At 65.9% G+C, this 57,671-nt stretch carries 50 protein-coding genes, 1 tRNA gene and 1 pseudogene (1 of these 52 running past the window's edge); 24 read left to right on the plus strand and 28 right to left on the minus strand.

Annotation, left to right across the window (positions count from 1 at the left end):
* Positions 1-185 (plus strand): annotated as a pseudogene (locus ABMA46_RS08545) (Rrf2 family transcriptional regulator); the annotation flags it as partial.
* Positions 186-241: 56 nt separating this feature from the next.
* Here ABMA46_RS08545 and ABMA46_RS08550 read toward each other — a convergent pair.
* From ABMA46_RS08550 to ABMA46_RS08565, 4 genes are all read right to left on the minus strand, one after another.
* Positions 242-316: transfer RNA gene (locus ABMA46_RS08550), tRNA-Gln, on the minus strand.
* A gap of 128 nt (positions 317-444) precedes the next feature.
* Entirely contained in the window at positions 445-1,761 is a 1,317-nt protein-coding gene (locus ABMA46_RS08555) for an O-antigen ligase family protein (RefSeq protein WP_348998925.1), read from the minus strand.
* Between the two features lie 359 nt (positions 1,762-2,120).
* Entirely contained in the window at positions 2,121-3,458 is a 1,338-nt protein-coding gene (locus ABMA46_RS08560; RefSeq protein WP_348998926.1) for a UDP-glucose dehydrogenase family protein, read from the minus strand.
* Positions 3,459-3,677: 219 nt separating this feature from the next.
* A complete protein-coding gene (locus ABMA46_RS08565; RefSeq protein WP_348998927.1) occupies positions 3,678-4,022 on the minus strand; it encodes a VOC family protein in 345 nt (114 codons plus the stop codon).
* Between the two features lie 187 nt (positions 4,023-4,209).
* Between ABMA46_RS08565 and ppdK the strand changes: the two genes are divergently transcribed.
* A complete protein-coding gene (ppdK, locus tag ABMA46_RS08570; RefSeq protein ID WP_348998928.1) occupies positions 4,210-6,873 on the plus strand; it encodes a pyruvate, phosphate dikinase in 2,664 nt (887 codons plus the stop codon).
* 27 nt (positions 6,874-6,900) lie between these two features.
* Here the strand turns inward: ppdK and ABMA46_RS08575 are convergent, their stop codons facing one another.
* From ABMA46_RS08575 to ABMA46_RS08655, 17 genes are all read right to left on the minus strand, one after another.
* A complete protein-coding gene (locus tag ABMA46_RS08575) occupies positions 6,901-7,806 on the minus strand; it encodes a sugar phosphate isomerase/epimerase family protein (protein WP_348998929.1) in 906 nt (301 codons plus the stop codon).
* A 34-nt stretch (positions 7,807-7,840) separates the two neighbouring features.
* A complete protein-coding gene (locus ABMA46_RS08580; RefSeq protein ID WP_348998930.1) occupies positions 7,841-8,905 on the minus strand; it encodes an ABC transporter permease in 1,065 nt (354 codons plus the stop codon).
* 12 nt (positions 8,906-8,917) lie between these two features.
* The gene (locus ABMA46_RS08585) at positions 8,918-10,402 is read right to left on the minus strand and encodes a sugar ABC transporter ATP-binding protein (protein WP_348998931.1); all 1,485 of its coding nucleotides are present in this window, start codon (positions 10,400-10,402) and stop codon (positions 8,918-8,920) included.
* Positions 10,403-10,514: 112 nt separating this feature from the next.
* Positions 10,515-11,708, minus strand: coding sequence for a sugar ABC transporter substrate-binding protein (locus ABMA46_RS08590; RefSeq protein ID WP_425475716.1), 1,194 nt, complete (start codon positions 11,706-11,708; stop codon positions 10,515-10,517).
* A 363-nt stretch (positions 11,709-12,071) separates the two neighbouring features.
* Complete coding sequence (locus ABMA46_RS08595; protein WP_348998932.1) at positions 12,072-12,830, minus strand: SDR family NAD(P)-dependent oxidoreductase; 759 nt, start codon at positions 12,828-12,830, stop codon at positions 12,072-12,074.
* A 64-nt stretch (positions 12,831-12,894) separates the two neighbouring features.
* On the minus strand, positions 12,895-14,442 hold the full coding sequence (locus tag ABMA46_RS08600; protein WP_348998933.1) for a xylulokinase: 1,548 nt from the start codon (positions 14,440-14,442) through the stop codon (positions 12,895-12,897).
* Positions 14,443-14,451: 9 nt separating this feature from the next.
* Positions 14,452-15,186 (minus strand): deoxyribose-phosphate aldolase, encoded by a 735-nt coding sequence (gene deoC, locus ABMA46_RS08605; RefSeq protein WP_348998934.1) that lies wholly within the window; start codon positions 15,184-15,186, stop codon positions 14,452-14,454.
* Between the two features lie 127 nt (positions 15,187-15,313).
* Entirely contained in the window at positions 15,314-16,201 is an 888-nt protein-coding gene (locus tag ABMA46_RS08610; RefSeq protein WP_080919806.1) for an SIS domain-containing protein, read from the minus strand.
* A 103-nt stretch (positions 16,202-16,304) separates the two neighbouring features.
* Entirely contained in the window at positions 16,305-17,177 is an 873-nt protein-coding gene (locus tag ABMA46_RS08615; protein WP_348998935.1) for an MBL fold metallo-hydrolase, read from the minus strand.
* Entirely contained in the window at positions 17,177-18,100 is a 924-nt protein-coding gene (locus ABMA46_RS08620) for a phosphoglycerate dehydrogenase (RefSeq protein ID WP_348998936.1), read from the minus strand. The genes ABMA46_RS08615 and ABMA46_RS08620 overlap by 1 nt, the downstream gene beginning before the upstream one ends.
* 3 nt (positions 18,101-18,103) lie before the next feature.
* A complete protein-coding gene (locus tag ABMA46_RS08625) occupies positions 18,104-19,054 on the minus strand; it encodes a shikimate dehydrogenase family protein (RefSeq protein ID WP_348998937.1) in 951 nt (316 codons plus the stop codon).
* Positions 19,051-19,692 carry a glucose-6-phosphate isomerase gene (locus ABMA46_RS08630; protein ID WP_348998938.1) on the minus strand — a complete coding sequence of 214 codons (642 nt, stop codon included), beginning with the start codon at positions 19,690-19,692 and terminating at the stop codon, positions 19,051-19,053. Before ABMA46_RS08630 ends, ABMA46_RS08625 begins: the two co-directional genes overlap by 4 nt.
* A gap of 51 nt (positions 19,693-19,743) precedes the next feature.
* Positions 19,744-20,514: an SDR family oxidoreductase gene (locus ABMA46_RS08635; protein ID WP_348998939.1), complete on the minus strand. Its 771-nt coding sequence runs from the start codon at positions 20,512-20,514 to the stop codon at positions 19,744-19,746.
* A gap of 1 nt (position 20,515) precedes the next feature.
* The gene (locus ABMA46_RS08640; RefSeq protein WP_348998940.1) at positions 20,516-21,241 is read right to left on the minus strand and encodes an SDR family oxidoreductase; all 726 of its coding nucleotides are present in this window, start codon (positions 21,239-21,241) and stop codon (positions 20,516-20,518) included.
* Positions 21,242-21,252: 11 nt separating this feature from the next.
* Positions 21,253-22,350 carry a glycerol dehydrogenase gene (locus ABMA46_RS08645; protein ID WP_348998941.1) on the minus strand — a complete coding sequence of 366 codons (1,098 nt, stop codon included), beginning with the start codon at positions 22,348-22,350 and terminating at the stop codon, positions 21,253-21,255.
* Between the two features lie 36 nt (positions 22,351-22,386).
* Positions 22,387-23,157, minus strand: coding sequence for an SDR family NAD(P)-dependent oxidoreductase (locus tag ABMA46_RS08650; protein WP_348998942.1), 771 nt, complete (start codon positions 23,155-23,157; stop codon positions 22,387-22,389).
* Positions 23,158-23,385: 228 nt separating this feature from the next.
* Positions 23,386-24,063 carry a GntR family transcriptional regulator gene (locus tag ABMA46_RS08655; RefSeq protein WP_348998943.1) on the minus strand — a complete coding sequence of 226 codons (678 nt, stop codon included), beginning with the start codon at positions 24,061-24,063 and terminating at the stop codon, positions 23,386-23,388.
* 126 nt (positions 24,064-24,189) lie between these two features.
* Between ABMA46_RS08655 and ABMA46_RS08660 the strand changes: the two genes are divergently transcribed.
* From ABMA46_RS08660 to ABMA46_RS08720, 13 genes are all read left to right on the plus strand, one after another.
* The gene (locus ABMA46_RS08660) at positions 24,190-25,257 is read left to right on the plus strand and encodes an Ldh family oxidoreductase (RefSeq protein ID WP_348998944.1); all 1,068 of its coding nucleotides are present in this window, start codon (positions 24,190-24,192) and stop codon (positions 25,255-25,257) included.
* Positions 25,258-25,310: 53 nt separating this feature from the next.
* Entirely contained in the window at positions 25,311-26,666 is a 1,356-nt protein-coding gene (locus tag ABMA46_RS08665) for an ABC transporter substrate-binding protein (protein ID WP_348998945.1), read from the plus strand.
* Positions 26,667-26,760: 94 nt separating this feature from the next.
* Positions 26,761-27,705, plus strand: coding sequence for a carbohydrate ABC transporter permease (locus ABMA46_RS08670; protein ID WP_348998946.1), 945 nt, complete (start codon positions 26,761-26,763; stop codon positions 27,703-27,705).
* 14 nt (positions 27,706-27,719) lie between these two features.
* Entirely contained in the window at positions 27,720-28,580 is an 861-nt protein-coding gene (locus ABMA46_RS08675; protein ID WP_348998947.1) for a carbohydrate ABC transporter permease, read from the plus strand.
* Between the two features lie 4 nt (positions 28,581-28,584).
* Positions 28,585-28,827, plus strand: a complete 243-nt coding sequence (locus tag ABMA46_RS08680) for a hypothetical protein (RefSeq protein ID WP_348998948.1) — start codon at positions 28,585-28,587, stop codon at positions 28,825-28,827.
* Positions 28,827-29,927, plus strand: a complete 1,101-nt coding sequence (locus ABMA46_RS08685; protein WP_348998949.1) for an ABC transporter ATP-binding protein — start codon at positions 28,827-28,829, stop codon at positions 29,925-29,927. Before ABMA46_RS08680 ends, ABMA46_RS08685 begins: the two co-directional genes overlap by 1 nt.
* Before the next feature lie 10 nt (positions 29,928-29,937).
* Positions 29,938-31,035 carry an ABC transporter ATP-binding protein gene (locus tag ABMA46_RS08690; RefSeq protein ID WP_348998950.1) on the plus strand — a complete coding sequence of 366 codons (1,098 nt, stop codon included), beginning with the start codon at positions 29,938-29,940 and terminating at the stop codon, positions 31,033-31,035.
* An 8-nt stretch (positions 31,036-31,043) separates the two neighbouring features.
* Complete coding sequence (locus tag ABMA46_RS08695) at positions 31,044-32,708, plus strand: GMC family oxidoreductase (protein WP_348998951.1); 1,665 nt, start codon at positions 31,044-31,046, stop codon at positions 32,706-32,708.
* An 11-nt stretch (positions 32,709-32,719) separates the two neighbouring features.
* Positions 32,720-33,247 carry a 2,4'-dihydroxyacetophenone dioxygenase family protein gene (locus ABMA46_RS08700; RefSeq protein WP_080919822.1) on the plus strand — a complete coding sequence of 176 codons (528 nt, stop codon included), beginning with the start codon at positions 32,720-32,722 and terminating at the stop codon, positions 33,245-33,247.
* Positions 33,225-33,995 carry an SDR family NAD(P)-dependent oxidoreductase gene (locus ABMA46_RS08705; RefSeq protein WP_348998952.1) on the plus strand — a complete coding sequence of 257 codons (771 nt, stop codon included), beginning with the start codon at positions 33,225-33,227 and terminating at the stop codon, positions 33,993-33,995. Before ABMA46_RS08700 ends, ABMA46_RS08705 begins: the two co-directional genes overlap by 23 nt.
* Before the next feature lie 10 nt (positions 33,996-34,005).
* Positions 34,006-35,001, plus strand: a complete 996-nt coding sequence (locus ABMA46_RS08710) for a zinc-binding dehydrogenase (protein ID WP_348998953.1) — start codon at positions 34,006-34,008, stop codon at positions 34,999-35,001.
* Positions 35,002-35,025: 24 nt separating this feature from the next.
* A complete protein-coding gene (gene aldA / locus ABMA46_RS08715) occupies positions 35,026-36,462 on the plus strand; it encodes an aldehyde dehydrogenase (RefSeq protein ID WP_348998954.1) in 1,437 nt (478 codons plus the stop codon).
* A gap of 100 nt (positions 36,463-36,562) precedes the next feature.
* Positions 36,563-37,294, plus strand: coding sequence for a GntR family transcriptional regulator (locus ABMA46_RS08720; protein ID WP_348998955.1), 732 nt, complete (start codon positions 36,563-36,565; stop codon positions 37,292-37,294).
* 12 nt (positions 37,295-37,306) lie between these two features.
* Here the strand turns inward: ABMA46_RS08720 and ABMA46_RS08725 are convergent, their stop codons facing one another.
* The 4 genes from ABMA46_RS08725 to ABMA46_RS08740 all read right to left on the minus strand — a co-directional run bounded on the left by ABMA46_RS08725 (position 37,307) and on the right by ABMA46_RS08740 (position 43,238).
* Positions 37,307-38,749 (minus strand): xylulokinase, encoded by a 1,443-nt coding sequence (locus ABMA46_RS08725; RefSeq protein ID WP_348998956.1) that lies wholly within the window; start codon positions 38,747-38,749, stop codon positions 37,307-37,309.
* A gap of 22 nt (positions 38,750-38,771) precedes the next feature.
* Positions 38,772-40,811 carry a transketolase gene (gene tkt / locus ABMA46_RS08730; RefSeq protein ID WP_348998957.1) on the minus strand — a complete coding sequence of 680 codons (2,040 nt, stop codon included), beginning with the start codon at positions 40,809-40,811 and terminating at the stop codon, positions 38,772-38,774.
* Positions 40,812-40,902: 91 nt separating this feature from the next.
* The gene (locus ABMA46_RS08735; RefSeq protein WP_348998958.1) at positions 40,903-42,399 is read right to left on the minus strand and encodes a xylulokinase; all 1,497 of its coding nucleotides are present in this window, start codon (positions 42,397-42,399) and stop codon (positions 40,903-40,905) included.
* 77 nt (positions 42,400-42,476) lie between these two features.
* Entirely contained in the window at positions 42,477-43,238 is a 762-nt protein-coding gene (locus ABMA46_RS08740; RefSeq protein WP_348998959.1) for an SDR family NAD(P)-dependent oxidoreductase, read from the minus strand.
* 416 nt (positions 43,239-43,654) lie between these two features.
* On the opposite strand from ABMA46_RS08740, the gene ABMA46_RS08745 reads away from it, so the two are divergent.
* The 9 genes from ABMA46_RS08745 to ABMA46_RS08785 all read left to right on the plus strand — a co-directional run bounded on the left by ABMA46_RS08745 (position 43,655) and on the right by ABMA46_RS08785 (position 54,402).
* On the plus strand, positions 43,655-45,118 hold the full coding sequence (locus tag ABMA46_RS08745) for an aldehyde dehydrogenase family protein (RefSeq protein ID WP_348998960.1): 1,464 nt from the start codon (positions 43,655-43,657) through the stop codon (positions 45,116-45,118).
* A gap of 4 nt (positions 45,119-45,122) precedes the next feature.
* Positions 45,123-46,643 (plus strand): xylulokinase, encoded by a 1,521-nt coding sequence (gene xylB / locus ABMA46_RS08750; protein WP_348998961.1) that lies wholly within the window; start codon positions 45,123-45,125, stop codon positions 46,641-46,643.
* Between the two features lie 15 nt (positions 46,644-46,658).
* Positions 46,659-47,345: an HAD-IA family hydrolase gene (locus ABMA46_RS08755; protein ID WP_348998962.1), complete on the plus strand. Its 687-nt coding sequence runs from the start codon at positions 46,659-46,661 to the stop codon at positions 47,343-47,345.
* 2 nt (positions 47,346-47,347) lie between these two features.
* Entirely contained in the window at positions 47,348-48,187 is an 840-nt protein-coding gene (locus ABMA46_RS08760) for a MurR/RpiR family transcriptional regulator (RefSeq protein ID WP_080919832.1), read from the plus strand.
* Positions 48,188-48,232: 45 nt separating this feature from the next.
* The gene (gene rpiA / locus ABMA46_RS08765; protein ID WP_348998963.1) at positions 48,233-48,943 is read left to right on the plus strand and encodes a ribose 5-phosphate isomerase A; all 711 of its coding nucleotides are present in this window, start codon (positions 48,233-48,235) and stop codon (positions 48,941-48,943) included.
* A 233-nt stretch (positions 48,944-49,176) separates the two neighbouring features.
* A complete protein-coding gene (locus ABMA46_RS08770; protein WP_348998964.1) occupies positions 49,177-50,268 on the plus strand; it encodes a sugar ABC transporter substrate-binding protein in 1,092 nt (363 codons plus the stop codon).
* Positions 50,269-50,406: 138 nt separating this feature from the next.
* Complete coding sequence (locus ABMA46_RS08775; protein WP_348998965.1) at positions 50,407-51,927, plus strand: sugar ABC transporter ATP-binding protein; 1,521 nt, start codon at positions 50,407-50,409, stop codon at positions 51,925-51,927.
* Positions 51,928-51,949: 22 nt separating this feature from the next.
* A complete protein-coding gene (locus tag ABMA46_RS08780; RefSeq protein ID WP_348998966.1) occupies positions 51,950-52,948 on the plus strand; it encodes an ABC transporter permease in 999 nt (332 codons plus the stop codon).
* On the plus strand, positions 52,948-54,402 hold the full coding sequence (locus ABMA46_RS08785) for an FAD-binding oxidoreductase (RefSeq protein WP_348998967.1): 1,455 nt from the start codon (positions 52,948-52,950) through the stop codon (positions 54,400-54,402). The genes ABMA46_RS08780 and ABMA46_RS08785 overlap by 1 nt, the downstream gene beginning before the upstream one ends.
* Positions 54,403-54,456: 54 nt before the next feature.
* On the opposite strand, the gene eda is transcribed toward ABMA46_RS08785, so the two are convergent.
* The 3 genes in view from eda to ABMA46_RS08800 are tightly spaced (at most 54 nt apart) and all read right to left on the minus strand, a layout consistent with a single transcriptional unit that may run on beyond the window.
* On the minus strand, positions 54,457-55,110 hold the full coding sequence (eda, locus tag ABMA46_RS08790; protein ID WP_348998968.1) for a bifunctional 4-hydroxy-2-oxoglutarate aldolase/2-dehydro-3-deoxy-phosphogluconate aldolase: 654 nt from the start codon (positions 55,108-55,110) through the stop codon (positions 54,457-54,459).
* Positions 55,111-55,159: 49 nt separating this feature from the next.
* Positions 55,160-56,155: an ABC transporter permease gene (locus ABMA46_RS08795; protein ID WP_080919838.1), complete on the minus strand. Its 996-nt coding sequence runs from the start codon at positions 56,153-56,155 to the stop codon at positions 55,160-55,162.
* Positions 56,156-56,209: 54 nt separating this feature from the next.
* Positions 56,210-57,671, minus strand: the 3' portion of a protein-coding gene (locus ABMA46_RS08800; RefSeq protein WP_348998969.1) for a sugar ABC transporter ATP-binding protein. It continues 134 nt past the right edge of the window; 1,462 of the gene's 1,596 nt are visible here — the last part of the coding sequence; the start codon falls outside the window, past its right edge — the gene reads right to left on this strand; its stop codon occupies positions 56,210-56,212.

The raw sequence follows: 57,671 nt of genomic DNA on the forward strand, positions 1-57,671 counted from the left end.
GAGGCGGGGCATGCGTGCTTTCGCCGATCTGCCGGCTGAAGGGCATCGTGCGGGAAGCGCTCGGCGCTTATCTCTCCGTATTCGATAAATACACGCTGGCCGATCTGGTCGCGAACAGAGAAGAGCTTGCAGGCGTGCTGGGCGCGTATAAACTGATCGGCAGTTCAGCCGAACAGGTGGCGTGAACCGGCGCCGTCAAAACAGGTTTTTTTGCTTGTATTATTGAATTCAATCATTTTTCTGGCTGGGGCGCCAGGATTCGAACCTGGGAATGGCGGTACCAAAAACCGCTGCCTTACCACTTGGCTACGCCCCAGCAGGGACCGTTCGATGCGCGATCGCGGTCGCTTATACTGGCCGTCCGGCCAAAGCACAATCGCTGGAACAGACAATGCCGGAGGATTTCGAGCGCAGTCGAGGAGTGCTCTCCCGAGGTGAACCGGATCAGGAAGAAGCCGTACCGGCGTGCGAGAGTGTCGGCGTCGTCGGCAAGGTTTGTTTTCCCGCAACCAGGAAACAGGCGACGATCGTGCCGTAGATGAACAGCGCGTCATGAATGTCATGGCCGAGCATGATGCCTACCGATCCGCTCAGCAGGAACGTGATCTGCAGTGTCAACAGCAGCGACAGGCCGGCAAGGCCGGTCTCGTCTGCGGGCCTCAGGCGGCGCACCACCACCACTAGCGGCACGATGAAGAGGCCGAGTATGGCAAGCACGCCCGGTACGCCGGATTTCACGAGCGCGTTGAGCAGGAAGTTGTGATAGTGCGACACGCCGAAAACTTCCGCGCTGTCTTCCTGTATCGATCCCGGCCCCGACCCGATGATCGGGTTCTCTTCGGCTTTCTCCAGCCCGTGCTTCCAGACGACGACTCGTCTGCCGAGCGAGACGTCGTGTTTGCCGGCCTCTATCTTTTCGACGCTCTGAACCAGCGCGTTCACGCGCGTCTCGACCACGTCGTAGGCGAAATAGCCGACTACCAAGACCGGAATGGCGGCGACAAGCGCACCGCGGGCCACGGCCGGCCAGTGAAGCTTCGGGCGCAGGACAAGCAAGGGGATTGCCGGCCCGATCAGCAAAAACGGCCAGAGCGCGCGCATGCCTGTGAACAGCAGCGCCGTGGCCGCCGCCAGCGCGGACAAGAGAGCGACCCATCGCATGCGCTTTTCGTGCCTCACGGCAGCGAGCAGGCAGATACCGTAGACGAGCGAACTGATCACGGCGAGGACGCCTGGGTTTCCGGCGAGACCCTCGGCCCTGTCGTGAGCGGTGAAGGTCAGTTCCGCGCCGGTCACGAGAAGCGTGGCGAAGGCCCCTGAGATCGCGCCCCGCTCGACCGCGTCGAGTACGTCCTCGCGCCGTGAAAGGCACAGGCGCGCATAAACGAAGGCGAAGCCGAGGAAGGGGATATCCTTGGCGACCTGTCGCCAGGTGACCATGCCGTCATTGTGGAAAAGCCCCGAGATCACGTCCGCGGCGAGATAGAAGGCGAAGGCCAGCGCGACGGCCAGTATGGCGCGGTCGGAAGGGAAGACGATCTTCCGCTGATAGAGGCGAAGAAAGGCCAGCAGGATCGCGCCGCTGAAGAGGACGCTCACCCCGGAGCCGAACACGCCTGCCCAGCCCAGCATGACGCCGGAAAAGAGCAGGTTCATCTGGTTGAGCGTCGGGCGCCGGTCGAGCAGGCGTGTCGACGGGACGTGGCGCCCCCCGGACTCGTCTACGCGCTCAGCGCTCGCTGCCGCGCTTTCATCGTTCATGCGGGGTTCCAGGATCGGGACTGTGCTCATATGCGAATGATGAAAACCTGCCGTGCCCCGATTCGGTATTGAGAACGCAAAGGCGGCGAAAGCATGTCATCGGCACGAAACCGTCCGTGTTGCCGTATGCCATTGTGGCAAAGCCATATGACAATTGCGACGCTTCGACGGACAGATGAATCATCGGAGGCGTTTCGTCGCAAAAAACGCTCGACTCCCCGGAGATCGACTTGCGGCATCTTCCGGCACCGGATCGGTTGATCTGCCGGTCGAATATTGCCAAACCGTCCCTATGCTTGCCCGTGAACGCAATCTCCCTTGGAAGAACCTGCGGATTCACCTGAATATCTTTGCGACGGTCACGCGGATCTGCCGACGCCCAGATATGTCCAGCCGTCGGCCTTCATTCGGGCCGGCGCGTAGAGGTTGCGGCCGTCGATGATGATCTTGGCCTTGAGCCGCTTTTCCATTTCAGCGAAGTCGGGCGCGCGGAACTGCTGCCATTCGGTGCAGATCAAAAGCGCGTCGGCGCCGTCGAGGGTGTCGTATTTGTCGGCGCAAAGCTCGAGACCGGTACGGCCCGCATAGAGACGCCGGGCTTCGTCCATCGCGACGGGATCGAACGCCTTCACTTGCGCGCCGGCCTGCCAAAGCGCTTCCATCAACGTGCGGCTCGGGGCCTCGCGCATGTCGTCGGTGTTCGGCTTGAACGAAAGCCCCCAGACCGCGAACGTCTTGCCGCGCAGCGCCTCTGCGCCGCCGAACTGCCCGGCGAGTTTGGCGAAGAGAGTGGTCTTCTGGCGATTGTTGACGGTCTCGATCGCCTCGAGCAATTCCGCCCGGTAGCCAAGGGCGTTCGAGAGGCTGGCAAGGGCTCGCACGTCCTTGGGGAAGCAGGAGCCGCCGTAGCCGGCGCCGGGATAGATGAAATGGTAGCCGATGCGCGGATCGGAGCCGATTCCCTTGCGCACGTCCTCGATGTCGGCCCCGACGCGTTCTGCCACGTTGGCGATCTCGTTCATGACGCTGATCTTGGCCGCAAGCATGATGTTGGCTGCGTATTTCGTCAGCTCCGCCGATTCCACGCCCATGAAGATCATGCGCTCGTGCGAGCGGTTGAACGGTTCGTACAACTCGCGCAGCAAGTGACGCGCACGCTCGGTCTCGGTGCCGACGATGATCCGGTCCGGCTTGAGGAAGTCGCCCACGGCGGCGCCTTCCTTGAGGAATTCCGGATTCGAGACGACGTCGAAGGAGACGGTATCGGCCACGCCGCGCGTATCGAGAGCGGTTTGGATCCGGTTTGCGACGTGCCGCGACGTGCCGACCGGCACCGTGGACTTGGTGATGACTGCGCAGTAGTCGCGCATGGACGCACCGATCGCATCGGCGACGTCGAAAACGAAGCGCAGATCGGCCCCGCCGTCGGCTTGCGGCGGTGTGCCTACGGCGATGATCTGGACCCGGCCGTGCTCCACCGCCAGTGGCGCATCCGTGGTAAAGGCAAGATGGCCGCTTTCGACATTGCGCCGCACGATCTCCTGAAGTCCTGGCTCCCAGATCGGCAGGACCCCCTTGCGTAGCCCGGCGACCTTGGCCTCGTCCACGTCCATGCACAGGACGGAGTGGCCGACTTCCGCGAGGCACGCGCCGGTGACCAGTCCGACATAGCCGGTGCCGAAAACGCTGACTTTCATGCGCTTGTCCTGTCTGCTGCCCGCCGGCATTTCCCGTTCCGCCGGACGTTCGTCCGGAGCCGGCGTGAGACATCGTCCCGTCATGTGACGTCGTCGTGACAAGGCCGGCGGCTGGCCGTCACGATTATACGGGAGAGGCTGGTAGCAGAGAAGAAGCGGCGCGAGAAGAGGGCGGCGAACAGAAGCTGGCCGCCCCAATCGGCCCTTTTCGATATGAGCCTATTGGCCCCAAACCGCCAGTTCGTTGCCTGCGGGATCGCGGAAATGGAATCGCCGCCCGCCGGGAAAGGAAAAGATCGGCTTGACGATCTTGCCGCCCGCCTGCTCGACCGCCTCGAACGTGGCCTGCAGATCGGCCGAATAAAGGACCGGCAGGGGCCTTGCGACCGCTTCCGCGGAATCGGATTGGAAACCCCCTTCGAGACCTTCGTCGAAAGCGGCGTAGCTCGGCCCGTAGTCTGTGAAGGACCAGGAGAAAGCCGCGCTGTAGAAGGCCTTGACACTGTCGAGCGAGCCTCCCGTGGCCGGCATCTCAAGATAATCCAGTTTCCCTGTCTCTCGCATGGCTCACCTCTTTGTTCATGATATGTTCTATTCCTGTCTGGTTATGTCCGCAAGCCCGCGACGAAGCAAAATCCCTTAATCGATTGTAGGGCCGGTGCAGAGCAGGCAACGCTTGCCTTTCGCGCCGTCGGCCCCTATCGCTTCGCGGCGAACGCAGCCCTTCAAGGTGAAAATTCCGGGAGCGAGCATGACCAAATGGGTCTACACCTTCGGCGACGGCGCGGCGGAGGGCCGTGCCGGTGACAGGAACCTGCTTGGCGGCAAGGGTGCCAATCTGGCCGAGATGTGCAGCCTCGGCCTGCCCGTTCCGCCGGGTTTCACGATCACGACCGAGGCGTGCACCTGGTACTACGAGAACGGCAAGACCTATCCGGCTTCGCTGGAAGCCGACGTGGCGGCTGCCCTCGACCATGTCGCCGCGCTGACGGGACGCCGTTTCGGCGATTCCGCAAACCTGCTTCTGGTGTCGGTCCGCTCCGGCGCCCGCGCGTCGATGCCAGGCATGCTCGACACAGTCCTCAACCTCGGTCTCAACGACGGGACGGTGGAGGCGCTTGCCGCCGAATCCGGCGATGCGCGTTTCGCCTATGACAGCTATCGCCGCTTCATCCAGATGTATTGCGACGTGGTGCTCGGCCTCGACCACGAGATCTTCGAGGAAATTCTGGAAGACCGCAAGGCGAGCCTTGGCCGCGACCTCGACACGGAACTGACGGCGGCCGAGTGGCAGGCCGTGATCGGCCTCTACAAGGCCAGGATCGAGGAAGAACTCGGCAGGCCCTTTCCGCAGGACCCGCAGGAGCAACTCTGGGGCGCCATCGGCGCGGTCTTTTCGAGCTGGATGAACCAGCGCGCCATCACCTATCGCCGCCTGCACGACATTCCCGCCAGCTGGGGCACCGCCGTCAATATCCAGGCCATGGTGTTCGGCAACATGGGCGAGACCTCCGCGACCGGCGTCGCGTTCACGCGCAATCCCTCGACCGGCGAGAAGGCGCTCTACGGCGAATTCCTGGTCAACGCGCAGGGCGAGGACGTGGTGGCCGGCATCCGCACGCCGCAGAACATCACCGAGGCCGCGCGGGTCGCCGCCGGATCAGACAAGCCGTCGATGCAGAAGCTGATGCCCGATGCCTTTGGCGCCTTCGTCGACATTTCGCGGAAGCTGGAAACGCATTACCGCGACATGCAGGACCTCGAGTTCACCATCGAGCGCGGCAAGTTGTGGATGCTGCAGACCCGCTCGGGCAAGCGCACCGCCAAGGCGGCGCTCAAGATCGCGGTGGACATGGCCAATGAAGGCCTGATCTCGAAGGAAGAGGCGGTTACCCGCATCGACCCGGCCTCGCTCGACCAGCTTCTCCATCCCACCATCGACCCGAAGGCCGAGCGCAACGTGATCGGCATGGGCCTGCCCGCCTCGCCGGGCGCCGCGACCGGGGAGATCGTCTTTTCCTCCGACGAGGCCGAGGAGGCCAGATCGGTTGGCCGCAAGGTGATCCTGGTCCGCGTCGAGACCTCTCCGGAGGATATCCACGGCATGCACGCGGCGGAAGGCATCCTGACGACGCGCGGCGGCATGACCAGCCACGCCGCCGTCGTGGCGCGCGGCATGGGCAAGCCGTGCGTGTCCGGCGCCGGCTCGCTCAGGGTGGACCAGCGCAACGGAACGCTGATGGCGATGGGCATGACGCTCAAGAAGGGCGACGTCGTCACCATCGACGGCGGCAACGGCCAGGTGCTGAAAGGCGCCGTCCCCATGCTCCAGCCCGAGCTTTCGGGGGATTTCGCCGCAATCATGGAATGGGCGGACGCGGCGCGGCGCATGAAGGTGCGCACCAATGCCGAAACGCCGGCGGACGCGCGCATGGCCCGCTCCTTCGGCGCCGAGGGCATCGGCCTGTGCCGGACCGAGCATATGTTCTTCGACGGCGACCGCATCGTCGCCATGCGCGAGATGATCCTGGCCGAGACGGAGGAGGGCAGGCGCAGGGCGCTCGCCAAGCTCCTGCCCATGCAGCGCTCGGATTTCCTCGAACTGTTCGAGATCATGGCCGGCCTGCCGGTGACGATCCGCCTGCTCGATCCGCCGCTGCACGAATTCCTGCCCAAGACCGAGGAAGAGATCGCGGAAGTGGCCGCCTCGATGGACGTCTCGGCCGAAAAGCTGCGGCGGCGCACCGAGGCGCTGCACGAGTTCAACCCCATGCTCGGCCATCGCGGCTGCCGTCTCGCCGTCTCCTATCCGGAGATAGCCGAGATGCAGGCACGTGCCATCTTCGAGGCGGCGGTTGAGGCAGGCCGCAAGGCCGGCAAGCTGGTGGTTCCCGAAATCATGGTGCCGCTGGTCGGCATCGTGAAGGAGCTAGACTACGTGAAGGCCCGCATCGACGCGGTGGCGAAGGCGGTGATGGAGGAGGCCGGCGTGGAGATGGATTATCTCACCGGCACGATGATCGAACTGCCGCGCGCCGCGATCCGTGCCCAGACCATCGCGGAAACGGCGGAGTTCTTCTCCTTCGGCACCAACGACCTCACGCAGACAACCTTCGGCATCTCGCGCGACGACGCTTCGTCCTTCCTGGAGACCTATCGGCAGAAGGGCATCATCGACCAGGACCCGTTCGTGTCGCTCGACATCGAGGGCGTCGGCGAACTGGTTCGTATGGCCGCCGAGAAGGGACGGAAAACCCGACCCGAGATAAAACTCGGCATCTGCGGCGAGCATGGCGGCGATCCCGCGTCGATCAGCTTCTGCGAGGAAGTCGGGCTGGATTACGTGTCCTGTTCGCCTTTCCGCGTGCCGATCGCTCGCCTTGCCGCCGCCCAGGCGGCGATCAGGAAAGACTGACGGGCAATCCCGCCGCTGGGACAGGCGTTAGCGACCCTGGCCGATCAAACGGGAGCGGGCGCCGTCGTTCAGCCCTTCGCGCGCCCCTTGAAGCTGTGCCAGGATGAACACGCGGGCGTGACGGGCGAGGTCCTCGCCGTCGTCCCACAGGTTGCGCCAGATGCCCAGGATGCCGCACAGCGGCTGCGAGACGACCACCGAGGAGAAGGATTCGAAAGTGATCGGCCCCTCGTAGCCGATACGCGCCAGCCCGGCGAAGATACGGTGGAAGTCGACCGAGCCGGCTCCGAGGTAACCCCGGTTGGACTCCCCGATATGGAAATAGCCGAGATGGCCGCCTGTATCGACGACGGCGGCCTCGACATTCGCTTCCTCGATATTCATGTGATAGCTGTCGAGATGGACCTTGACGTTCGGCGCGCCCACCAGCCTGCAGAATTCGACGGCCTGCGCCGCGGTGTTGAGCACGTTTGACTCGTAACGGTTGACGACTTCCATGCCCAGCGTGATGCCGCTGGCGGCGGCCTTCTGCGCCGCACGCCGGATGGCTTCGGCGGCGCCCATGATTCCCGCTTCGGTCGGCGGCTCGGCATATTTCTGGAAGGCGGAGTAGAGAATGCCGCCGACATATTTCGCCCCGACGTCGCGGGCGCCGGCCACGACCTCGTCAAGCCGTCTTTCGCCGGCTTTCACGCGTTCGGGATCGTCGCTGGAAATATCGCTGGCGCTGTCGAGGCCGAGCGACAGAACCGCCTCGATGCCCGCCGCTTCCACCTGCCTGCGGGTGAAGGCGAGATCCATGGCCCTGGGATCCGGCGCCGATATCTCGATGATGTCGAAGCCGAGTTCGGCCGTCTTGGCGACGGCATGGGCGCACTCCTCGCGGCTCCACGCCTTGACCCAGACATTTGCATGGAGACCGAGCTTGTTCATGCGCCGCCTTTCTGCCGATCGATTCCTGCGCCAGTCAGATGCGCGTCATGCTGCGCCGGCGCCACTGGTCGAAGATGACGACGACGACGATGACGAAGCCCTGGGCGATACGCTGCCAGAAGGGGCTCACGTCGAGGAGGTTGAGGCCGTTGCCCAGCACGCCGATGATGGCCGCGCCGACGATGGAGCCGAGCACACCGCCTTCGCCGCCGAACAGATTCGTGCCGCCGATGACCACCGAGGCGATGGAGCGCAGTTCCTCGCCCTCCGCCATGAGCGCATTGGCCGAATTGAGGCGTCCGACCAGGACGATGCCGGCGATCGCCGCAAGCAGGCCGGAAATCGCGTAGGTCATGATCTTGGTGCGCTCGATGGAGATGCCAGAGACGCGGGCGGCCTCCCTGTTGCCGCCGACGGCGTAGATGGAGCGGCCGAGCACCGTGTAGCGCAGCACGTACCAGGCGATCAGACCGCACAGGAGCGCCAGCAGCGCGCTGACCGGGAAGCCGAACAGGGTTCCTCCGCCGACCCAGATCAACGTGTCGGGAAGCTGTCGCTGCGCGTCGAAGGAGGGCACGGGCAGGCCGTTGGTGACAAGCAGCGCGGCGCCCCGGAAGATCGTCATCGTGCCCAGCGTCGCGATGAAGTCCGGGATCTTGAACGTCGCGATGACCCAGCCGTTGAAGGCACCGGCTATGAGGCCGACAAGCAACCCGATCGCGACCGCGAGTTCGGGCGGAAGCAGGCCGAAATCGACGCCGAACAGGACGAGCGGCTGCGTCAGCAGCACGGCGGTGATCGATGCCGAAAGGGCCGCGATAGCCGCCACCGAAAGGTCGATGCCGCCGGTGAGGATGACGAAGGTCTGGCCCACGGCGACGATCGCCACGAAGGCGCTCTGGCGGGCGATGTTCGACAGATTGTCGACCGTCAGGAAGTTCGATGTGGCGAAAGAGAGGTAAGCCATGAGCAGGATCAGGGCGAGCAGCGGGCCTGCCTGGAACAGCAGATGCCGCAGGTGGGCTCTCCCGGACTGCGCCACGGTGGTCGCTTCGTAGGAGGTCTTTGTCACGGTCGGTTCGCTGCTCGTTTCGCTCATGGGATTGGGTCCTCAGCTCGCATGCCGGAGCAGGTTTTCCTGGGAAAGCTGGTCGCGGTCGAGTTCGGCCGAAACGCGGCCGCCGTGCAGCACCAGCACGCGATCGGCCATGCCGATCAGCTCGTTGAGTTCGGAGGAGATCATCAGGATCGCCGCGCCCTCGTTGACCAGCCGGCTCATCAGCGCGAACACCTCGGCCTTGGCGCCCACATCGATGCCGCGCGTCGGCTCGTCGAAGATGAGCACATGCGCGCCGGACGACATCCAGCGCGCGAGGATGACCTTCTGCTGATTGCCGCCGCTGAAGAACATGAGCTGGTGGGTGAGCGAGGAGGGGCGAACCCTGAGTTCCCTGACGTAACGCCCGCTTTCCTCGCGTTCCCGTTTCAGGTCCAGCGGCGCGAGCAGGCGCCGGCGCGACAGCCATGACAGGCTGAGATTGGGACCGACGGGCTGCATCGGCACGAGGCTCTGGCGCCGGTCGCGCGAAATCAGCCCGAGCCCGGCCGCAATGGCGTCGGAGGAAAAGGAGAAACGCACCGCCTTGCCGTCCACGGCGATGCTGCCGGACTTGATCGACTGCAGGCCGAACAGGGCTGGCGCCAGCTCGGACTGGCCGGCGCCCATGAGGCCGTAGATGCCGAGGATCTCGCCGCGCCGAAGGGTGAAGGAAATGTCCTTCAGCGAGCCGCCGGACGCCAGGTTCTCGACCGCCAGCGCCGGCGCGCCGATCGCGGCCGCCTGCTTGGGAAACTGCTCGTCCAGCGCGCGGCCCACCATCATGCGCACGACGGTATCCTCGTCCGCCTCCTCGGCGGGCAGGGTTTCCACCACGACGCCGTCGCGCAGCACCGTGACGCGGTCGGCGATCATGGGAATCTCGGCGAGGTGGTGCGAAATGTAGATCATGCCGACGCCGCGCGATTTCAGGCGGCGGATGACGTCGAACAGGCGCAGCCGCTCGCCGTCCGACAGGGCCGACGTCGGTTCGTCGAGAAGCAGGATGCGGGGACCGCGCTCGAGCACGCGGGCGATCTCGACCAGTTGCTGTTCCGCGACTTCCAGCCTGCGCACCTCGACGGTTGGATCGATCGACACGCCGAGCGCGTCGAGCGCGCGCCGGGCCATATCGTGCGCCTTGCGCCAGTCGATGCGCCGCAACGGGTCACGCGGCAGGCGGTTGAGGAAGATGTTTTCGGTGACGCTGAGAGCGGGAACGAGGCTCAGTTCCTGATGGACGAGGCCGATGCCGAGTTCGCCGGCCAGTTCCGGGGTCAGCGTGGACACCTCCTTGCCGCGAACGGTGATCGTCCCGGCGCTTGCCCGGTATTCGCCCGCGAGAATCTTCATCAGCGTGGATTTGCCCGCGCCGTTCTCGCCGAGCAGGACCTGCACCTCGCCCGCCCGCAGATCCATCGAGATGGATTTGAGGGCGATCACGCCCGGGAAGCGCTTCTCGACCTGGTCGAGCTTCAGGAGGATTTCGGGTTCGCTCAAGGCGTGTCTCGAAGGATTTGCCCGCCCCGGGCCAGACGCGGATTCGGAGCGAGCCGGTGGATCGGCGCAAAGGGCAGCGGCAAGGCCCGCTGCCCTTCCGGTTGCGGCGGGCTTACTTCTCGGCCTTCTTGCAATTCGCGTGGATGCCGTCCCAGTCGATCGCCTCGAGCTTCGGCTCGGGATAGAAGTTGCGCGCGTTGACCTTGTAGACCGTGCGCGGCCGGATGTCGTAGGTCTTGGGCGTTTCGATGCCGCAGGCGAGCTGCACGGCGAACTTGGTGCCGAACCAGCCCCAGTCGGCGAAACCGTGGGTGGTCTCTGCGATGATCTTTCCCTCGGCGATGCGGTCTACCGATTCCGGTGTCACGTCGTTGGTGAAGATCGCCACTTTCTTGTCGCCGGTCTTGGGGCCGTCGTCGGCCGTTTCCAGCCGGCCCTGCGCGTTGGCGGCGAGCATGGCGCCGAGGCCCATCTCGTTGGACGCTGCCCAGATGAAGTCGAGCTTGTCGGGATTGGACTGCAGGATATCCTCCGCACAGCGCGTGCCCTTCTCGCGGTTCCAGTCGCCGGCGCAGGGGTTGCCGACGATCTCGATGCCCGGGAATTCCTTCAACACCTCGTTGAAGCCCTTGAGGCGCTCGGTGGAATAGAAGCCGCCGGCAACGCCCTCGATGATGGCGCCGCGCGCCTTGATCTTGGCGCGGTCGGCCTCGCTTTCCTTCGACGTCAGATCCTTCCAGAAGCCGAGGTCGAGATAGGTGTCTGGCTTGACCTCGACCTTGTCGCCGTCGCCCAGCACGCCGGGTGCGCCGAAATAGTCGGCCACGGCATTGGCGCTGACGCGGCCGCCGTCCGAATTGTCGAAGCCGATATAGGCGTTGACGTCGACGCCCTTGATCGGCTCCAGCAGGTTCACGATGATGACCGGGATGCCGGCCTCGCGCGCCCGCTTCAGCGCCGGCGTCACGGTCGCCACCTCGGCCGGCGAGACGGCGATCACGTCGACGCCGCGCTGGATCATGTCCTCGATGTTGGCGACCTGCTCGGCGAAGGCCGTCGGGCTGGTTTGGGCGCGGGTGATGAGCTTGACGTTGAAGCCGTGCTTGTTGGCGTCGTCGGCTGATTTCTGGAAGAAGTCCGTCGCGGTCTTGAACACGCCGGTGATGTCCGGCGGCGCCCAGCCGACGGTGATGTCGATGGGCTTCTGGTCCTGAGCATTCGCCGGAAGCGCCGCCGCGGACAGCAGGCCGGCCGCCAGTGCGGCAGGCGCGGCACAGGCCATGAATCTGGAAAATCCGTTTCTCATTCTTTCCTCCCTAAAGGCCGCCTAAGGCCGAACAACCTGCTGTAGCGGCTCCGCTGAGCCGCATCCCGGAACGCCTCCTCCAGACCCCGGTGAGGGGATGTTAACAAGGCAGTTTTGTAATTCAACTACAAAAATGTCGCGACGGCGATTATCTTGTTCGGACAAGTTGCACACGGTTCCGCACTCGCCGGCTTGCCGAGTTGCCTGTCGAAAGAATGGGCTAATCAAGGCAAATTGGGCGGTCGTTGTTTGTATGACTGAATCGAAAGCAAAATCCGGTCGATAGACGACAGCTTTCAAGATTGTAGTTTAACTACCTCATTGGCAGTACCCAGACACCCTTCCGATGGCAGGGGGCGGCTTCTAGAAGCCGCCGACCACGAAACCCCCATCGACGGGAAGGTCGGTGCCCGTGACGAAGGCCGCCGCCGGCGACGACAGGAAGATCGCCGTTCCTACGAGGTCGTCGACCGTGCCCCAGCGCTTGAGCGCGGAGCGCTGTTCGATCTTGGCGGCGGGCTCGGGGTCGGTCCACAGGCCCCTGGTCATGTCGGTCTTGTGGTAGCCCGGCGAGATGGCGTTGACGCGGATGCCGTCCGGCCCGAAAGCGTGGGCGAGATGGCGGGTGAGGCCGAGCACGCCGGTCTTGCTCGCGCCGTAGGCCGGAACCAGCGGATCGGTGACATAGCTCAGCATGGAGGCGATGTTGATGATGGATCCTTTCGACGCCTTGAGCAGCGGCAGCGCGGCCATGGCGAAGCGCATCTGGCTGTTGAGGTTGACGTCCATGACCTCCGTGTAGGTCTCGTCCTCGAACTCGGCGGTCGGACGGGCAATGCCTGCGCCGTTCACCAATATGTCGAGCTTGCCGAGCGTGGCGACGAAGTCCTTGATCGCCTTGGGATCGCGCACATCGACCTGTTCGAAGCGGATGCCCTCGTTGGCCGGGTCCCTGGAGGCGGCTTCCAGTTTTTTCGCCGAGCTTCCGAGCGCGGTCACGTCGCCGCCGAGCCTGGCGAAGCCTTGGGCGATCGCCAGCCCGATACCGCTCGAGCCGCCGGTGACGAGCACCGACTTGCCCTTGAAGAGGTCCTTGCTGAAGGTGTTGATGATGTCGTCCATTGTCATCCTCCCGGTCTGGATTGTCCGATGGCTGCCCGACGGTCGCCGCCGGCAGGAGCCGCATTCAGGTCGATATCGCGCGCAACCTCTCCAGCGCGGACGCCAGGTCCCTTTGTTGCGCCGCCGCTTGCCGATACGCAGCCAGCGCGGCGTCATAGACGGCGCGGGTTGCGGGTTGCGGCTGCGCGCGTCCTTCCGGCACGTGCAGCGCGCGAACCGGCTCGAAATCCTCCCACAGGCCGATGCCGACCAGCGCCAGCGCCGCCGCGCCGAGCGCCGCCGCTTCCTGGTCCACCCGTGTCTTGAGGATCGTGCAGCCGAAGACGTCGGCGAAGATCTGCCGCCATGCAGCGCTCTGCGCGCCGCCGCCGACGGCGATGATCTCGTCGCTGACCGTCGTCATGCGGCGCAGTTCGTCGAGCGCCACGCGTAAGCCCAGCGCTATGCCCTCCAGTCCCGCGCGCAGGATGTCGGCGCGCTCGTGCTGGAGGTCTAGCCCGACGAACGCGCCGCGCACGGCGGGGCCGCCTTCCAGCGCCGTGCCGCCGGCCAGCGTCGGCACGAACAGCAGCCCGCGCGCGCCGGGAGGCGAGGTCAATGCGCGTTCGATCATAGCCTCGTAGGCGTTTCGGCCATCGGCGGCGGCCTTTTCCCCGATGTCGGGCGTCAGGCGGTCGCGGATCCAGCCGATGCTGGTACCGGAGGAAAAGATCGACGTGGCGGAGATGAACTGTCCGGGCACGACATGAGCGAACGCATAGGAGTGGACATGGTCGTCGAGCAGGGGCCTTGCCGAGGATACGGTCAGCCAGCTCGACGATCCCATGGAGCTGAAGATATCGCCTTCGGCGAAAGTCGCGGAGCCCAGCGCCATGCAACTGTTGTCGACGCCGCCCGCAATGACCTTGACGTCCGCCGCAAGGCCGAACTGCTCGCGAAATTCCGGGCGGAGCGCGCCGATTGTTTCCGTCGAGGCCACGACCGGCGGGAGCAGGGCGGGATCGATGCCGGCAGCGGCAAGGATTTCGTCCGAGTAACGGCCGGCCGCGAGGTCGAAGCAACCGGAGCCGGACGCGTAGGAAATATCCGTCGCGATCCGTCCGGTCAGGCGCAGGTTGATATAATCCTTTGTGCCGATGATCGTGCGGGCGCGCGCAAAAACCTCCGGTGCCTCGTCGCGCAGCCACATGATCTTGAAGAGCGTATAAAGCGGCGCGGGAAAGCCGTTTCCGGTGGTCCTGTACCAGCGGTCCTGGTCGAATCGCGTGAAGAAAGCGTCCGCCTGCGCGCCGGCGCGGCCGTCCGACCAGATCGGCACGGCGTCCTGCAAAGGAGCGCCGTTTTCATCCAGCGGGATGCAGCCCAGGCTGTGGCCGGAGAACGCGATGGCGGAGATCTGTGGGGCATCGACCTCGGGTCTTGCGAGCAGCGCGCCGAAGCAATCGAGAAAAGCCTGCCACCAGTCCTGCGGCCGTTGTTCGTGGCGCGACGGGGCCGGAAAGAGCGTCTTGTAGGAGACGACGTGCTCGGCGAGGCAAACGCCCGCCGCGTCGAAGACGGCTCCCTTGATCCCGCCAGTGCCGAGATCGAATGCGGCGACAGAACGCGGCATCCGCAGGCCTCAGGCCGCGTCCGACAGGATCAGCCTGCCGCCCGGCAGCGCCGCGCATTCGCGGACCAGATCGACGGCCGTCTTCGTGTTGATGCCGAAGCGGCTGACGCCGAGGGCGACCATTTCGCGGACCGTTTCCAGGCTGCGGATGCCGCCGGACGCCTTGATGGCGACGCGCCCGCGCACGGTCTCGGCGATGATGCGGATTTTTTCGACCGTCGTGGCGCTCGGCGTCCAGCCGGTGCCGGTCTTGACGAACGCCGCGCCGTTTTCGGCAACGATCTCGCTGGCGCGACGGATCTCATCGTCGCTCAAATGGTACAATTCGATGATTACCTTCAGCGGCACGGGCGCGATGGCATCGGCCACGGCACGGATTTCGTCCGCCACATAGGCGGTATCGCCGGATTTCAGCCGGCCGATGTTCATCATCATGTCGAGTTCCTGCGCCCCGTCGGCGACGAGGGTTCTGGCCTCGGCGATCTTGGTCCGGGTAGCGTGGCCGCCCGAGGGAAAGCCGACCGGGCCGCCGACCATGGTGAAGGAACCGGCGGGGATGAGGCTACGCAGCAGCGGCACGAAATGCGGCAGCGCATGGGCCGCGACGAAGCGGTTTTCAGTCGCGATCCCGGCCAGCGCGCGGACGTCCTGTTCGGTATGGAAGGCCTGGACCGCGCTGATGTCGATCAGGGCGGCGAGCCCCGCGGCGTCCATGCTTTCGGGTGCCGATGCGGCGGCTGACATGGCCCTGTTCCTCCCGGACTGAATGCCTTTCATTTCTGTAGCATGACTACAGAAATGTCAACGGAATAAGGCGATACGGCTTCAATACGGATAAAATATATCAGATATCAGTATTACAAGTACGCAATCAGTCGTCATCCGTTCGCAGATAGCTCAGATGCTTCTTCATTTCGCCGAAGCTCTCGACATGCTCCTCGCCACGCCGCAGCGCCACGGCGGTCGACAGGATGTCGATGACGGCAAGGGCGGCAATGCGCGAGATCGTCGGCGTGTAGATGTTGGTGTTCTCCAGCGTCTCGACGAGGACGACATGGTCGCAATGCTCGACCAGCGGCCCGTGCATGCCGACGAGGCCGAGTACGACGGCGCCGCGTTTGCGTGCGAGTTCTGCGGTGTCGAGCAGCGAGGTCGTCGCGGCGGTATTCGAGATCACCACCAGGACGTCGCCCGGACTGAGCATCGAGGCGACCATGATCTGCTGGTGCGAATCGATCTCCACGCCGCACGGCACGTCGAAGAGCGGGAATTTCTGCTGCGCGTCGCGCGCGACGATCCCGGATGCGCCGAAGCCGAAGAACTCGATGCGCTTGGCGTTGGCGAGGATGTCGACCGCCTTGCGGATCGCCTGGCCGTCCAGGCGGTTGCGGACCCAGTCAAGGCTGGTGATCGTGTAGTCGAAGATCTTTTCCGCGACCGCTTCCGGGCCGTCGCTGGGCAGGATGACCGAGTGGGTGGCGGGCGTGCCGAGCGCGAGCGACTGCGCCAGCCGCAGCTTGAAGTCCTGATAGCCGAGGCAGCCGATCGACGTGCAGAAGCGGATCACCGTGGGCTGGCTGACGCCGGCCCATTCCGCGGTTTCGGCGACGGTCGCGTGAAGGATGCGGCGGGGGTCTTCCAGCACCACTTCCGCCACCTTGCGGTCGGACTTGCGCAGGAAGTCGAGGCGCGTGCGGACCGTCTCGATGATGTTCTCGTTGGTTCCGATCGTTTCGGAGACTCTTGGCTTGCGCGGCATGGGAATCCGTTGCGGCTGGAAGCTGGCGGCCGGTTTGCCTGCATCCGCGCCTCCCGCGCCGATGCTGCGCGGCTGAAAGAACGGGTGCCCGCGAGCCGATCCGTCAGCTCTGGGAAACGCGATATTCTCTGCCGGTTTGTGCCCTAAGCAATGTTGTTTCGCAACAGCCCCGCATCGCGGTCTCGACCGCGGCGTCGATCACCCTGGGGTCGGCCGTGTTGAAGGCGAATAGGCCGTAGTGATGGAAAACGGCGGCGCCGGCGCCGAGCGCGCGGGCAAGATCGACGGCCTCCTCGAGCGACAGATTGCCGGGCACGCCGTTGGCGCCGAGGTCGGGGCGGCGTCCATTGACCGGCAGCAGCGCCACGTCCGGAGCCAGCGGCTTCACGTCGTCCACGAGGCCGTCGAACGGGACGGTGTCTCCGGAGTGATAGATCCTCACGCCGCCTGTCTCCAGCACGTAGCCGAGGAAACGGTGGTTGCCGTGGGTGTCGCGTTCGAGCGTTTCGTGAGCCGCCCGGACGGCATGGATGCGCACGCCCGCGAGCGGTTCGACGCTTTCGCCGGCATCCATCGCAACGAGCCGTGCCGGCGGCACGTCGATGCGCTTCACGGCCTCTTCGGTCGAGGCGCGCGGCACGACGAAGCGGCAGGCCGGGAAAGCCTTCGCGATCGGCGTGAGCGTCTGCGGGTCCATATGGTCGGTGTGCTGGTGCGTCACCAGCACGCAATCGACGGGCGGCAGCTCGCCGATGGCGATGGGCGGTGGCATCATGCGTTCGTGCGGGAAGCGCGTGCCGCGATATTTTTCCGCCAGGCTGTCGGACAGGTAGGGGTCGATGAGCAGCGTGCGGCCGCCGGCGCGTATCAGGAACCCGGCCTGGCCGAGCCAGTAGAGCGAGACGCCGTCCGCCGGCTGACCGGCGAGATGTTCGGCCAGCGGTTCCACGAAATCGAGAACGCGCATCTTCACCATCAACGCGCCAGCGCATCGAGCAGGTTGCGGATCGCCACTTCCGTCGCGCGGCTCACGCTCTCGTCGGTGAAGCCGCCTATGTGGCTGGTGGCCACGACCTTCGGATGGAACGCGAGGCTTCCCTGTTCCGGCGGCTCGACCGCGAACACGTCCGTGCCGTAGCCGTGCAGACGGCCCTCGTCCAGCGCGGTCCGCAGCGCGTCCTCGTCCGCCAGCGCCGCGCGCGCCGTGTTCACGATGACCGCGCCCGGCCGCATGGCTTTCAGGCGGGCCTCGTCGATGAGGAAGGCGCCGCCGGGAAGCGGCGGGCAATGCAGCGAGATAATGTCCGCGCGCGAGAAAAGTTCGTCCAGCGCCACCCATGAGAAAGGCTCGGCGGTGGCGAAGTCGCGAGGGTAGGGGTCGTAGCCGAGGACTTGCGATCCCATGGCGGAGGCGATTTGCGCCACCTGACGCCCGACCGCGCCGCAGCCCACCACGCCGACGATGCGCCCGCGCATTTCCTTGCCGCGCTGCCGCGGCCAGCCTCCGGCCTTGATGCCGCCGTCGGCGGCCGGGATGGAGCGCAGGACGGCGAGGATCAGCCCGATCGCCAGTTCCGCCACGCCGGTTGCGTTGGCACCTTCGGCGCGCAGCACGCGCACGCCCTTTCGCTCGAGGTCGGGCAAGGGCAGGTTGTCGACGCCGGTGCCGTTGCGCGAAACCGCCTTCAGGCTGTCGGCCACGTCGATCACCCGCGGGCTGACGGGCTCGATGCCGGCCAGCCAGCCGGCGCAGCCGGGCAGCAGCTCGATCAGTTCCGCTTCGCCCGGCAGCTTGCCCGGCGTGGAAAAGACCAGTTCATGGCCCGCCTCGATGAGAATGGAAAGCTCGCGCGGCGGCTCCTGGGTGAGCGAACGGGGCGTGATGAGAATGCGCGCCATGGTTCAGTTCTTCGCCGCCTCGATGGCGATGCGCGATATCTCGTCGAACGCCGGCCCGGACGTCGGGATGTCGATGTGGAAGACCTCGGCGATGACCTGCGTCCAGCCGTGGATGAAGTAGGTCCATCCGTCCTCCACCTGCAGGTGGCGTGCGGCTTTCTGCCGGTTCGCCTGGTCGAGGAAGACGAGGTCGCCGCGATAGTTGAGGTCCCAGGCGATGCCGCGTTCGGGAAATGCGCCGGCGTCGGTGAGCGGCGAGCCCGGCGCGTCCTTGCCCAGTCCGGTCGCGTTGATGACCAGCGAGCCGGGCTTCAGTTTCACCATGGCCTCGTCGTTCAGTTCTGGCCTGTCGGCCAGCACGTAGTCGACAGGCACGCCGAAATTCAGGCTTTCGTGGAAGTGCCTGATCTCGTCCAGCCGCGGCTGCGAGCGGTTCGTCACGACCACGCGCGACGGTCTGTCCGAGCCGCGCTCGGGCCGCATGAGGTGCCAGGTGATGGCGATGGTGGAGCCGCCGGCCCCCATCGACATCAGTTCCGCGCCGGTGCGCTCGAAATGATCCCTCGCCAGGAAGTTGTCGATCGCCAGGCCGGACGAGATCGGATCCTTGGCGTGGCAGACAAGTCTGCCGTCGCGCTTGGAGAGGCAACTGGTCTCGTTCATGGCTTGTGCATGCGGGTCGATCTCGTCGAACAGGTCGCGCGCGGCCTTGAAGAGGTCGAGCTTGTGCGTCGTCACCAGAGCCCCCAGCGAAAGCGGGTCTTCCTTGATGAAGGAAACGGCTTCGCGATAGGCCTGCGGATCGGCATGGAGGGGAAAGTCCATGCCCTTGATGACGGCGTCCTTGAGGCCGAGATGCCTGGCCCAGGCCGGGAAGACCCGCATGATGGAGCTTTTCGCGGTGGTGACGCCGATGAAGTAGAAGGTGGGCTGCGTGGCCGGCTGGTAGGTCATGCCGCGTCCTTTTTCGAAGAGGCGTAGACCGCCGCGAGCGCGGCCTCGTCACGCGGGCGCCAGTTGGGGTTCTCGACCGCCTTCCAGCCGCCGGCGCCGTCGTCGAGGATGCGGCTGCGCATGCCGCCCGAGCCCTCGATGATTGCATAGTCCTGTCCCGAATCCGCCGGGTAGCAGAACAGCATCACCAATTCTTCCGAGCCCGTATTGACGGAGCGGTGGATCCAGTAGGGCGGCACGTAGCAGCAGGTCAGCGGCTCGATTTCGACGATGCGCGTCTCGCCTTCGGGCGATTCCATCAGCATCAGGCCCTTGCCCTTCTGGCCGTAGTAGATTTCGGGGCGGTCGGCCTGCCGGTGGATATGGCCGCGCGTGATGAAGAACTCGTCGCCCACCTTGCCGGGAACCATGCGCGTGACGCCGAAGATCACGTCGCCGGCTCGGTCGGAGGGGCGGAAATCCGAAACGGCATAAACCACCTTGTCGCCCCACTCGACGCGCATGCGCTGGAAGGCCGCCTCGTCGCCGTAAAGGCCGGCGAGATCGCCGAGGCGCTTCTCGTAGCTGCCGGTGGCGTTGGTCATGGCTCCGGTCGCAAGGTCGACGTCGCAACCGACCGGTTCGAAATGTTTCTTCACGAGTATCGGTCCTTCCACTTCATGCTTGCGGCCCGCTTTCGGGACCATGCTCTAGACGATCGTGTAGCCGCCATCGATCGCCAGGTTGGCGCCGTTGACCATTCCCGCGCCGTCGCCGGCGAGATAGAGAACGGCGGCCGCGATTTCCCATGGCTTGGCGAACCGCCGCGTCGGGATCGCGGCGCGCGCTTTCACACCCTTTTCGCCGGCCCAGCCGGTCAGGCCGAGTTCGGTCTCCACCACGGTCGGCGAGATGGCATTGACGGTGACGCCGCGCGGTCCCCATTCGAGCGCCATGCAGTTGGTCATGCCGATGATGCCGGCTTTCGAGGCGCAATAGGCGACATGGCCCTCGATGCCGATGCTGGCGGCCTGCGAGGCCATGTTGACGATGCGGCCTTTGCCGCGCGCGAGCATGCCCGGCGCGACGGTGCGCGCCACGAGAAACGCGCCCTTGAGATTGATGGCGAGCGTGCGGTCCCACTCCGCGGTCGGATAGCTCTCCGCGGCAGCGAGCGGGCCGATGCCGGCATTGTTGACGAGGATGTCGATGCCGCCGAACGCCTGCTCGGCAGTCTGGACGCAGCGTTGCACGCTGTCCTCGTCGGTGACGTCGCCGACCAGTCCGAGATGGGTCTCGCCGAGCGTGTAGGCGCCGTCCTCGATGCGCGCATCGCGGTCCATCAGCGCCAGGCGCGCGCCGCGCGCGGCGAAGGCCTCGGCAACGGCCCGCCCGATGCCCGCGGCCGCGCCGGTGATGAAGACGGAGCGTCCCGCGAAATCGAGCAGGTCGGGCATGGTGTCGGATACGGGATCGGCCATCTCAGAACTCTTGGCGCGTGTGGGTGATCGTCATCTCCTGGAGATTGACGGTCTGGGGAAGCTGGTAGGCGAACAGCATGGTGCGGGCGACGTCGTTGGCGTCGATGCCGCCGTCCATGGCCTCGCGTCCCTTGTTCCAGAAGTCGTAGGCGTTCTGGTGCGTGATGGTCTTGTCGATCTCCGACTTGGTCACGCCGGGCGAGATGACCATCACCCGCACGCCATGCGCCGACATGGTCTGCCGCAGCCCTTCGCTGATCGCATGGACGAAGTGCTTGGTTCCGCCATAGACGTCGTGGTGCGGATAGATCTTGCGCCCGGCGATGGACGAGACGCTGATGATGGTGCCGCGCCGTCGCGCTTTCATGCCTGACGACACCGCGTGCATGCCGTTGAGCACGCCGAGGCAATTGATGTCGACCAGGTCGCGCCATTCCTTCGGGTCCTGCTCGTCCAGCCGCGCCAGCCGCGAGATGCCGGCATTGTTGATGAGGCAGTCCACCGGTCCGAATTTTCTTTCGCCTTCCTCGACGGCCGCCACGAGCGCGTCGTAGTCGCGCACGTCCGCGCCGACGGCCAGCGTGTCGGGAAGGCCCATCGCCTCGATCCGCTCGGGCCGGCGCGCGATCAGCAGCAGGGGATGGCCGGCCTGCGAAAAGACGCGCGCCGTTTCCTGACCTATGCCGGCGCTGGCGCCGGTAATCATGACGAGCGGCTTGCTTGCCATCGTGCCTCTCCTCAATCCAGCGCGCGCGAAAAGGCGTCGAGCGCCAGGATGGAATCGCGCAGCAGCGGCACGCTGAGCGCCACCGGCGTCGCGTAGATGATGTCGTCCGGGTTCTTCAGGGCGGCGGTCGCGACGCGCTCGATCTTGGCCTCGACGTCCTCGACGATCTTCAGGTCGGCCAGCGTCGTCGGCAGGCCCATCGCGCGGCAGAAATGGATCATGGCCTCGATCTCGTCCGGATCGCGGTCCTCCAGCATGAGCAGGCAGAGCACGCCGAAGGCGACCTTCTCGCCGTGCAGGAAGCCGTGCGTCTCGTCGAGCTGGGTCAGCGCGTCGTGGATGCCGTGGGCGGCCGAGCAGCCGCAATTCTCGAATCCGAGGCCGGACAGCAGCGTGTTGGCCTCGATGATGTTCTCCACCGCGGCGGTGCACAGGCCCTCTTCGACGGCGGCCCTGGCCTTGAGGCCGTCGCGCATCAATACCTCGTGGCATTTCTCGGCGATCGCGATGCCGGCCTGCGTCGCGGGAAACCCGCCGGCGACATAGTTGTCCGTGCGCGATTCGAGGTTGGAACGCGCCTCGAACCAGGTCGACAGCGCGTCGCCGATGCCGGCGACCAGGAAGCGGGCAGGGGCGGCGACCACCACTTCGGGATCGACGGCCACCACGTCGGGATTGCGCGCCAGCCGCAGCGACTCGACGAAGACGCCGTGCTCGTCGTAGACGACCGCGACGGCGCTGCACGGCGCGTCGGTGGAGGCGATGGTCGGTACCACGACGATGCGGGCGTCGGTGTTCATGGCGGTGACCTTGGCGGTGTCGATGGTCTTGCCGCCGCCGACCGCCACGACCACGCCGACCCCGGCGTCCGATGCGATCGCCGTGACGCGCTTGATCTCGGCCCAGGAGCACTCGCCGTTGAACCGCTCGAACCGGGCCTCGATGTCGCCGCCCAGCCCTTTCTCGACCCGCGGCTTGAGCGCTTCGAACATCACCTTGTCGATGAGGACCAGCGCCTTCGTGCCGAGCGGCGCGACATGGGCGGCGAGCCTGTCGATCTCACCGCGCCGCTGAATGTATTTTCCTGGGCCGCCGTAAGCGCGTGACATTGGTGGTGGTCCTCCCGGTTGCCGTTGATTGTCAAGTCAGCGCAGCGTGTAGCCGCCGTCGATGGTGACGATGGATCCCGTCATGTAGCTGGCCGCGTCGGAGGCGAGGAACAGAACCATCGAGGCGACCTCGCTCGATTTGCCGGGACGCCCCATCGGCGTCATGCCGTTCCAGATTCTCGCCCAATCGGGGTCTTCCAGCCCGCCCTTTGTCATGGCGGTCTCGATATAACCGGGCGCGACGGCGTTGACGCGGATATTCCGCTCGACGAATTCGCCCGCGAGCGACTTGGTGACCATGTGCACGCCGGCCTTCGATGCGTTGTAGGCGACCTGGTGCTGGGGAATGTTGCTGATGAAGCCCGAGATCGACCCGACATTCACGATCGACCCGCCGCCGGCCTCGATCATCAGGGGAATGGCTGCCTGACAGCACAGGAACAGGCTGGTCAGGTTGGTGTCGATCACTTCGTCCCACAGCGCCCGATCGACGTCGAGGCTCGCCTTGTGTCGGGCGACGCCCGCATTGTTGACGAGGATGTCCAGGCCGTCGAGCGCTTCCGCCGCGGCGTTCACGAGCCTTGCCGGTCCGTCAGGTGCGGTCAGGTCGGCAGCGACGAAGGTGGCGTCGATTCCTTCGCCTGAAAGACTTTCCGCCGCTTGCCCGCCTTCCGCCTCGCCGCGTGCGGACAGCACCACCCGCGCCCCCATCTGGCCGAGCGCGCGGGCGCATTCGTAGCCGATGCCGCGGCTGCCGCCGGTCACGAGCGCCTTCCGTCCGTCCAGCCGGAGCATTTCTGAATACATGTCGAACCTCCCGGCTTCCCCTCAAGGCCGCCTCAGTTTTGTAATAAAACTACCTTGACAATCACTGTCAATGGGCAATCATTGGGTAAATGTCGCTAAGGGAGGAACGATCACGGGTCTTTTCGCCCCGTGACGGGTGATATGTGCAACGAGTCTGTAGCAAAGATACAAAATGGGGCGGTGGGAGGCGATGGGCTCCGTGGCGGTCGCCGCGGTTTCCCGCTCTCGTCAGGCTGTTCCCTGGCCCGGCGCCCCGTTGCCGGCCAGCTTCGCCAGATAGTGGGATCGCGTCCATTCGATGTGACGGACGAGCAGCGCTTGCGCGGCCGTGGCGTCGCCGCTACGAGCCAGCCGCAGCAGGTCTTCGTGTTCGCCGAACGAGGTGCTGTTGAGTTCCGCCTCAAGCGAGAGGCGGTTCCGCAGCGCCTGGACCCGGAAGGCGATGGTGGTGAAGGCTTCCAGCAGGTAGGCGTTGCCCGCCAGTTCGAACATCGTGCGGTGAAACGCCCCGTCGAGGATCCGGTAGCGTTCGGCGTCGCTTTCGGAGAGGGCCGCTTTCATCTCCCCGACGGTTCCCGCCCAGCTTTGGACAAGCGCAGCGGCGTTCCGTTCCAGCGCCAGGCGCAGCGCTGCCGTCTCCAGTATGCCGCGCAACTCGGAAAGCTCGCCGACCTGTTCCGGGCTCATCGAAAAGACGAAGGTGCCGCGCTGCGGGTGAACTTCCACAAGCCCTTCGCGCTTGAGCTGCATGAGGGCTTCGCGCACCGGGGTCTTGCTGACCCCCAGATCCTTGGCGAGCATGATCTCGGACAGCGACTCGCCCAACTGCAGGGCGCCGCGCACGATCCTGATCCGTATTTCGTCCGCCGCCTGCTCGGTCAGCGACGGTCCTCGTTCCAGCGCCATGGTCGTTCCCCTTCCTTGTCGACTTATTGTGCGATTCGCACGTCGGTCCGCAATTATCGTTTGACTGAGATATCAGATATGATACGCCAGATGCCAAATGGCAACTGCGTATCTGGCTGCAAGCCCATGACGGCAACTGTAAGGATCGAAGCGGACATCCTGTCGCGCAGCCTCTGGCAGAGGCTGCTTGCCGCGGGTGCGTCCGGGACGGCGGCGGACGCCTGCGTCAGGGCGCTCATGCACGCTTCGCGCATCGGCGTGGACAGCCACGGCGTACGTCTGGTGAGCCATTACGATTCGGTTCTTCGCGCCGGCCGGGTGAAAGGGAATCCCGACATTTCCGTACGGCGCACCGCCGCCGCCACAGCCGTCGTCGACGGGGACGACGGGTTGGGCCATCTCGCTGGCTATCGTGCGATGGAAGAGGCGGTCGCGCTGGCGCGCGAGGCCGGCGTCGGCGCGGTTGGCGTGGTGCGGTCCTCGCATTTCGGCGCGGCCGGAGCTTATGCCGTTGCCGTGGCTCAGGCAGGAATGATCGGCTTCGCCACGACCAATTCGGATTCGGCCGTGACCCTGTTCGGCGGGGCGAAGCCCTTCCACGGCACTAACCCGCTGGCCTTCGCCGCACCGAGCGGCGGCCGGCGCCCCTGGCTGGTCGACATGGCGACCTCGTCGATACCGCTCAACCGCGTGTTGCTGTTTCGCGCGCTCGGCAAGGAATTGCCGCAGGGCGTGGCGGCCGGGGCGGACGGCACGGCCACGCGCGACGCGCATGCGGCCTCGATGCTGCTTCCCCTCGGCGGCGAGGAGTTCGGCTTCAAGGGTGCGGCGCTTGCCGGCGTCGCGACCGTGCTTTCGGCTGTGTTGCAGGGCATGACTGCCGACCACGCCATGATCCCGATGGTCGGCGCCGGCGACAGGACGACGCCGCGAAACATGGGGCATTTCTTTCTCGCTATCGACCCGGCGCGCTTCGGCGGCGCCGAAGTCTTCCGCGCCGGCATGGCGGCCTATCTCGGCGCCGTCCGCGGGGCGGGACCGGACACGATGGCGCCCGGCGACAGGGAATGGACCATCGAGGCCGAACGCGAGCGGGAGGGGATACCGGTCGATCTCGAGACTGCGGCCTTTCTGGACCTGCTTGCGGGCGCGGAAGACGCGGACACGACGCCGCAGGAAATATCGCGGATTTGAGGCATTCGGGCCGGCCGCGGTCGCGCCGGACGATGAAAAGGGAGGATTTGGGAATGAAGCAGATACTGATTGCCGGGGCGGTCGCGTCGACCGCACTCGTTGCCACCGTCGGGGTCGCCTCGGCACAGGCGTGCAATGACGCCGACCGCGTGCCGATCACCTGGTCGACCATCGCCGGCTTCTACACCGACGCGATGGCCAAGCTGGTGTCCGGCTTCGAGGCGAAGAACTGCGTGAAGGTCAATGTCGTCAACATCGACAATTCGCAGCTCTACAACAAGCAGGTCATCGAGATGGTCGGCCAGACCGGCGCCTATGACGTCGTCACACTGGAGACGTCCGAAAAGGCGGAGTTCGCCGAGAACGGCTTCATCCTGCCGATGACGGACTATTTCGCCGACAAGAAGGCGCAGCTCGACGACGTCGCGCCGACGCTGGCGGCGCTTACCACGCAGTACAAGGGCGATGTCTGGGGCTTGCCCTACTACACCTATACGGCCGGCTACATCTATCGCGCCGACCTGTTCGACGACCCGACCGAGCAGGCCGCCTTCAAGGCAAAATACGGCTACGACCTCGCCGTGCCCACCACCTGGGCGCAGCATCGCGACATCGCCGAATTCTTCACCCGCAAGAAGGGCGACAAGCTGAAGGGCGAGGAACTGACGAAGGATTTCTACGGCGTCGGCCTGATGGCGGGGCCGTTCCCCGAAATCCAGGACGAGATGTCGGGCGTGCTGTGGAGCCAGGGCGCCGACTGGCTGACCGACGACGGCAAGGTGCCGGTCGACGCGGTCGAGAAGGCGATGGACGACTACCTCAAGCTGGTGAAGTTCGCCCCGCCGGCGGCGCTGACCGTCACCTATGACGGCGTGATGAACCAGATGAAGGACGGCCAGATCGCCCAGACCTATTCGTTCTTCCTCGATCAGTGGCCGAATGCGGTGACGACGGAGCAGAGCGTGCCCGGCGCCAGGATGGGTGTTGCCGAAGCACCGGAGAAGAAGGCCTATATCGGTGGCTTCCTGCTGGCCGTGTCTGCAAGCTCGACGCATCCCAAGGAGGCGATGGATTTCGTCGCCTATATCGGCGGCCATGACGCGCAGATGGAGTTCGCCAAGGCCGGCGGCACCTCGACGCTGATGAGCGTGCTGTCCGACCCGCAGTTCGCGACGCCGGAAAGCCGCGCCAAGACCGGCCATTTCGCCACGCTGCTGAAGATCTTCGACGACATGAAGGGGTTCCGTTCGAACCTGTTCGACACGCCCTTCGGCGCCAAGATCTACAACACCATGCAGATACCGTTGCAGGCGGCGGCTGCCGGCCAGATCAATGCACGCCAGGCGGCGGAGCAATTGGCCTCGGACGTCGAGAAGATCTGCGGCGGTCCGTGCCCGATCGGCAAGTGATCGTCCTCCCGGACCAGGACCGATCGCGCGACGGAGTTCCCAAGGCTCCGCCGCGCGACCGGCCAGACAGAACATCGTTTCCGGAGTACCCTTGATGTCGCAATCCATGTCCATTCCAGCCTCGCAGACGCGCCGCCCCGCGACGATGTCGGCCGGCATGTCGGACAGGTGGTTTTCGATCCTGCTGATCACGCCCGCCATGGTCGTGATCCTGGTCTTTGCCCTTTTGCCGCTCGCCTATGCGCTCGACGTCTCGTTCCGCTTCGCCGATCTGACGCGTGGAAGGCTGGGCGACTTCGTCGGCCTCGACAACTACCGCATCGTGCTTGCCGACGAGGCCTTCTGGAAATCAGTCGGCGTGACGCTGCAGTTCACCGTGTCCGCCGTCGCCCTCGAAATGGTGCTCGGCATCGCGATCGCCTTCCTGATCAACGGCGCGACGGCCGGAAAGGGCATCATCCGCAGTCTCATGGTCCTGCCGCTGGCGACCTCGGCCGCGGTCACCGGCCTGTTCTGGCGTTATCTCTACGACACGCAGTTCGGGCTGATTAACTATTTCCTCGGCCTGCTTCACCTGCCGCAGCCGAACTGGCTTGGCGACTACACCATAGCGCTGTGGTCGGTGGTGCTGTTCGACGTCTGGCAATGGACGCCCTTCGTTGCCCTGATCGCGCTGGCCGGCCTCCAGGCGCTGCCGAAGGAGCCCTTCGAGGCGGCGGAACTGGACGGCGCGAGCACGTTCAGGGTGCTGCGCACGCTCACCTTCCCGATGCTGAAGCCGGTGCTGTTCCTGGTGCTGGTGCTGCGCACGATCGACAGCGTGCGCCTCTACGACGCAGTGGCGGTGCTGACCCGCGGCGGGCCGGGAACGACCACCGAGTCGATGACCTTCTATCTCTACCGCACCGGGCTGAAGCTGTTCCGCATGGATTATGCGTCCACCATGGCCGTGTTCTTCCTCTACGCCATGCTGGTCGCCAGCCTGTTCGCCCTCGCACCGCTCCTGAAGCAGTTCTCGACCCGCGCGTCGGAAGGCTGAGAGAGGACCCCGCCATGCTGCAACGCCCGACAAGTTTCGCCACCGAAGCCCTGCGCTACGGTCTCATCGTCCTGGTGCTCGCCTTCATCGTCTTTCCGATCCTGTGGATGGTCGTGACCTCCTTCAAGCCGCCGCAGGACGTGATGGTGTCGCCGCCGCGCTTCCTGTTCACGCCGACGCTCGACAACTACGTCCACGCGATCTGGGAGAAGAACTTCCTGTTCTACATCAAGAACACGCTGTTCATCTCCGTCACCTCGACCGTGCTGGTGGTGGTGGCCGGCGCGCTCGCCGCTTACAGCTTCGCCCGCTACAATGTCGGCGACGGCCACATCCTGTTCTTCATCCTGTCGACCAAGATGTTCCCGGCCATCGCGGTGATCCTGCCCTACTTCCTGATCTTCCGCGACACCGGCAAGACCGCCGTCGGCCGGTTCCTGGGCGTAGGGCTCGACCAGCCGGGCGCGTTGATCATCTCCTATACGATGTTCAACCTGCCCTTCGCCATCTGGCTGCTGGTGTCGTTCTTCCAGGACATTCCGCGCGAGCTGGAGCACTCCGCACGTCTCGACGGCCTGTCGCGCATGAAGGTCCTGCGCAAGGTGGTCTTCCCGCTGGCGGCTCCGGGCATCGCAGTGACGGGGGTCTTCACGCTGATCTTCTGCTGGAACGAGTTCCTGTTCGCCTACATCCTGACCCGCAAGACGGCGAGCACGATCACGGTGGGGGTGGAATCCTTCTTCACGCTGCAGGGCATCCTGTGGGGGCCGGTCGCGGCCGCCGCAACCATCAGCGTCCTGCCGATGATGGCCTTCGTGCTCCTGATGCAGCGCTACATGGTGCGCGGCCTGACCTTCGGCGCGGTAAGGGGGTGAGGTCATGAGTTTCAGTCAAGCCTGGGACGCCGGCTTCCGCGCCGTCCTCATCTATATCGGCGTCGTCTTCGCGTGGCTCGGCCTGGTCGAGCAGTATTTCGGCAGCCAGTCCGTCTCGGTCGTCGTCATGAACGTCGTCGCCGTCGCGCTGGCACTCGCCTTCTTCCTCAGGGCACGGTCGCGCGCCGTCGCCGAGCGCGCGCGCGCCGAGGCCGAGGTGAGGGCGCTCATGGAGGAGGCCGTCTGATGTACGAGCTCAAGGCAGTCCACAAGCGCTACGGCCTTGCCAAGGTGGCGCTGCGCAAGATCGACCTGACGGTGCGGGACAAGGAATTCCTCGTCATCTACGGACCGGCGGGCGCGGGCAAGAGCACGATCCTCAACATCCTGGCCGGCATCACCCGCCCGACCACCGGCGACGTGCTGCGCGACGGGGTCTCGATCCTGCACTTGCCGCCCGAGCGGCGCGACGCCGCCATGGCCTTCGAGAACTACGCGCTCTATTCGCATCTGAGCGTCGGCGAGAACCTCGCCTTTCCGCTTCACGCGCGCGGCATGGCGCGGGCCGAGATCGACCAGCGCGTCAGGCGCATCGCCGAAATCCTCGGCATCGGCCATCTCCTCGACCGCCGGCCGGGCTTCCTGTCGGGCGGCCAGCGCCAGCGCGTGGCGCTCGGCCGCGCCATCATCCGCCCCGCCGACATCTATCTCCTCGACGAACCGGTGGGGCATCTCGACGCCAAGCTCCGGCACAAGATCCGGGCCGAGCTCAAGGCGCTCGCCGACGACCTCAATGCGACCGTGGTGTTCACGACGACCTCGTCGCGCGAGGCGCTGGCGCTGGGCGACCGGGTCGCCGTGCTCAATCAGGGTCGCCTGGAACAGATCGGGACGCCGGCCGATCTCTATCATCGGCCGGCGAATGCCTTCGTGGCGTCCTTCGTCGGCGATCCGCCCATGAGCTTCATCACCGTCGAGCCGCGCCGCGAGGCGGACCGCGTCGCCTTCTTGACGCCGGACGGCATGCCGGTCGCGACCCTTCGCGCCGATGCCCTCGACGGACTGAGGCCGGCCGACGCGGCGATCCAGGTCGGGTTCCGTTCCAACGAGGTGCGGCTGGCGCAGCAGGGCGACAGCGCGGCGCTGCGCGGCAGGGTCGACGTGATCGAGCATCTCGGGCACTCCAAGATCGCGCTTGTCGGCATCGGCCGCGATCAGGTCTCGGTTTCGGTTCCGGCGCATACGTCCATCCATGTCGGCGAGGAGGTGGCGATCGCCTTCCCGCGCGACGCCGTGCATCTTTTCCAGGACACGTGCGCCGTCGTGCACGCCGTTCCTTCGGTCTGAGGAGAGAGCGATGGCTTCGATAAAGGCGACCGGCCTGGTCAAGCGCTACGGCACGGTGAAGGCCGTCCACGGCATCGATTTCGAAATCGCCGACGGGGAATTCGTGGCGATCCTCGGCCCGTCGGGCTGCGGCAAGTCCTCGACCATGCGCATGATCGCGGGGCTCGAAACCGTGACGGAAGGAACCATCGAGATCGACGGCAAGGTGGTCAACGACATCCGCGCGCGCGACCGCAACGTCGCCATGTCGTTCGAATCCTATGCGCTCTACCCGACCATCTCGATTCACGAGAACATCGCCTTTCCATTGCGCTCGGCGGGCATGAACGCGGACGAGATCGACCGGCGGGTGCGCGACATCGCCGAAAAGATGGAACTGGTGCCCTTGCTGGGCCTGAAGCCCCAGGGCCTGTCGTCGGGCCAGGCGCAGCGTGTCGGTCTCGCGAGGGCTTTGGTGCGCAAGCCTTCGGTATTCCTGCTCGACGAGCCGATCAGCCATCTTGATACGCGCCAGCGGTATCGCATGCGTCGCTTCATCAAGCAGTTGCACCAGCAGTATCACTACACGATGATCTACGTGACCCACGATCAGGAAGAAGCGCTGGCGCTCGCCGACCGCGTCATGGTCATGAGCAACGGCCTCATCCAGCAGATGGCGCCGCCCGACGAGATCTATGCCCGGCCCGTCAACGCCTTCGTGGCCGGCTTCGTCGGAGAGCCGCCGATCAACTTCTTCGATTGCCGGCTGGCAAGGGACGGCGGGCGCTGGACGCTCGCTTTCGAAGGGCAGACGCTCACGTTGCCTGAACGCCTTTCCGATACGGCCACGCAGCTCGGCTCCGAGGCGCTCGCGGCCGTGCGGCCGCATTTCCTGTCGATCGGCGCCAACGGTCCGCTCGTGCTGAAAGGCAAGGTGTTCGTCACCGAGGAATTGCAGGACCAGAACCTGGTGATGGTGGATGTCGGCAAGGTGCGCTTCACGCTGGTCGCGCATCCTTCCGTGCGGCCGCGGCGTGGCGAGGTCGTTCCGCTCACCATCGACCCCGATCACCTGCTTCTCTTCCCGCAGGACAATTCGCGTCGCATCGACGACGACCTCGCCGCGTAGGAAGGGTCATGGCCGCGCCGACATACGACTACATCGTCGTGGGCGGAGGAACGTCCGGCTGTCTCGTCGCGGCGCGGCTGGCCGAGGCGGGGCATACGGTGCTCGTGCTCGAAGCCGGTCCCGACGACCGCAATCCGCTGATCCGGATGCCGGCGGGGTTCGTCAAGCTGCTCGGCGTCGAGCGCTACATGTGGTTCTACAAGTCCGTGCCACAGGCGCATCTCGGCGGCCGCACACCGATCGTGCCCCAGGGCCGCGTGCTCGGCGGCGGTTCGTCGGTCAACGCGATGGTCTACATGCGCGGCCAGCCCGCCGACTACGACTTGTGGTCAAGCCAGACGGGCGACGACCAATGGAATTATGCGTCGCTGCTGCCCTATTTCACGGACATGGAGGACAACGAGCGGCTGAACGACCGCTATCACGGCGTCGGCGGCCCGTGGAAGGTTTCCGATCTCCGCCATGTCTCGGAACTGTCACGCGCGTTCGTGCTCGCGGCGCAGGGCGTCGGCCTGCCGCACAATGGCGATTTCAACGGCATAAGTCAGCGCGGCGTCGGGACCTATCAGGTGAACACCCGCGACGGCCGCCGCTGCTCCGCCGTGGATGCGTTCCTGCGTCCGGCGATGCGGACGGGGCGTGTCACCGTCAGGACCGGCGTGCTCGCCCATTCGGTGATTATCGAGAACGGACGCGCCGTCGGCGTACGCTACAGTGAAGGCGACAAGCTTGGCGAAGCGCGTTGCGGCGCCGAGGTCGTGATGGCGGCCGGGGCGATCGCTACGCCGAAGATCCTGATGCTGTCGGGCATCGGTCCGGCCGATCACCTACGCGCGCACGGCGTGTCGCCGGTGGTGGACCTGCCCGGCGTCGGCGCCAACCTGCAGGACCACACGGAAACGCCGGTCGTGGCGCTGTGCAACGGCCCGTACGGCTATTACGGCCACGACCGCGGCTGGAGACAGATGCGCAACGGCATGGAATACCTGCTCAACCGCACCGGCCCCGTCACCTCGAACGGGGTCGAGGCGGGTGCGTTCTTCGATCCCGACGACCTTTCCGCGACGCCGAAGATCCAGCAGTTCTGCGTTCCGACTGTCTATCTCGACAAGGACCACACCGACCAGAAGGCGAGCTACGGCATCACGCTCAATTCCTGCGTGGCGCGTCCGCGCTCGCGCGGCACGGTGCGGCTCGCATCCGCCGCTCCGGACGACCAGCCGCTGGTCGATCCCAACTATCTCGCCGATCCGGAAGATCTGCGGCTCTCCATCGGCGGGATCCGGCGCGCCCGCGAGATCCTGGCGCAGGAGCCGCTGCGCTCGATGATCGCCAGCGAGGTCTTCCCCGGTCCCGACAAGACGTCGGACGAGGACCGTGCCGCTCATGCGCGCCGTTTCGTCAAGACCGTGTACCATCCAGTCGGCACCTGCCGCATGGGCCGCGAGGGCGATCCCGAAGCGGTCGTATCCACCCGGCTGACGCTGAACGGCGTCGAGGGCGTCCGGATCGCCGACGCCTCCGTCATTCCGACCATCATCAGCGGCAACACGAACGCCGCCGTTCTGGTCGTGGCCGACAAGGCCGCCGAATTCATCCTGGGCCGACCGCGCAAGACGCCGGCCGACCTGTCGTCAACCCAGCCCAGTCAGCCCGTCGCGGCTGCCGTCTAGGGAGAACGCTCATGCCTCCGATGCGCAAGGACCCGAACCCGAGGATGCCGTATCAGCTTCCGATGCCGAAGGAGACCCTGCCGGATCTCGTCATTCCCGACGGCATTCCCAAGGACGAGCGCGTCTGGGTGCCGCAGGGCGAGAACGTCTGGTTCCGGCCGCTGTGCCTCAACCGCTCGCAGGGCTACTGGATGAACCTCTTGAAGGTGCGCAAATCCGGCGTGCTGAGCCGCCATCGCCATCCGCAGGCGGTGCATGGCTGGGTGCTGAAGGGCCGCTGGCATTACCTCGAGCACGACTGGGTGGCGGAAGAGGGCGGCTACGTCTTCGAACCGCCGGGCGAGACCCATACGCTGGTGGTGCCGGACGATGTCGAGGAGATGATCACCTACTTCCAAGTCAACGGCATCATGTACTACGTCGATGCCTATGGCGAGCCGCTCGGCTTCGAGGACGTGTTCACCAAGATCGACATGTGCCGCGAGCATTATGCCCGCGTCGGACTGGGCGAGGATTATGTCGATCAATTCATCCGTTGACGCGAAAGGGGCGCTGGAGGCGCTTCGCCCCGACCTGTTCGCCGGCGGAAACGTGCTGGTGACGGGCGGCACGTCCGGCATCGGTGCGGCCGCTGCCGAAGCCTTCGCGGCGCTCGGCGCGGACGTGCTGGCCACCGGCGCGACCGACGCCGAGGTCGAGAGCGCAAGGAAGGCAATGACCGGAATCGACTTCCGGCGTCTCGACGTGCGCGACGGCGCAGCCGTCCGCGCCGTCGTGGAAAGCCGGCCCCGGCTCGATCATGTCGTCAACTGCGCCGGGGTGATCCGTCGCGGCGCCGAACTGGAGCCGGACGTGTTCGCCGACGTGGTGGATATCAATCTCACCGGCTCCATGCGCGTCTGCGCGGCGGCGAGAAGCCGGCTGAAGGACAGCGGCGGCACCATCGTCAACACCGCGTCGATGCTGTCCTTCTTCGGCGGCGGGCTGGTGCCGGCCTATTCGGCCTCGAAGGGCGGCGTGGCGCAGATGACCAAATCGCTGGCGATCGCCTATGCCGACGACGGCATCCGCGTCAACGCCGTGGCGCCGGGCTGGATCGCCACGCCACTCACCACGGCGCTTCGCGACGACCCGGCGCGCAACCAGCCGATTATTGCGCGCACGCCGATGAAGCGCTGGGGCGAGCCGGCGGAGGTCGCCGCAGCCGTCGTCTTCCTGTCGTCGCCGCTCGCCAGCTTCGTCACCGGCGCCGTGCTGGTCGTCGACGGCGGTTACCTGATCACGTGAGAACCCGGTCATGAAGGCAGTCGTTGTTCCCTCGGCCTCGAGCCGCATCGAAGATGTCCGCATCGCGGACGTCCCTATGCCGGAACCGGAGCCTGGCGAGGTCCGGATCCGGATCAAGGCGGTCTCGCTCAATCCCGCCGACTGGAAGTTCGCCAACGACCACAAGCCGGGCTGGCTCTATCCGCATCCGTTGGGCCTGGACGGGGCCGGCGTCATCGACAGCGTCGGCCCGGGCGTGGCCGACTGGAAGCCCGGCGACCGCGTCGTCCTCCATCACAGCTTCCTGAGCCGCGGCGTCTTCGCCGAATACACGGTCGCGCCCGTCCATGTGCTCTCGCGCGTGCCCGAAACCGTGTCCTGGACCGACGCCGTGGCCGTGCCCTGCGCCGGCTACACCGCCTATCAGGGCCTGTTCCGCAAGGCGCATCTCGCCGCCGGGCAGACGATCCTCGTGCAGGGCGCCAATGGCGGCGTCGGCGGCTTCGCAACACAGTTCGCGCATGCCGAGGGCGCCAAGGTCATCGGCCTCGCCCGCCCGGAGCATCATGCGGCGGTGCGCAAGCTCGGCGCGGACGTCGTCCTCGATTACCGCGATCCGGAATTGCTGGAGAAGGTGCGGGTCGAAACGCAGGACGGCGCAGGCGTCGACGTCATGCTGGAGGTGGTCAATCCCGGCGATGCGCGCAAATCGCTGGCCTTCCTCCACTACAACGGCCACCTGATTTCCGTCGATCCGCTGCCCAACATGGCCGAGGTGCCTTCCTACACCTACGCCGCCTCCATCCACGAGGTCGGGCTGGGCGGCGCCTATGCGGCGGGTCACATGGCGACGCAGCGCGATTTCGCGGTGATCGGCGACGACCTCATGCAGCGCCTGGCGGCTGGGCGGCTCGATCCGATGGTCGAGGAGATCATCACCCTGGGCGAGATTCCGGACGGCCTCCTGCGCCTGATGCGGCGCGAGGTGACGGGCAAGATCGTGGCGCTGGTCGACAGCGCGGCCTGACAACACACAATCGGGAGAAGCGGCATGGCGCAATACAGGCATTACATCGCGGGGCAGTTCATCGACGGCAAGGCGGAGGAGCAGATTCCGGTGCTCAACCCGGCGACGGGCGAGACGATCGCCGAGGTGCCCGACGCGTCCGCCAAGACGGTCGATGCGGCCATCGCGGCAGCGCGCAAGGCGCAAGCTTCCTGGGCGGAACTGCCGGCGATCGAACGCGCCGGCCATGTCCGGGCCATCGCCGAAAAAATCCGCGCAAAAGCCGATGGCCTGGCTGAGATCATCTCGCGCGAGCAGGGCAAGATCCTGCCGCTCGCCAAGGGTGAGGTACTCGGCATGGCCGGACTGATGGACTATATGGCCGAGTGGGCGCGGCGCATCGAGGGCGACATCGTCGAAAGCGACCGCAAGGGCGAGACGATCCTGCTCTACCGGCGGCCGGTCGGCGTGGTGGCGGGCATCCTGCCGTGGAATTTCCCGTTCTATCTCATCGGCCGCAAGCTGGCGCCGGCGCTGGTCGCCGGCAACACCATCGTCATCAAGTCGAGCGAGGAGACGCCGCTCAACGCCTTCGCCTTCGCCGAACTGGCAGCCGAGGCCGGGCTGCCGGAAGGTGTGTTCAACCTCGTCAGCGGGCGCGGCAGGACGGCCGGCGCCGCGCTGTCCAGCCATCCCGACGTCGATCTGGTCTCCTTCACCGGCAGCGTGCCGACGGGCATCGCGATCATGGAAGCGGCGGCGAAGAACCTCACCCGCGTCAATCTCGAACTCGGCGGCAAGGCGCCGGCGATCGTGCTGAAGGACGCCGATCTCGACCTCGCCACGCGCGCCATCACCCAGTCGCGCATCAACAACACCGGCCAGGTCTGCAACTGCGCGGAACGCATTTTCGTCGAGCGTCCGGTGGCCGACGCCTTCGTGGAGAAGTTCGTGGCCTCGATGGCGAAGGTGCGCTACGGCGACCCGCTGGCGGAGAAGGACCTCGACATGGGTCCGCTGGTCAACGCCGTGCAGCTCGACAAGGTGTCCGCGATGGTCGAGCGGGCCAGGGGCGAGGGCGCGAAGGTGGCGCTCGGCGGCAAGCAGGCCGACCGCAACCGCGGCTATCATTACGAGCCGACCGTGCTGGTCGATTGCCGCTCGGACATGGAGATCATGCGCAAGGAGATTTTCGGGCCGGTGGCGCCGATCGCGGTGGTCGATTCCTGGGAAGAGGCCGTGCATCACGCCAACGACACCGAATACGGCCTGACCTCCTCGCTCTATACAAGCGACCTCAACAAGGCGCTGAAGGTCAGCAACCGGCTGCAATTCGGGGAGACCTACATCAACCGCGAGAACGGCGAGGCCTATCAGGGCTTCCATGCGGGGCGAAAGAAGTCCGGCATCGGCGGCGCCGACGGCAAGCACGGCTTCTACGAATATATGGAGACGCAGACGGTCTACATCGAGCACGGCTGACGGACGGCTGCAGGCGGTAGGCGGCGTCGAGCCTTGCAATCCGCATGTTGTCCGGATGTCCGGGCCGCGCTAGGGTCCCGGCGATTTCGCCGGAACCCGCATGATCGACCGAACAACTCCCGTTCCGCTCTATTTCCAGCTTGCGCAGCACCTGCGGTCCGAAATCGCTTCGGGCGCGATCGCCAGCGGCGGCAAGCTGCCGTCCGAGCATGAATTGTGCGCCGAACATGGCGTTTCGCGTTCGGTCGTCCGGCAGGCCCTGCAGTCGCTGGCGCTCGACGGATTGATCGAGACGGAACGCGGACGGGGCGCCTTCGTGCGGGAAAAGAAGGTGCCGATCGTCCTCCAGCAGCGCTTGGACCCGTTGCAGGAGGGCATGGTCAAGGCGGGGTTCACCCTGACCACGAAAGTGCTGCGGCAGGAGCAGATCGCGGCGCCGGCGCATGTCGCCGAGGCGATCGGCGATCCCAGGGCGGTTTTTCTCGAGCGCGTGCGCTATGTGGACGGGCAATTGCTGCTCGTCGTCCGGAACTACCTGCCGTACCGCCGCTTTTCGGCGCTTCTCGACTTCGACGGGCTGGAGACCAAGTCCCTCTATGTCTGGTTGGACGAGGCCTGCGGCGTCATCGCCTCGACCGGCAGGCGCACGATCGAGATCGGCCGCGCCGACAGCCATATCGCCTCGCTCCTGAAGCTGAAACGGGGCGACCGCGTGCTGTTCAACCGCGAGACCACGTTCGACCAGGACGGCAAGGCGGTCGAATATTATGAATCCTGGCATCACCCGGACCGGACCCGTCTCAGCATCGACCTCTACCGGCAGAAGGGTTGAGTAGGGCCGTGGCTACTCTTCGCGGGTAGATTTCAGCGCGCGATAGGTCATGCGGAAGCGTGCCAGAAGGTCGTCGAGGCCGGGACAGGGGCGCGGTTCGAGCGACGGTTCGCCGGATGTCGCGAAGGGAAGGTCTTCGACACCGCGCCAGTGGCCGGCGGCAATGCCGCCGAGATAGGCCGCGCCGAGCGCCGCGGCGGCGCGGCCCTGGAACGGGCGCATCGGCAGTCCGACGAAGTCGGCCAGCATCTGCCGCCAGCGGGGATCGGCGGCGCCGCCGCCGGTGAGCAGCATCGAGGAAGCTTCGACGCCGGTGGCTTTCAGGGCGTCCCAACTGTCGCGCACCGCCAGCGCCACGCCTTCGAACACCGAGCGGATGATCTGGTCGCGCCCGGCGCCGAGTCTCATGCCGGACCAGACCGCGCTCGCCTGCGGGTCGAGCAGCGGCGCGCGCTCGCCGCTGACATAGGGCAGGAAGATCGCGCCGCCATTGTCGACGCCCGGCGCAAAGGCGCGTGCGTACATTTCGGCCCAGTCGGCGCCGAGAACGCCGCGCGCCCATTCGAACACCGTGCCGCCGTTCTGCAGCGCCGCCATCTTGTAGACGCCCGCGCCGACGCCCCGGAAGGTGTTGTAGAAGGGCTGGAGTTCCGGCGTCACGCGGTCGACCATTGTCATGATCTGGATGCCGGACCCAACCTGCAGCACGGTCTCACCGGACGATAACTGACCGAGCCCGAGCAGGCATGCGGCGGTATCGGAAAGGCCGTGGGCGACGGGAATGCCCTGCCGCAGGCCAAGCGCCGAGGCGGCCTCGCCGGTCAGGCTGCCGGCGACGTCCGTAGAGGCGCGAAGCGGCGGCAGGAGGGAGAGGTCGATGCCGAGGCTTTCGGCGAAGGGGCTTGCCCAGCCGTCGCCGCGCATGTCGTAGAGCAGCGTCATCGAGGCGTCTGAGGGTTCGGTCGCGCGCTCGCCCGTCAGCCTGAGCCGCAGCCAGTCCTTCGGCGACAGGGCGGCACTCGCCTGGTTCAGGAGCGCGGGTTCGTGCCGCTTCAGCCATAGGAGCCCGAGTCCGGCCATGCCGGTGGCGATGGGATTGCACAGCGGCAGCCGCAAATCGCCGTCGAGCGCCAGCGCATCCTGCACTTGCCTGCCCGTGCGCAGGTCGGGCCACAGAATGGCGGGCCTGAGCGGCGCTCCTTTCGCATCCGCCAGAACGAAACCGTGCGCCTGGCCGGACAGGCCGATGCCGCGCACCGCCTCGCCATGCGCCGCGCAGGCCTCGCGCACGGCCTCCACGGTTTGCGTCCACCACAGGTCCGGGTCCGTCTCGGCATGACCGGGAACCGGCGAGTTCAACGCGTAAGCGCGGTTCGCTTCGGCGACCGGGCGGCCGCTCTCGTCGATCAGCAGCGCCTTGACTGAGCCGGTCCCGAGATCGATTCCAAGGAACATTCACAGGCCTCCCGTCTATCGTCTATGCCGGAGCGGCGGGCGCGCCGCCGTTTTCGGCAAGCAGGTTGCTGGCCGCCTCCGCGACGGCGTCCACTGTGAAGCCGAAATGGGAGAACACCTCCGGGCCGGGCGCCGATTCGCCGAAGCGGTCGACGCCGATGATCCGGCGCCGTTCGCCGAGGAACTGATACCAGTAGAACGAGCAGGCCGCCTCCACAACGATGGTCGGCAGGTGGCGCGGCAGCACGCTGGACCGGTAATCCCCGGATTGGCGCGCGAAGATATTGGCATTCGGGACGGACACGACACGCACGGCGACGCCCTCCGCTTCGAGCCGCGCCGCAGCCTGCCGCACCAGGGAAAGCTCGGAGCCGGTGCCGGCCAGCACCAGATCGGGAGCCGCGCCGTTTTCCGGATCGGAGAGCACATAGCCGCCCTTGCGGATTTTTTTATCGTCTCCCGCACGGTGATCGACGCCCTTGCTGCCTTGCCTCGCCAGCACCATCGCGCTCGGACCCTCGCGGCGCAGGCTTTCGTCCCAGGCGATGAGCGCTTCCAGCTCGCTTCCCGGCCGCCATACCGAAAAGTCCGGGATCGCGCGCAGCGCCACAAGCTGCTCCGACGGCTGATGGGTCGGCCCGTCCTCGCCGACGCCGATGGAATCGTGCGTGTAGACGAAGATGGCGCGCAGCTTCATCAGTGCGGCAAGACGCACCGCGTTGCGGCTGTAGTCGCTGAAGACGAGATAGGTCGCGCCGTAGGGAACGAGGCCGCCATGCGCGGCCATGCCGTTCATCATCGCCGACATTGCGAACTCGCGCACACCGTAATGCACGAAATTGCCGGAGAAGTCGCCCGGCCGGATCGAGCGCGACGCCTGCGTCCAGGCCAGCGTCGACTGGCTGAGGTCGGCCGAGCCGCCGACCAGTTCGGGCGCGGCTTTCGTCATCAGGCCGGCAATGCGGCTCGACGCCTTGCGCAGCGGCTGGTCTTCCGCCGGCTTGCCGAGGATGGCGGCGGCTTCCTCCTTCACCAGCTTGGCGAGAGCCGGCGACGGCTCGCCTTTCATCCGGCGTCTGAATTCGGCTGCGAGTTCGGAGTGGGCCTTTCCGTAGGCTGCGAACATGCGCTCCCATTCCGCTTGCATGCGCACGCCCTTCTCGCGCCCGTCCCAGCCGGCGACGATGTCGCCCGGTATCTCGAACGGCGGATAGTCCCAGCCGAGCGCCTCGCGCGTCAGGGCGACTTCTTTCGCGCCGAGCGGGGCGCCGTGTGATTCCTCCTTGCCCTGCTTGTTGGGCGATCCGAAGCCGATGATCGTCTTGCAGCAGATCAAGGTCGGCCGCTCGGAGGCGTGCGCGGCCTCGAAAGCCGCCCTGATCGCGATGGGATCGTGGCCGTCTACATCCGCGATCACGTTCCAGTTCAGCGAGCGGAAGCGGGCTGCGGTGTCGTCGGCGAACCAGTCGCCGACCTCTCCGTCGATGGAGATGTTGTTGTCGTCGTAGACGGCGATCAGTTTCGAGAGGCCGAGCGTGCCGGCGAGCGACGCCGCTTCCTGGCTGATGCCCTCCATCAGGCAGCCGTCGCCGGCGAAGACATAGGTGAAGTGATCGACCACGGGAAAGCCGTCGCGATTGAATTCCTCGGCCAGCCGGCGCTCGGCGAGCGCCATGCCGACTGCTGTGGCAAAGCCCTGTCCGAGCGGGCCGGTCGTCGTCTCGACGCCCGGCGTCATCCCGCGTTCGGGATGGCCGGGTGTCCTGGAGTCGAACTGCCGATGCCGGCGCAGATCGTCCAGCGAAAGATCGTAGCCGGCCAGGTGCAGCAGCGAATAGATGAGCATCGACCCGTGGCCGTTCGACTGTACGAAGCGGTCGCGATTCGGCCAGTCCGGATCGGCCGGGTTGTGGCGCAGGAAATCGTTCCAGAGCACCTCGGCGATGTCGGCCATGCCCATCGCCGTGCCGGGATGGCCGGAATTGTTGGCCTGCACGGCGTCCATGGTCAGCGCCCTGATGGCGTTGGCCAGCCTGCGATGGTCACGCGCCTGATCCGCCATCCGTCCGTCTCCTGAACTTATCATCCTGTACGGACAAGTATCGATTGGGATGGTTTGTTGTCAAACGGCTTCTGGCCGCTTGCGACGCGCTTTAGAGCCGATCCAGATCGTCATAGAGCGCCTGCGAATGGCGATAGAGCTTTTCGAAGAAGGGCTGCATGCGCGCATAGGTCTCGGCCCATGCGGGGTCTGGCAGGATCTCGCGCTCGTAGCGCACGAAGGCTGAGGCTGCGTCCTCGACGCGGGAAAACCGTCCTTCCGCCGTCGCGGCGAGCGCCGCCGCGCCGATGACGCCGCATTCCGGCTCGGCCGGAAGCAGGATGGGGATATTATAGGCGCTCGCCTTGATCTTCAGCCACAGCTCCGATTTCGCTCCGCCGCTCGAGGCGACGACCCGCTCGACCTTGCGGCCGGAGATGTCCTCCATCAGATGCAGGTGCCGCGTCGCGCCGAAGGCCACGCCTTCGAGCACGGCGCGGTGAAGATGGGCCAGCCCGTGCTCGGCCGTGATGCCGAAGAACTGCGCGCGGGCGTTGCGATGTTCGCCGAACCGCTCGCCGACGAGATAGGGCATGAAGAAGAGGCGCAGGGCGCCGGCCGGCGCTTCCGCCGCCTTGGCGGCGATCGCCTCGTAGCTCCAGCCATTCTCATGGAAGGCGCGGCGCGCCCATCGCATCGCGTCGCCGCCCGTCTCGAGCAGGATGAAGGCGCCCCAATTGCCTTCTGGCGTGCCGACGTTGGAGATTTCGGGCGCCGGCAGCGGCTTGTCGGCGATGACCGTGATGATGCACGACGTGCCCGTCACGTCCGAGCCCAGGCCGGGACGACACACGCCTGAACCTAGCAGGGCGACGGGATAATCGCCGCCGCCGACCAGCACGGGCGTCTCGGCGCGCAGGCCCGTCTCGCGCGCCGCCTCGGCGCTCACGCCGCCCAGCACCTCGGCCGGATCGCGGATCGTCGTCAGCTTGTCGCGGTCGAGACCTAGCCGGTCGCACATCGATTGCGACCAGTCGCCGGTGCGCGGATCCATCATGAAGGAGCAGGCGGCCTCGGTGCGGTCCATGGTGATCTCGCCGGTGAGGCGATAATTCACGTAGTCCTTGGGCATCAGCACCGCTGTCGCCCGGCGGTAGGCTTCCGGATCGTTGTCGCGAATCCATTGCAGCTTGAAGCCCGGCCAGGGTGGGGCAGGGGGATTGCCGCTCTCGGCGATGAATTCGTCCAGGCCGAAACGCTTTTCGAACGCGGCGACGTGGCCCATCGTGCGCTTGTCGTTCCACAGCGGAACGGTGTCGCGCGTCAGTCGTCCGTTCGCGTCGAGCAGCACCGTGCCGTGCATCTGGCCGCAGCCACAGACCGCCGCGATGCGCCGCGCGGCATCCGGCGCATCGTCCAGCACCGCGCGGATGGCGCGCGTCACGCCGGCCCACCAGTCGGCGGGCCGTTGCTCCGACCAGCCGTATTCGGGGACGATCTGCTCGTGTTCGAAGGCGCGGATGGCGATCGGCCTGCCCGTCCTGTCGACGAGCGCCGCGCGCACGCTTCCGGTGCCGACGTCGATGGCGAGATAGAGCGCGTCGCTCAAGTCATGGCCCTCCTTGCAGGCGTTTTCCCGCTTTGCCTGCCTGCTCGCGGCGCGGCCCGCCCAAGCGGCAAAAGGCTTCAGATAGAGGTATAGCCGGCATCGGCCGAGACGATGGAGCCCGTCATCAGGCTCGACGCGTCCGAAGCGAGGAACAGGACCACCGAGGCGATCTCGTCCGGCTGGCCCATCCGCTTCATCGGCGTCAGGTCGATCCAGCGGTCGACCATGCCCTTGCTGTCTTCCAGATTGGCCAGCAGCGGCGTCTCGATATAGGTCGGCGCGACAGCGTTGACGCGCACGCCGCGCAGCGCCCACTCGACCGCCAGCGACCGCGTCAGATGATGGACTCCGGCCTTCGAGGCGTTGTAATGGCACTGGGGTTGCGGCGTGTTGACGATGTCGGCCGACATCGACCCGATATTGACGATCGACCCGCGGCCGGCTTCCAGCATCTTGCGGCCGAAGGCGCGACAGGTCTTGAAGACGCCTGTCAGGTTGATGCCGATGACACGGTCCCATTCCTCGTCGGAAACGTCCTCGGCGGGTGTGTTGGAAGCGATGCCGGCATTGCACACCAGTATATCCAGGACTGGCTGTGATGCGGCAAGCGCATTGAGGGCGGCCGTGTCGGTCACGTCGAGCTGGTGCGCTTCCGCCTTGCCTCCCTTGGCTGCCAGCCGCTCCGCCGCCGCCGTGGCGCGGGCGCCGTTCAGGTCGGTCACCACGACATGCGCGCCGGCCTCGGCAAGTGCTGCGGCGCACGCCTCGCCGATCCCCTGGCCCGCGCCGGTCACGAGCGCGCGCCGGCCCGAAAGGTCGTATTTCGACATATAGGACATAAATGCGATTCCTCCGCTGTGGGTATCCGTCATGCCGCCGGGATTGGCGAGAATTGTAGTTTTCCTCCCGAACGGCTTGTCGGAAACGCCGATAAGGAGGGTTTGTAGCCAATTTCTCGTGCCGATGCACGAATTTTTGGTAGTAGTAGAACTAACATTTTGACCAGCATCATATCTTGCCTCGGTTTGCTTTTCCAGGTCAATTCCTTGTGTTACCTATCGCGGCCTGTTTCCGGAAAGGGTCAGGATGACGAATAATTATGCCATTTGAAACAATGATTTAAATGAAAATACCATTGTTTCTGGTGGTCAGCTGCGCCAGCATAGCCCAACACGGTTGCGCCATGTAGTAAATCTAGTTATTGACGGCAGGTGTGAGGAAAATCCGCGGACTCGGTCGTGAGGATGGAGGAAAAGTGATTCAGGAACTGGCCGGCATGCTCTTTGTCGACGGCGCGTGGCGGCGAGGCGAGGGCGCGCAGATTCCGGTCGAAAATCCGGCCACGGGGGAGGTGCTCGGGCATATCGCATCCGCCACCCCCGCGGAGATCGATGCCGCCGTTTCGGCTGCGCGCAAGGCCTTCGGGCCGTGGTCACGGCTGGCGCCGGTCGAGCGCTCAAAGGCGCTTCGCCGGCTTGGTGAGGCGATCGCCGTGCATGCGGACGACATGGCGCGCACCATGACCCTGGAGCAGGGCAAGCCCCTCAACGAGGCGCGCGGCGAGATCCTGAAACTCGCAGAGGCCTGCCATTTCTACGCCGAAGAAGCCGTGCGCGTCCACGGCGAGATCGTCCCCAATGCAACCACTGACATCGACAGCCTCGTGGTGCGCGAGCCGATCGGTGTGGTGGGTGCCATCACGCCGTGGAACTATCCGGCCGAGCTGATCGGCTGGAAACTGTGTGGGGCGCTGGCGGCGGGCTGCACCATCGTCATCAAGCCTGCGGAATTGACGCCGTTCACGGCGCTGGCGATCGCACGCATGGTCGAAGCGGCCGGCATCCCGGCGGGTGTCGTCAATGTGGTGACGGGGCCGGGTTCGAAGGTGGGGCAGGCGCTGGTCGAGCATCCCGGCGTCGACAAGATCGCCTTTACCGGCTCCAGCGCGGTGGGGCTGCGCATTCAGCAGTCGTGTCCGACCGTCAAGCGGTTGTCGCTGGAACTCGGCGGCAACTGCCCGCTGGTCGTCACCGCCTCCGCCGACATCGACGCGGCGGTGAAGGGGGCTGCCCGGCGTTCCTTCCGCAACATGGGCCAGATCTGCATCGCCATCAACCGCATCTACGTCCAGCGCGCCGTCGCCGACGACTTCACGGCGAAGCTCGGGCGCGCCGCCGACGCGCTGGTCATCGGCAACGGCATCGACATGCCGGACGCCGATGTCGGCGCGATGGCCTCCGCCGAGCCGCTCGCCAAGACGCAGGACCATCTGGCCGACGCGCTGTCCAAGGGCGCGCGGCTCGTGGCCGGCGGCAGCGCGCCGCAGGGCGAGGCCTTCGCACGCGGTCATTTCTTCCGCCCGACGGTTCTGGCCGATTGCACGCACGACATGAAGGTCATGACCGAGGAGACGTTCGGCCCGCTCGTCGGCGTCATGGTCTATGACGGCCTCGACGAGGCGATCGACCTGGCCAACGACACGCCCTATGGACTTGCCTCCTATCTCTATGCCCGCGACATGGACGAGGTGCGCTATGCCTCGGCGCGGCTCGACTACGGCAACGTCGCCGTCAACAATGTCGATGCGGGAATCATGAACGCGCCCTATGGCGGGCGCAAGCAGAGCGGCGTGGGATGCGAGCACGGCCGCGAAGGCATGCTCGAATACATGAATTTCAAGCATGTCCGCATCCGCTACGGCGAGCCGAAGGCGAGGTGAGGCGGTGACCCAGGCGCTCCTCGGCATCGATATCGGAACGTCCGGCTGCAAGGCGCTGCTTATCGACGGCGAGGGCGTGGTGCTGGCGAGCCACACCGAGACCTACGGTCTGTCGCAGCCGCGTCCGGGCTGGACAGAGCAGGACCCCGCCTCGTGGATCGACGGCGCCCGCGCAGCCGTCGCTGCGGTTCTTGCCGAGCGGCCGGAGGCCGAGCTCGCGGCGGTCGGGCTTTCCGGCCAGATGCACGGCCTGACGCCGCTCGATGCCGGCCACAAGGTGCTGCGTCCCGCGATCCTGTGGAACGACCAGCGCAACGGCGCCGAATGCGACGCCATCACGGAACGCGCCGGCGGCATCCAGGGTCTGCTGGCGCGGACCAACAACCGGATGCTGGTCGGCTATACCGGCGGCAAGATCATCTGGATGCGCGACCACGAGCCGGATCTGTTCGGCCGGCTGCGCCATGTGGTCAATCCGAAGGACTATCTGCGTCTCGTGCTCACCGGCGAGATCGCGACGGAGGTCTCCGACGCGTCCGGAACCGGGCTTTTCGACACGCGGGAGCGTCGCTGGGCATCCGGCCTGCTGGAGCTGCTGGATCTCGACGCCGCCATTCTGCCGCCCTGTCATGAATCGCATGTCGTCAGCGGCAAGGTCGGCCGATCGGGCGCTGCGCTCTTCGGCATCCCGGAAGGAACGCCGGTTGTCGGCGGCGGCGGCGACAGCGTCATCCAGACCATCGGCTCCGGCGTGATCACGCCCGGCGCGCTGCAGACGACGATCGGCACCGCCGGCATCGTCGCGGCCGCGCTCGACGCGCCGGTCGCCAATCCGGACGGGCGGCTTCAGGTGTTCTGCAACGTCGCGCCATCGAAATGGCATTGCATGGGCGTTTCGCTCAATGCCGGCGGGGCGATGGAGTGGTTCCGCACCATGCTGGCCGGTTTCCGCGGCGGGGAGGCGCCCTCGGCGAAGGACATGGCGGGGATCGCGGCCAATGCGCCGACCGGCTCACATGGCCTCGTCTTCCTGCCCTATCTCAACGGCGAACGCTGCCCGCATCCCGATCCCTCGGCACGCGGCGGTTTCGTCGGTCTCACCGCCCGTCACGAGGCGGCGGACATGGCGCGCAGCCTGATGGAAGGCGTGACGCATTCGCTTTTCGACATCTACCGCCTCATGGAAGCCGCCGGCATTGGCCGCAGCATCATCAAGGCGTCGGGCGGCGGGGCGCGTTCGGCCTTGTGGCGGCAGATGCAGGCCGATCTTTTCGGCTGCGACGTCGTCACCACGGAAGGCGCCGCGGAAGGCGGAGCATTCGGTGCCGCCCTTGTCGCCGGCGTCGGCGTCGGCGTCTGGGCCGACGCGGTCGAAGCGGCGAAATCCTGCCGTGCGGTGACCCGCGAAACGCCGGACGCGGCCGGCGCGGCGGCGATGCGCGAGGCGTTTGCGATCTATGCAGGCCTTTACGACGACTTGTCCGGGGCTTTTTCGGCCTTATCCGGTTCCGGCCTGGACCGATAGGAAGCGGGGAGACGAATGGCCACGACAACGCAGACCCATCGGTATGAAGCGCTGGTATTCGACCTCGACGGCACGCTGATCGACAGCGCGCCCGATATCGCGGCCGCGCTCAACCTCATGCTGGAGCGCAACAACTGGCCGGCCCAGAGCGTCGCGACGGTGGAAAAATTCATCGGCTTCGGCGCCCGTCGGCTCGTCCACGACCTTTTCGTCTCGCTCGGCCTGCCTTCGGACGACGGTACGATCGATGCGGCGCTCAAGGAATATCTCGACAATTATGCCCGCACGCCCGCCGACAGGACCCGGTTCTATCCGCATGTCCGGGAAGATCTCGAAGCGCTCCGAGATGGTGGCATCCGTCTCGGCCTGTGCACGAACAAACCGCAGGAACTGGCGCTGAAGGTCCTTGGCATCCTCGGCATCGCTCATCTGTTCGACGCGATCGTCGGCGCCGACGCCGCTCCGGCGAGCAAGCCCGACCCCGCGCACCTCATGGCGGTGGCCGAGCGGATGAAGCTGAACGGACGGCCCTGGGCCTATGTGGGGGACACGATCGTGGACAAGACGACCGCCGCCGGCGCCGGCGTTCCCTTCTACGCCGTGTCCTGGGGGACCGGCCGCCGCGTCGATGTCGAGCCGTCCATGCGGCTTGCCCGTCTGCGCGATCTTGACGGCATGGATGACGCCGGCAGGGAGGACTGACGATGGCGGTAAGCCTGCTCCAGCGTATCCTGCAGGAAAGCGAAGGGATGGGATCGGCCGAACTGCGCGTCGCGCGCTTCGTTAGTGCCAATCCTTCGGATGTCATCCACATGAGCATGGCGCGGCTGTCGCAGGAATGCGCGGTCAGCGACCCGACGATCATGCGCTTTTGCCGGCGCTTCGATTTCCAGGGCTATCAGGACTTCAAGCTTCATCTGGCGCAGAGCCTGGTTCCGTCGGCGCCGTTCGCCTATGAGCAGATCGTGCCCGACGATTCCATCCAGAACGTCGTGCGCAAGACCGCCCGAAATTCGCTTAACGCGATCCAGCGGCTGCTGGAGGACCTCGAACCGCAGCAGGTCGACGAGGGCGCCAGGCTTTTGAACGCCGCAAGCTGGGTCGGCATCTACGCCAGCGGCATTTCGGAGATCACGGCGCTGGACGCGGAACACAAGTTCCAGCGGCTCGGCATGCGCTGCGCGGCCCTGATCGGCCGCAAGAAGCAATGGCTTCATGCCGAGACGTCCAGGCCGAGCGAGGTGGTGCTGATCTTCTCGCAGTCGGGGCATACCAAGCAGATGGTCGATATCGCGACCGCCGCCCGCGCCAAAGGGGCGCGCGTGCTTTCGATCACGGCGGCGCAAAGTCCGCTGGCCCAGGTGTCGGACGTGCTGATCTCGGTCCTGCCTTACGACCGCACGGAACTGATGACGCCGCTGGCGTCGCGGCTGAACCACCATCTCGTGGTGAACATGCTTGTCACCGCGATTGCGATGACAAGCGGCAGCGAGTTTCCGGATCAGCTTCCGGCGCTCGATTTCTGGCAGACGGAAAAGATCTGAATTGCGCCCGCCGGCGGGCGCGCCCATGCGTAGCGAGGAATAGTGATGAGCGTCCAGGACGAGGCGAAGAAGGCGGCAGGCCGCAAGGTCATCGAGGAATTCATCGGGGATGGCATGAAACTCGGGCTGGGGTCTGGAACGACCTCGCATTTCTTCGTGCGGGAACTCGGCAAGCATGTCGCGCGCGGCATGAAGCTGACCTGCACCACCACGTCGCGCTCGACCAACGACGTGGCGAGGGAGGTCGGCATCGCCATCACCGATCCCAACGACATGGGTGAGATCGACCTCACCGTCGACGGTCCCGACGAGATCGATCACGACTTCAACATGATCAAGGGCGGCGGCGCGTGCCTGCTGTGGGAGAAGATCGTGGCGCATGCGTCGAAGCGCATGATCACCATCTGCGACGAAAGCAAGATCGTGGCCAAGCTCGGCGCTTTTCCGCTGCCGGTCGAGGTCGTGCAGTTCGCCTGGAAGCAGACCGAGCGGATGGTCGCGCGGGCGCTCGCGGACAATCGCGTGAAGGGGGCCGCGATCGAACGCCGTATGCGCGACGGTCAGCCGGTCGTCACCGACAGCGGCAATTTCATCCTCGACTGCCGGTGTGGAGTCATTCCGGCACCGGCGAAACTCGAGATCGAGCTCAACCGCATCCCCGGCGTGGTGGAAAACGGCCTGTTCACACGGGAATCCCGGGGGATGGTTGTCGGCCGCTTTGACGGGACCGCCTATGTGAAACTCCGCGATAAATAGTAAATACTACATATTGGCCTTATTTTGTTGCGTGTGTTGCCGCCGCTGGTCGCGGCGCGATCCCGTTTGTGCCATCTCAATCAGGGCATAAGATAAAATATTGAAAAATATAGAGATTTTTGTTGAATATGACCGGACGCCTCCTGCAATATTTTAGTTGCGCGAAGCTGCGAAAAAGGCTTGAAGGGTTTCTGGAAATCTAGTATTGCTAGATAAACTGCGGGAGGAAGCAGATGGACGGATTGAACGGATTGACTCGTCGCGGCCTGCTCAAGGCGGGCGGCGCTTTGGGTATCGCGGCCGGCACCGGCACGTTGCTGGGGCGCTCTGCATGGGCGGATGAAGGTTTCATCCCCTACAGCAACAAGAGCCTCGACTATTATTTCTTCGTTATCCAGGAAGAGGCGGTGAAGCGCGCCGTAGCGGCGAACAAGATGCGCTTCCAGGCCACCAACGCCAGCTTCGACAACACCAAGCAGCTCGAGCAGTGGCAGAGCCTGATGCTGAGCCAGCCGTCGGCGATCGTCTCCGATCCGATCGACAGCCAGGCGATCGTGTCGGCGATCCGCCGCTACAACATGAAGAAGATTCCCGTCGGCATCATCGATACGCCGGCGGACGGCGGCGATGTAGCGATCACCGTCAGCTTCGACAACAAGCTGGGCGGCGTCATGGCCGCGCAGGAGATAATCAAGCGCCTGACCAAGAAGCACGGCAGCCCGAAAGGAACTGTGCTCAACTGCTTCGGCGCGCTGCAGAGCGTGGCCTGGCGGCTGCGCAAGGAAGGCATGGACGAGGAATTCGCCAAATATCCCGACATCAAGTATCTGGCCCGTCCGACCGAGGGCGCACTGGACCAGATGCTGTCGGTGACGCTTTCGACGCTGTCGGAATATCCCGACCTCGACGCGGTCCATGCGCCGAGCGACTCCCCGTCGCGCGGCATTGTTACCGCGCTCCAGCAGAAGAACCGCTGGAAGAGGGTGGGCGAGGACGGCCACGTCATCTTCGTCAACATCGACGGCGAGCCGGTCGCGCTGAAGTGGATCCAGGAAGGCTATATGGATGCCTGCGTCTCGCAGGACCCGATCGCCTACGGCGAGATCGCCGTCGAGATGCTGGTCAAGCATTCGCTCAAGGGCGAGGCGGTTCCGACCGGCACCTACGAGAACAAGAAATATTTCTGGGAAAAGGGCGAGATCGTCGCAGGCACGACCGGCCCGACGCTGATCATCCCGCCATTCGTCATCGACGGCGACAACGCCGGCGACAAGCGCCACTGGGGCGCGATCGCGGAGAAGGAGTGGGGCATCCCCTATACCTGATCCATCCAACGCCTGATGGCGCCGCCGCCTGATGGCGGTTGATCGCAGACATGATCTGCGCCACGCTGGCCCCATGCCGGCGTGGCGTGTCCGCGCCGAAGGGAGCTTTCCTTTCCGGTCGTCGTCGGAGAGTTCGTTTTGACAGCAGCCTCGGCAGTCGCATCGCAAGAGGACCCGTTCATCCTCAGGGTCGAGAATCTCACCAAGCGCTATGGTCCCGTCCTGGCGCTGAACGACGTTTCGCTCGGCATCCGCCGCGGCACCATCCATGGGCTCCTGGGCGAGAACGGCGCCGGCAAGTCCACGCTTGTGTCCCTGATCTCCGGGCAGCGTACGCCGACGTCGGGCACGATCTTTCTCGACGGCCGGGCCATTGCCAATGTCGACATCAAGGCGATGGAGGAGGCCGGCGTCTTCCTGGTCACGCAGGAGCCGATGATCGTCGCTCATCTCACGGCGGCCGAGAACCTGATGCTCGGCATCTGGCCGTCTTCCGGCGGTTTCGTCCGATGGAGCAAGCTCCGCGCCGACGCCGCGCGCATGCTGGAGGGAACCGGCATCGATCCGCAGGCTATGGCCGGGCGGCTCGACGCGGTGGCGCGGCGCAAGCTCAACATCCTGCGCGCCATGTTCAGCGGCGGCAAGATCATCATCCTCGACGAGCCCACCGCTGCCCTGACGGTGGAGGACAGGGCGCAGCTCTTCTCCTTCATGCGCGACCTCAAGGCGCAGGGCGTCACCTTCATCTTCATCTCGCACTACAATGACGAGATCCTGGAAATCTGCGACGCCTGCTCGGTGCTGCGCGACGGCGTGCTCGCCGGCGGGACTGAGAACGTGAAGGGACTGACCTCGGAGCAATTGTCCGAGCTCGTGCTTGGCCGCGGTCTCGTCCTGTTCCAGCGCGAACGGCGGCAATTCGACACCGAGCCTGCGGCCGTCAGCCTGCGCTTGGTCGTCAGTGCGGGCGTGAAGGTCGAGGCGCTCGACCTGCATGCCGGCGAGATCGTCGGCTTCACCGGCCTTCCGGGCGCCGGCGCCAAGGAACTGGTGCGGGCGGTCTTCGGCCTCGTTCCGGTCCGCTCGGGAACGATCGCCTTTGCGGGCGAAGCGCCCCGCAAGCTGCCGGCCTCGCCGCGCGACGCCTTCGACGCCGGCATCGCCTTCCTGTCGGACGACCGGCATCGCGACGGGCTCGTCAAGCATATGACGATCAGCGAGAACATCTCGCTCTCCTCGCTGGCTTCGCTGGCGCGCTCCGGTTTTCTCAGCAACGACGCCGAGCGGAGCCTGTCGGACCGCTATTTCGAAGCGATGGGCATCAAGGCGCCGGGGCCGTCCACGACCGTCGACACACTGAGCGGCGGAAACCAGCAGAAGGTGTGCCTCGGCCGCGTTCTGGCGACGAAGCCGCGGCTGCTCATCCTCGACGAGCCGACGCGCGGCATCGACGTCGGCGTCAAGCAGGACGTGCTGCGCATCATCGACGACCTCAGCCGCAGCGGCGTGGCCGTCATCATCGTCTCCACCGATACGGACGAGATCGTCCGGTCGGTGGACCGCGTCTGCATCTTCGATGGCGGCGCCGTACGGGAGGAACTCTCGGGCGCCGCGATCACGAACGAGCGGCTGCGCCAGGGCACGACGTCCCATGGCTGAGCGCGCGTCGAAGGAGAAAACAATGAACCAAGCCGCCTCCGCACTTGCAGCGCCGGCCGCGAAGACTCCCGGCAAGGAAGGCACGTCCGTTCTGGGGTGGGTGCTGCACAACGTCGTGTGGATCTGGCTGGTCGCCCTGGTGGTGATCTTCGGCCTCTTCAACCAGTATTTCTTCACCACCTTCAACCTGCAGAACATCATGGTTCAGGCGACCGTGCTCGGCATGATCGGCCTCGCCGTCGCGCTGCCCCTGCTGGTGGCCGAGATCGACCTTTCGTTGCCGGCCAATCTCGGCTTTTCCTCCGCCATCGGCGCCATGGCCTATTCCAACCTCGGCCTGCCCTGGTTCCTCGCCATGCTGGTCGGCGTGGGCGTGGCGACGCTGATCGGCTTCTTCAATGGCCTGTGCATCACCAAGTTGCGCATGGTCTCGCTCATCCAGACGCTGTCCATGATGATCATCCTGCAGGGTGCCCTGCTGGCGCTGACGCAGGGCCGCACAATCACCAACCTGCCCGACGGCTATGTCTGGATCGGCCAGGCGGCCATCGGCGGCTGGCCGGTCATGCCCATCATCTTCGTGGTGGCGCTGGTGGCGATGGCGGTGATGTTGCGCAAGACGGTTCTCGGGCGAAGCATCTATGCGGTGGGCGGCAACCCGGTCGCGTCGAACTCGGCCGGCATCCGCGTCGACCGCGTCAAGATCATCACCTTCACGATCGCCGGCTTCCTGGCCGGCGTGGGCGGGTTCCTGCTGGGCTCCTGGCAGATGGCCATCACCTCCAACCAGGGCTCGAGCTACCTGCTCTACGCCATCGCCGCGCCCATCATCGGTGGCGTCAGCGTTTTCGGCGGCCGCGGCAACGTGGTGGGCGTGCTCGGCGGCGTGCTGCTGCTTACCGTCATCCAGGTGGGGCTCGCCATCATAGCCGTCCCGTCCTTCTACGTCGGCATGATCGGCGGCTTCATGATCTTCATCGCGGTTGCGATCGACGCCATTCGCGTGCGTTACTTCGGCTGATGACGATTTCCTCCTCCCAAGAGGCGGTCGGCGCTGCGCCGGCCGCCGCCGCGCTGGCGGCCCTGCGCGCCGTGGTGGATGCTGCCGGTTTCGTCGACGCCGGCGCGCCCGAGGCGGAACGCTATCTTCACGATTGGACAGGCGACTATCGGGGCGGCGCGCTCGCCGTGCTGCGGCCATCGCGCGTGGAGGAGGTGCAGGCGATCGTCAGGATCTGCGCCGAGCACCGCGTCGCGCTGATTCCGCAGGGCGGCAACAGCGGGCTGGTTAGCGGCGGCATCGCGGAAGGGCCGCCCCGCGCCGTCGTGGTCTCGCTGGAAAGGCTCAACCGGATCCGCGCCATCGATCCGGAGAATTTTACCCTGGCCGCCGATGCCGGCGTGATCCTTCAGGTGCTGAAGGACGCGGCGGAAGCCAGGGACATGCTTTTTCCGCTCGCGCTCGGCGCGCAGGGCTCGTGCCAGATCGGCGGCAACGTCTCGACCAACGCCGGCGGCATCAACGTGCTGCGCTACGGCATGACGCGCGACCTGGTGCTCGGCGTCGAGGCGGTGCTGCCCGACGGCAGCCTGTTCGAGGGCATGCACGGGCTGAGGAAGGACAATCGCGGCTACGACCTCAAGCAACTCCTGATCGGCGGGGAGGGGACGCTGGGCATCGTGACCGGCGTCGAGGTCAAGCTTTTTCCGCGTCCAGCCAATATCGAGACGGCCTATCTCGGCCTCGCCTCCTTCGCCGACGCCATGACGGTTTTCGGCATGGCGCGTCACGTCTGCTCTGACCTGCTCACCGCCTTCGAGGTGATCGGTGCGGAGTGCATTCCGTTTGCCCGCATCGCCGCCCCCGACACGCGCGTTCCGCTCGAGGGCGAGTGGCCGGTGCATGTCATCATGGAACTGGGCTGTTCGGCGGCGGTCGACGGTCGCGCGCTCGTCGAGGCGCTGCTGGCGGAAGCCTTCGAGGCCGGGTTGCTCGGCGACGGCGCGCTGGCGCAGAGCCGCGCGCATGCCGCTGATTTCTGGGCGATCCGCGAGAACCTCGTCGAAGGCCAGGCAAAGCGCGGCCGCCATATCCGCACCGACCTGTCGGTGCGGCTGAGCAGGGTGGCGGAAGTGATCGAGCGCTCGCGCGCCTATATCGCCGCCGACTGGCCGGGCTGGGAACCGCTCGCCTATGGACATGCGGGCGACGGCAACATCCATTTCAACGTCATGCCGCCGGTAGGCATGGCGGAGGAGGAGATCAGGCGGAACGGCAAGGTGATGCTCGACGGCCTCTACGCCATCATGCGCGCGCTCGGCGGGTCGTTCAGCGCCGAGCACGGCGTCGGCCGCAGCCGCCGCGACGTCTACTGGGACTGGCTGCCGGCCGAACAGAGGACGGCGGTCCAGGCGATCAAGACGGCGCTCGACCCGCACGGCATCATGAACCCGGGCGCGCTGATTCCCGAATAGGCGTCTCCGCAAGACGGCCGCGCTTTTCGGCCGGCATCCGGACTTGCCGTGCCGTTATGCGCGGGCGTCCAGCGCCTGCCTGGCGGTTTTCACCGCTTCGGCCGCGTTTTGCGCGATCGCCTTGAAGCGCCCTTCGCGGATGTCTTCCGTCTTGGCGATCCAGGTGCCGCCGACGGCCACGACCTGCCTGACGGCCAGCCAATCGCCGATCGTCGCCTGCGTGACGCCGCCGGTCGGGATGAAGCGCACGCCGAGATGCGCGAAGGGTGCGGCGATGCCGCTGAGCGCCTTGGGACCGCCGGCGACGCCGGCCGGGAAGAACTTCGCCAGCCTGACGCCGCGCGCCGTCGCCAGCGTCAGGTCCGTCGGCGTCATGATGCCGGGGCAGAAAGGCAGGTCCGCCTCCTTCGCGGCATCGACGATATCCGGATCGTAACCGGGCGCGAGCGCGAAGCGGGCGCCGCTGTCGATCGCGCGGCGGAGACTGTCCCGGTCGAGGATCGTGCCCGCGCCGATGACGAGTTCCGGCCGGGCGTCGCGGATCGCGGCCAGCACGTCGGCGGCAGCCTCGGTGCGGAAGGTGATCTCGGCGACCGGCAGGCCGCCTTCCAGCAGGGCATCGGCCAGCGGAACCGCATCCGACGCCTTTTCGATGGCGATCACGGGCACGACGCCCAGGCTGGCGATGACATCGATCGGATTGTTCATGGTCTTTCCAATGCTTGCTTGAAGTAGGTTAGGCGCCTTGGGCGAAATTCTAGCGGCCAAAAAGGCGGCGCAGCCGGATGGCGAGAACCGAATGCTGGAACGCGCCCTGGCGGAACTGGTCGAACAGAGCCGCTAGAACGATGACCAGGCCGACGCTCATCTGCTGCAGGAACGGCGAAAGCTCCAGCAGGATGAAGGCGTTGCGCAGCGCGCCGAGCAGGTAGGCGCCGAGCATGGCGCCGATGATCGAGCCGCGCCCGCCCGACAGGCTGGCGCCGCCGATGACCACCGCCGCGATGACGTCGAGTTCGAGCCCGGTGCCGGCCTGCGCCTCGGCGACGCTCACCTGTGCGGTGTAGACGAGGCCGGCCACCGCCGCCGCCAGCCCGCTGAAGACGAAGACGGCGAGCCGCGTCGAGTTCATCGGGATGCCGCTGAGCCGCGCCGCTTCGTCATTGTCGCCGACGGCGACGACGCGCTGGCCGAGCACAGAGCGCTTGAGCACGATCTGCCCGAGCACGACGAGCCCGAAGAAGATCAGGACCTGCACGGGAATGCCGAGCACCTCGCCCTGGCCGATGAACATCACGCGCGGATCGATCAGGATGGGCAGGCCGCCGCTCAGCACGTAGGTGAGGCCGCGCGCGACCGACAGCATGCCGAGCGTGACGATGAAGGAATTCACCTTGCCGTAGACGACGATCAGTCCGCTGATCAGGCCGCAGCCGGCGCCGACGGCCAGCGCCACGAGCACGCCCAGCGCCGGATGCAGGCCGGCGGACATGGCGTAGGCGCCGCACAGCCCGCTGAGGCCCATCACCGAACCGACCGACAGGTCGATCTCCTTGGCGATGATGACGAAGCACTGCCCGATCGCCATGATGCCGACCACGGCGACAGCGACGAGGATGTTGCGGAAATTGTCCGTCGTCAGGAAGTGCGGGTTGAAGAAGGAGAACGCGATCGACAGCACGATCACGACCGCGGCCAATCCCAGTTCCTGGCCCTTCAGGAAAGGCAGGTTTCTCACGCCGGCAACACTCATCTCGATTCCGTTCCGTTCATCTTGGCATCGGCGACAGCGCCGGCCGCCTGCAATCTAATGCGCTTCGCCCCGTTCCTGGCGTCCGAAGAAGGCGACGGCGTCCTCGGCCTTCTCGCCCAGTGCCGAGGCGACGACCTGCGCCGCCTGCGGCCCCTTGGCGATATTGTCGACGATGCGGCCTTCACGCACGACCACGACGCGGTCGGCGAGGTGGAGGATCTCGTCCATTTCCGAGGAGATGAACCACACAGCCAGCCCCTCGACATGGGCGAGATTGCGGATCAGCGCGTACATCTCCGCCTTGGTGCGCACGTCGACGCCGCGCGTCGGCTCGTCGAGGATGAGCAGCGACGGGTTCGACGCGAGCGCCCGCGCCAGCAGCACCTTCTGCTGGTTGCCGCCCGACAGCGCGCGAATGGGAGTGGCGACGCTCTCGGCCTTGACGCCGACGCGGTCGGCGCGCTCCTGCGCGAAGCGCATGCGGCGGCGCTGGCTGAAAAAACCCAGCCGGCCGAAACGGCCCAGCACGTTCGACGTCAGGTTGAAGCCGATGTCGTGACCGTAGAAGACCGAGGTGCGTCGCTCCTCGCTGATGAAGGATATGCCGTGTTTCACGGCGTCGCGCAGGGTCCTCAATCGGACCGGATGGCCGTTCAGTTCGATGCTGCCGGAATAAAGTGGATCCGCTCCGAGCACGCCGCGCACGATCTCGGTTCGGCCGGAGCCGACGAGTCCTGCCATGCCGACGATCTCGCCGGCGTGGATATCGATATCGACGTCCGAGAAGGCGATGCCGCCTGCGCCGCGCACGCGCAGCACAGGCACGGCCTTCGGGTCGATCTCCCTGGCTGCCTTCGTCTCATCTTTAGCCGCCTGTTCCACCAGCCGCTCGCCCGCCATCAGGCGGATCGCCCGCGCCTTCGGCAGGTCGCCTACCGTGCCTTCGCCGACCTTGCTGCCATCGCGCATGACGATGACGCGGTCGGAAATCTCGTAGACCTCGCCGAGCCTGTGGCTGACGAGCACGACAGCGACCCCTTGCTCGCGCAGCAGGCGGACGATGCCGAACAGGCGGTCGGTTTCGCGGCGCGTCAGGCTGGAGTTCGGCTCGTCGAGGAACAGCACCTTCGGCTTCGCCGCCAGGGCCCGCGCGATCTCGACAAGTTGCCGCTCCGCAGCAGACAGGCCGGCGCATTTCATGCTCAGGTCGGCAAAGGCGTCGGACAGGCCGATCTCGGCAAGGAGCGTCCTTGCTTCCCTGACAAGGGCGCCGGGACGATGCGCGGCGACGGCCGCGTTGCCGCCGAGGCGCGCCAGGAAGATGTTTTCCGCGATCGTCATGGCGGAAACGAGCTGCGGCTCCTGGTGCACGACGGCGATGCCGAGCGCCGTCGCCGCCAGGGGATTCGCAAGCTCCTGCACCTGGCCGTCGATGGCGACCTTGCCGGTCGTCGGCTGGTGCTCGCCGCTGCAGAGCCTGATCAGGGTGGATTTGCCGGCGCCGTTCTCACCGAGC

Source organism: Mesorhizobium hunchu (genome assembly GCF_040081975.1).
Classification (GTDB): domain Bacteria; phylum Pseudomonadota; class Alphaproteobacteria; order Rhizobiales; family Rhizobiaceae; genus Mesorhizobium; species Mesorhizobium hunchu.

Coding starts and splice junctions, on each gene's coding strand:
- ABMA46_RS08665 (WP_348998945.1), top strand. CDS start 25,311: ATGAAGCAGATACTGATTGCCGGGGCGGTCGCGTCGACCGCACTCGTT.
- tkt (WP_348998957.1), bottom strand. CDS start 40,811: ATGGCGGATCAGGCGCGTGACCATCGCAGGCTGGCCAACGCCATCAGG.
- ABMA46_RS08595 (WP_348998932.1), bottom strand. CDS start 12,830: ATGGACGACATCATCAACACCTTCAGCAAGGACCTCTTCAAGGGCAAG.
- ABMA46_RS08655 (WP_348998943.1), bottom strand. CDS start 24,063: ATGGCGCTGGAACGAGGACCGTCGCTGACCGAGCAGGCGGCGGACGAA.
- ABMA46_RS08650 (WP_348998942.1), bottom strand. CDS start 23,157: ATGTATTCAGAAATGCTCCGGCTGGACGGACGGAAGGCGCTCGTGACC.
- ABMA46_RS08565 (WP_348998927.1), bottom strand. CDS start 4,022: ATGCGAGAGACAGGGAAACTGGATTATCTTGAGATGCCGGCCACGGGA.
- ABMA46_RS08660 (WP_348998944.1), top strand. CDS start 24,190: ATGACGGCAACTGTAAGGATCGAAGCGGACATCCTGTCGCGCAGCCTC.
- aldA (WP_348998954.1), top strand. CDS start 35,026: ATGGCGCAATACAGGCATTACATCGCGGGGCAGTTCATCGACGGCAAG.
- ABMA46_RS08575 (WP_348998929.1), bottom strand. CDS start 7,806: ATGAACAAGCTCGGTCTCCATGCAAATGTCTGGGTCAAGGCGTGGAGC.
- ABMA46_RS08645 (WP_348998941.1), bottom strand. CDS start 22,350: ATGTCACGCGCTTACGGCGGCCCAGGAAAATACATTCAGCGGCGCGGT.
- ABMA46_RS08760 (WP_080919832.1), top strand. CDS start 47,348: ATGGCGGTAAGCCTGCTCCAGCGTATCCTGCAGGAAAGCGAAGGGATG.
- ABMA46_RS08600 (WP_348998933.1), bottom strand. CDS start 14,442: ATGCCGCGTTCTGTCGCCGCATTCGATCTCGGCACTGGCGGGATCAAG.
- ABMA46_RS08675 (WP_348998947.1), top strand. CDS start 27,720: ATGCTGCAACGCCCGACAAGTTTCGCCACCGAAGCCCTGCGCTACGGT.
- ABMA46_RS08625 (WP_348998937.1), bottom strand. CDS start 19,054: ATGACCTACCAGCCGGCCACGCAGCCCACCTTCTACTTCATCGGCGTC.
- ABMA46_RS08780 (WP_348998966.1), top strand. CDS start 51,950: ATGAACCAAGCCGCCTCCGCACTTGCAGCGCCGGCCGCGAAGACTCCC.
- ABMA46_RS08785 (WP_348998967.1), top strand. CDS start 52,948: ATGACGATTTCCTCCTCCCAAGAGGCGGTCGGCGCTGCGCCGGCCGCC.
- eda (WP_348998968.1), bottom strand. CDS start 55,110: ATGAACAATCCGATCGATGTCATCGCCAGCCTGGGCGTCGTGCCCGTG.
- ABMA46_RS08795 (WP_080919838.1), bottom strand. CDS start 56,155: ATGAGTGTTGCCGGCGTGAGAAACCTGCCTTTCCTGAAGGGCCAGGAA.
- ABMA46_RS08720 (WP_348998955.1), top strand. CDS start 36,563: ATGATCGACCGAACAACTCCCGTTCCGCTCTATTTCCAGCTTGCGCAG.
- ABMA46_RS08670 (WP_348998946.1), top strand. CDS start 26,761: ATGTCGCAATCCATGTCCATTCCAGCCTCGCAGACGCGCCGCCCCGCG.
- ABMA46_RS08620 (WP_348998936.1), bottom strand. CDS start 18,100: ATGGCGCGCATTCTCATCACGCCCCGTTCGCTCACCCAGGAGCCGCCG.
- ABMA46_RS08740 (WP_348998959.1), bottom strand. CDS start 43,238: ATGTCCTATATGTCGAAATACGACCTTTCGGGCCGGCGCGCGCTCGTG.
- ABMA46_RS08690 (WP_348998950.1), top strand. CDS start 29,938: ATGGCTTCGATAAAGGCGACCGGCCTGGTCAAGCGCTACGGCACGGTG.
- ABMA46_RS08555 (WP_348998925.1), bottom strand. CDS start 1,761: ATGAACGATGAAAGCGCGGCAGCGAGCGCTGAGCGCGTAGACGAGTCC.
- ABMA46_RS08705 (WP_348998952.1), top strand. CDS start 33,225: ATGTCGATCAATTCATCCGTTGACGCGAAAGGGGCGCTGGAGGCGCTT.
- ABMA46_RS08710 (WP_348998953.1), top strand. CDS start 34,006: ATGAAGGCAGTCGTTGTTCCCTCGGCCTCGAGCCGCATCGAAGATGTC.
- ABMA46_RS08755 (WP_348998962.1), top strand. CDS start 46,659: ATGGCCACGACAACGCAGACCCATCGGTATGAAGCGCTGGTATTCGAC.
- ABMA46_RS08615 (WP_348998935.1), bottom strand. CDS start 17,177: ATGGTGAAGATGCGCGTTCTCGATTTCGTGGAACCGCTGGCCGAACAT.
- ABMA46_RS08590 (WP_425475716.1), bottom strand. CDS start 11,708: ATGAGAAACGGATTTTCCAGATTCATGGCCTGTGCCGCGCCTGCCGCA.
- ABMA46_RS08680 (WP_348998948.1), top strand. CDS start 28,585: ATGAGTTTCAGTCAAGCCTGGGACGCCGGCTTCCGCGCCGTCCTCATC.
- ppdK (WP_348998928.1), top strand. CDS start 4,210: ATGACCAAATGGGTCTACACCTTCGGCGACGGCGCGGCGGAGGGCCGT.
- ABMA46_RS08640 (WP_348998940.1), bottom strand. CDS start 21,241: ATGGCAAGCAAGCCGCTCGTCATGATTACCGGCGCCAGCGCCGGCATA.
- deoC (WP_348998934.1), bottom strand. CDS start 15,186: ATGTCAGCCGCCGCATCGGCACCCGAAAGCATGGACGCCGCGGGGCTC.
- ABMA46_RS08725 (WP_348998956.1), bottom strand. CDS start 38,749: ATGTTCCTTGGAATCGATCTCGGGACCGGCTCAGTCAAGGCGCTGCTG.
- ABMA46_RS08770 (WP_348998964.1), top strand. CDS start 49,177: ATGGACGGATTGAACGGATTGACTCGTCGCGGCCTGCTCAAGGCGGGC.
- rpiA (WP_348998963.1), top strand. CDS start 48,233: ATGAGCGTCCAGGACGAGGCGAAGAAGGCGGCAGGCCGCAAGGTCATC.
- ABMA46_RS08635 (WP_348998939.1), bottom strand. CDS start 20,514: ATGGCCGATCCCGTATCCGACACCATGCCCGACCTGCTCGATTTCGCG.
- ABMA46_RS08610 (WP_080919806.1), bottom strand. CDS start 16,201: ATGCCGCGCAAGCCAAGAGTCTCCGAAACGATCGGAACCAACGAGAAC.
- ABMA46_RS08580 (WP_348998930.1), bottom strand. CDS start 8,905: ATGAGCGAAACGAGCAGCGAACCGACCGTGACAAAGACCTCCTACGAA.
- ABMA46_RS08560 (WP_348998926.1), bottom strand. CDS start 3,458: ATGAAAGTCAGCGTTTTCGGCACCGGCTATGTCGGACTGGTCACCGGC.
- ABMA46_RS08700 (WP_080919822.1), top strand. CDS start 32,720: ATGCCTCCGATGCGCAAGGACCCGAACCCGAGGATGCCGTATCAGCTT.
- ABMA46_RS08685 (WP_348998949.1), top strand. CDS start 28,827: ATGTACGAGCTCAAGGCAGTCCACAAGCGCTACGGCCTTGCCAAGGTG.
- ABMA46_RS08695 (WP_348998951.1), top strand. CDS start 31,044: ATGGCCGCGCCGACATACGACTACATCGTCGTGGGCGGAGGAACGTCC.